Origin of the sequence: Sulfitobacter sp. G21635-S1 (assembly GCF_027213915.1) — a bacterium.
In the GTDB taxonomy this organism is placed as follows: domain Bacteria; phylum Pseudomonadota; class Alphaproteobacteria; order Rhodobacterales; family Rhodobacteraceae; genus Sulfitobacter.
In genome coordinates this window covers 1-56,385 of the sequence record NZ_JAPWGV010000031.1, presented here as the reverse complement: position 1 = coordinate 56,385, position 56,385 = coordinate 1, and the positions used below count along the sequence as shown (strand labels likewise).

Here is a 56,385-nt window from a genome sequence, read left to right as displayed (position 1 = left end):
TCGTCCGCTCGATCTTTTTACCTGTCCACTCATATCGGTATCGGTATGCCTGATCAATCAATGGCCGTGGGCTAGGGCTCCCTGCGCCATCTTCTCTCCCACTTGCTCTCCCCCGGACCCGTCCGGCCGGTCCTTCTTGGCCCGGAGCAGCCTGAGCGCGTTGGCGACTACCAGTAGCGAAACGCCGACATCCGCAGCGATGGCACCCCACATTGTTGCCATGCCGAACGCTGTCAGCCCGACGAACAGCGCCTTCGTCGCAAGCGCAATTGCGATGTTCTGATGGATGACGTTCATGGTGCGGCGCGAATGCCCGATCAGCCATGGCACCTTGGCGATGTCGTCCGTCATCAGCGCGATATCGGCGGTCTCAATGGCGGCATCCGATCCGACCGCACCCATGGCGATGGCGAAATGCGCCCGCGCCATGGCAGGTGCATCGTTCACACCGTCGCCAATCATTGCCACGACATCATAGTTGGCAACGAGTTCCTCGATTGCCGTCACTTTGTCTTCGGGCAGCAGTTCCGCGCGCACCTCGTCAATGCCGACTTCCGCCGCCACGGCGCGCGCCGTGCGTTCATTGTCGCCGGTCAGCATGATGATCTTTTTTACGCCCTGGGCATGCAGGCGTGCCACGACCACCTTCGCATCCGGGCGGATGCGGTCGCGCAGTTCGATCAGGCCCAGCAGGCGGTCCGCGGAGCCTACGGCAACGAGTGTGCTGCCAGCCCCTTCGATCCGTTCCAGCAGGTCGCGGGGGATCGCTTCGCCAAGCCCCTTCTCGGTCGCAAATCGATCCGAGCCGAGCCAGACGGGCTGACCCTCCCAGGTTCCCTCGACACCGCGGCCCGGCACCGTTTTGGTGTCGGTAGCCGCCGACTGCTTCAACCCGTCGCGTTCGCCGCGCGCCAGGATGGCCCGCGCCAGAGGATGCGAAGAGCGGGCTTCCAACGCGACAGCGGCGCTCAGAAGGTCGCGTTCGACCGTGCCGCCTAAAGGATGCAGGCCCGCGACCTCCGGTTCTCCCATGGTGATCGTCCCGGTCTTGTCCATTGCCAGAGCTGTCAGGCGTGACGGAGCCTCCACATAGGCACCGCCCTTGATCAGCACGCCATTGCGTGCCGAGGCCGCGAGCGAAGCGACGATGGAGACCGGCGTAGAAATCACGAGCGCACAGGGGCAAGCGATTACCAGAAGAACCAGCGCATTGTAGAACCAGTAATTCCATGCCCCCGCGAACAGCAGCGGCGGAACGACGGCGATTAGAATCGCCAGCGCCATCACGATGGGCGTGTAGATGCGGGCGAATTTCGTGACCCATTGCTCCACCTCGGCCCGGCGCGAATGCGCATCGCCTACCATGCGGATGATTTTCGATAGCACGGTATCGCCTGCGGCCTTGGTGGCCCTGACCGTCAGCGTGCCATCACCGTTGATCGTCCCTGCATAGACTTCGTCGCCAGTTTCCTTGGCGACCAGTGCGCTTTCCCCTGTAATCGGAGCCTGATCGACATCGCCGCGACCCTCGGTCACCTCTCCGTCGAGCGGGATGCGGTCTCCGCCGCGCACTACGAAGCGGTCACCGATCGCAACCTGAGCCGCAGGAACATCGGTCTCCGATCCGTCGGCGCGAATGACGCGCGCCGTGGGTGGTGCCAGGTCCAACAGGGCCGAGACCGCGTTGCGCGCACGCCCCACGCTCCAGGATTCGAGAGCGAGGGACAGAGCAAAGAAGAATGCGACCGTCGCCGCCTCGAAAAACTCGCCCAGCCCGATCGCACCGGCTACGGCAACGATCATCAGGAGGTTCATGTCAGGCGACAATCTACGCGCGGCGGACCATGCTTTGGGGGCGACCAGCCAGGCTCCGAACACCACCGCCAGCATGAACAGCCCCATCTCGACCAGAGGCATAGACGTCTCGCCATGACCGGAGAAGAGCCGCAGCGCGCCGCCCGCCCCCGTCTCGACGATGTGGTAAAGGAACCCCGCGGCCCAGAAGCCGCCGCTGAGTCCGGTGAAGAGGCGTTGACGTGCGAAATGCGCCGCCTGATCCGCTTCGGCGCTTTCGGCATCCCACATCTTCGCGCTCATACCGGTCGAGCCGACGATCTTGATGATCTTATCGTCGCTGAGCGGTTTGGCGCTTTTGAGGATGGTCATGCGCCCGTTGATCACATCGAAGGCCAGATGCTCGCTGCCGCCGACTTCCGGCCCGACGACCTTGTTCAGGATCGCGACCTCTTCCGCACAATCCAGCCCGTTAACGCGAAAACTGCGTCCGGAGGATGGTGGAGGTGCTGCCACCTGCGCGGTGTCTTCGGCCGTCTGGCCACAGCAAGCCTTTGTGTCTTTGCGATCATCCTGATGACCGTGCGGATGCGTGTCTGGACCGTCGTGGGACATGGGAAACCTCTGAGAATAAGCGTTGAGCCAAAGATAGGAGCTTCAGTTGCTAGAGGTTCAAGAAGTTTCTTGGGATGTTCTGTGATTAAGGCCATCACAATCAGCACTGTACCTCCTCTGAACTGTTCGGGCGCGACAGCGAGGCGATTGGACTTGACCTTCCATCTACGGGAAGCACTATTTGCGGTCCCAGTGTAGTTTTTGAAAGGCTGGGAAATGGATCAGATAGTAGGCAAGGATGCGTCAGAGCGGTCGTCGGATCATGCCGTGGATCCGGTGTGCGGCATGTCCGTCACAATTTCTCCGGACGCACGCCGTGCAGATTATGACGGTGAAATTTTCTATTTCTGCTCCGACAAGTGCCATACCAAGTTCAAGGCTGATCCAGTTTACTACGCCTCTGGCAAGGCATCGGATCGTCGCATGACGTCACAAGCAGGCGCGCAGTATACATGCCCGATGCACCCTGATATCGTACGTGATGAACCCGGATCTTGCCCGATCTGTGGCATGGCGCTGGAACCGATGTTACCGTCGGATGAACCCAGTCAGGAACTGACCGACTTCACCCGCCGCATGTGGATCAGTGCCGCCGCGGCCGTTCCCCTGGTCATCCTAACCATGGGGGAGTTGGTCGGTCTGCCCGTCCGAGACTGGATCGGGCATCAACTGGCGACCTATGTCGAGTTCGCGTTGGCGACACCAATCGTCCTATGGGCGGCGAAACCCTTCTTCGAGCGGGGATGGGCGTCGATCATGAACCGCTCGCCCAACATGTGGACACTGATCGCCATCGGTGTCGGTGCGGCCTACATCTATTCGCTGGTGGCTACGTTCCTTCCGGGCGTGTTTCCGGAGGTCTACCGGATGGGCGCGGGCGTCGGCACCTACTTTGAGGCCGCCGTTGTCATCATCACCCTGATTTTTGTCGGGCAGGTTCTGGAGCTGAGGGCGCGGGAACGGACCGGCGATGCCATTCGGGCACTACTCGACCTGGCCCCGAAAACCGCGCGACGTATCCTGCCCGACGGCACAGAGTATGACGCGCCGCTGGAAAACATCGTTGAGGGGGATCGTCTGCGGGTCCGCCCAGGCGACGCGATCCCCGTCGACGCCACGGTCATGGACGGTACGTCGTCCATCGACGAGAGCATGATCACCGGCGAACCCCTGCCGGTCGAAAAAGGTCCCGGCGATACCGTCACCGGCGGCACGATCAACAAGAACGGATCCCTTGTCATCGAGGCCGCGCGCGTGGGTGCCGACACGATGCTGAGCCAGATCGTCGAGATGGTTTCGAACGCGCGTAGGTCCCGCGCGCCGATTCAGGGTCTTGCCGACAAGGTCTCATCCTACTTCGTGCCGACCGTTGTCCTGATCGCGCTGCTCGCATTCGTCGCGTGGCTGAGCTTCGGACCCGAACCTGCTCTGGTCTTTGCCATTGCCTCGGCGGTGTCGGTGCTGATCATCGCCTGCCCCTGTGCTCTGGGTCTGGCGACCCCGATTTCGATCACGACGGCCGCGGGGCGCGGTGCACAGGCGGGTGTGCTGATCAAGGACGCCGAAGCTCTGGAACGCATGGCCAAGGTCGATACGCTGATCGTGGACAAGACGGGTACCCTGACCGAGGGGAAGCCGAAGCTGACCGATGTGGCCGCTCTGGGCGACGAAAGCGAGGAAACCATTCTAACCCTAGCTGCCGCCCTGGAAAAAGGCTCGGAGCACCCGTTGGCGGAGGCCATCGTGGAGGGTGCGAAGGAGAAGGGTATTAAGGTCGGCAATGCCGAAAACTTCGAGGCGGTGACCGGAAAAGGCGTGCGCGGAACTGTCTTGGGGCGGGCTGTCGCACTTGGAAATACCGCAATGATGCGCGACATGTCTCTCGACACATCTGCGGCGGAGGAAGCGGCAGATGTTCTACGGGCCGAGGGTAAGACCGCCATGTTCGTAGCCATTGAAGGTAAGCTGTCCGGCATCGTCGCAGTGGCCGACCCGATCAAGGAGTCGACTGCCGAAGCCATCAAGGTGCTGCACGAGGCAGGTCTGCGGATCATCATGGCGACAGGTGACAACGAACGCACCGCCAGGGCCGTGGCGCAGCGGCTTGGAATCGACGAGGTTCGGGCCGGCGTTCTGCCGGAAGATAAGAAGGCGCTGGTGGACGAGCTGCACGCCGAAGGCAGAAAGGTCGCGATGGCGGGTGATGGTGTCAACGACGCGCCAGCCCTGGCCGCTGCGGACGTCGGCCTTGCCATGGGTACGGGCGCGGACGTGGCGGTTGAAAGTGCGGGCATCACGCTGTTGCGCGGGGATCTGAACGGCATCGTCAAGGCGCGGACACTGGCGGTGGCGACGATCCGCAACATTCGCCAGAACCTGTTCTGGGCGTTTGCCTATAACACGCTCGGTGTTCCAATCGCGGCAGGGGTCCTCTACCCGGTCTTCGGCCTATTAATGTCACCAATGATCGCCGCAGCCGCGATGAGCCTTTCTTCAGTCTCGGTCATCGCAAACGCTCTCAGGCTGAGGCGATTGAAGCTTTAGCGGGTCCGCGATTTGAACGTGAAGTCGGTCAATTATCCATTTCAGCAAAACGTGTATTGCTGGTCTGTCAGAAATCCAACATAGCTGACCGATGATACTCAAAACGCGCCTTTTTCTGCTTACTCTTTTGATTGGCGTTGTTCTGGCGCAAATCGGCCATGCGTCCATTTCAAGCGTGGATTCAGGGTCTTCGATGGTCATGCAAAGCGATTGCTGTCCAGATGACTGCCCGGACATGCCGGAATGCGATGCTGCTTGCATTTCGACGATGCAATGTCGGGTAGCCCCGATTGTGCTGGGGCTGGAACGAGCAACTCTAGCGAGCTTGCGGGGCCCCGGAAGCGCAGAGTTCTCACGGGCCGAGGCGGCAGCCCACCGACAACATGCGGACATTGGGCTTCAAAGACCGCCCAAGGCATGACGGGTCAGGTGCCTTTCGCACCAAAATCCACGCGCCGATGTAACGTATAGACTCAGGGTCGATACGATGGCTGGCGTTCCTGTTGCCCGTCAAAATAGGCGTATCATGCTCCGCTATATCCCCACCTTTCTTGCGACCCTCGTGGTCGCGACCCAGCTCTCCGTGCCGATGGCACAGGCGGCTGCATCTGATTACAACCTCGTTCTCATCGAAACGACCTATCCCTTCGGAGACGGCGCGGTTCTGGAGCTTCGTCTGATTGATACCCGGACCAATGCGCCCGTCGAAGGCGCCGTCATCTTTGCTACAAGGCTGGATATGGAGCCGGACGGCATGGAGACGATGACTTCGACAGTCGTGGCGCTGCCTGGCAAAGAGCCGGGTCTATATCGTTTTTCCGCCGATCTGACGATGGACGGAAACTGGCGGTTTTCCGTTGCGGCCAAGGTGCAGGGCGAACCTGAAACTGTTCAGGCGCAAATCGTGCTCGAGGTGCTGCCATGAGCGTCTTTGGCAAATTAGTGCTTATCGGCGTGGTTGGCGGCGCGGCTGGATGGGCGGGCCTCGCGGCAGGCGTCAAGGGTTGGACGCCTGCTATGCTGGCAAATGTGGCGCAGACGAAATTCACCGCGCTGATGGGACGGCAAGCTGAAGCAATGCCAGCCGCAACCCGAACGCCGACAGGCCCGGTCATCTACTACCGACACCCTGACGGTCTCGCCGAATGGTCCGCTACGCCGACCGAGACTGCCGATGGAAAGTCCTTTTTACCGGTCCTGGCGAGCGAAGACGTATCGTTTGATCCAGAGGCGATCACGCCCCTAGAGGCAGAGAGTGTCGAACGAACCCTACTCTACTACCGCCACCCGATGGGCCTGCCTGATACGTCGCCGGTGCCAAAGCTGGATTCCATGGGGATGGACTACCTGCCCGTCTATGCCGACGAGGCAAGCGATGCCGGATCAGTGACCGTATCTCCCGGCAAGCTGCAACGCACGGGCGTGCGTACGTCAATTGCGGTGTTTGATCCCATGGCAACAACGGTGCGTGCGCCGGGGATCGTCGCGCTGGACGACCGTCGAGTCAGCGTCATTTCATTGCGTGCGGATGCGTTCATCGAAGAAGTTGAGGATGTAACGACCGGATCAATCGTTGAAGCAGGCGAACCGCTGGCGATGCTCTATTCTCCGGATATCGTCTCGGCGGCCGCACAGTATGTTTCGGACCTGCGAAGTGGTGAAGGGCGCGTGGAAGGCAGCCGTCAAAGGCTGGCAAACCTGGGTGTTCCCGTGTCAGTGATCGACAAGATCGCGGCGGAAAGGCGTACGCCGGTGCAAATCAGCCTGATGGCACCGCGGTCGGGCGTGGTTCTGGAACGAATGGCCGTCGAAGGCATGATGTCCGAGGCTGGAGAAACGCTGTTTCGTATTGCCGATACATCGGTTGTCTGGGTCATCGCGGACGTGCCGGAATCTGCGCTCGCGGGTCTTTCGGATGGAAACGCTGCGACGATCACCTTTCCAGGCCTGCCGGGCGAGACCTTCAGCGGCGTTATCGACAAGATCTACCCTGAGGTCGATATGCAGACCCGGACGGCACGCGTCCGCGTCGACCTGTCCAACCCTGAGGGTCGCTTGCTTGTCAACATGTTCGCTGATGTGGCTTTGGCGACGGGCGACGGTGCGCCCGTGGTGCAGGTGCCGGAAACGGCGGTGATCGACACCGGCGACCGTCAGGTGGTGATCAGAGATCTGGGGGAGGGGAAATTCGCTCCGCAGGATGTGGTGCTGGGGCGGCAGGCAGCTGGGATGGTGGAAATCCTTGAAGGCATTGTGGAGGGCGACCGCATTGTCACCACCTCTACCTTTTTGATCGACGCGGAAAGCAACCTGAATGCAGCCCTGGCTGCGCTGACTGCCCCGGAGGCAGGCGAATGATCTCGCGTGTCATTGAATGGTCCGCCCGCAACCTTGTTCTCGTGTTCTTCGCCACGGCCCTGATCATCGCCGCAGGGGTCTGGTCACTGCGCAACTTGCCGATCGACGCTATTCCCGATTTGTCAGACGTGCAGGTGATCGTGCTGACCGATTATCCGGGCCAGGCTCCGCAGGTCGTCGAGGATCAGGTCACCTATCCGCTGACTTCGGCGATGCTTACGGTGCCGCGATCCCGCGTCGTGCGCGGGTTTTCGTTCTTCGGCATTTCCTTTGTCTACATTATCTTCGAGGACGGTGTGGACCCCTATTGGGCACGGTCCCGCGTTCTGGAATACCTCAACGCCGCCGCCGCTCGGCTGCCCGACGGCGTGACGCCCACGCTTGGGCCTGATGCGACCGGGGTTGGCTGGGTTTACCAATACGCGATCACCGGGGAAAATCTGTCGCTGGCGGAATTGCGGTCGTTGCAGGATTGGGTCGTCCGATATGGTGCAAGCCGCGCCGAGGGCGTGTCCGAAGTGGCCAGCGTCGGCGGCTTCGTCAAGCAATACTCGGTCACTCTGGATCCGGTGCGGATGCGGGCGCAGGGGATCACTCTGTCCGATATCGGCAAGGCGATCTCTGAAAGCAACATGGACACCGGCGGGCGCACGGTCGAACTGTCCGAGTTTGAATTCATGGTGCGCGGGCGGGGCTATCTGGCGGGAACCGAGGATATCGGCAACATCACCCTGCGCAGTATCGGCGGGGTGCCGATCAACCTGAAAGATGTCGCGCGGGTCGAAATCGTCCCCAATGAACGCCGCGGCATCGCCGAGTTGAACGGTGAGGGCGAGGTCGCCAGTGGCATCGTGCTGCAACGGGTGGGTGCCAATGCACTGGATGTGATCGAAAACGCCAAATCAGAACTGGGCGTGGTGGCTCAAAGCCTGCCTGACGGGGTCGACATCGTACCGGTCTATGACAGGTCCAACCTGATCCTGTCGGCGATCAAGACGCTGAAAACCACGCTTCTCGAAGAAAGTCTCGTCGTGGCCGGAGTCACGATCATTTTTCTGCTGCACGTCCGCTCTGCCCTTGTGGCTATTATCATGCTGCCGGTGGGTCTGCTGATGGCGTTCACCGCAATGAAATTTCTCGGGATCGGTGCCAACATCATGAGCCTTGGCGGCATTGCGATTGCCATCGGCGCGATGATCGACGCCGCCATCGTGATGATCGAGAACGCGCACAAGCATCTGGAACGTGCCGCCCCCGACAAGCCCCGCATCGAGGTGCTGATCGAAGCCGCAAGCGAGGTCGGCCCGGCGCTGTTCTTTAGTCTGCTGATCATTACCGTGTCTTTCCTGCCGATCTTTGCATTGGAAGGACAGGAGGGACGCATGTTCGGCCCCCTGGCCTATACCAAGACATTTTCGATGACGGCGGCTGCTTTCCTGTCGGTGACGCTGGTGCCTGCGCTGATGGTGGTCTTCGTGCGCGGCCGGATCATCCCTGAACACAGGAATCCGGTGAATCGCGCGCTGATCGCCGTCTACCGCCCGATCATCCGCGCGGTGCTGAAGGCCAAAAGCCTCACCATCATCGTGGCGCTGTTCGCCTTGATCGTTACGATCTGGCCCGCGCGGCAGCTGGGGTCGGAGTTCATGCCTGTCCTGAACGAGGGCACCTTGATGTATATGCCGACGACTTTGCCCGGCTTGTCTGTGACGAAGGCGGCAGAGTTGATGCAAACACAGGACCGCATCATCAAGACCTTCCCCGATGTGCTGTCGGTGTTCGGCAAGGCGGGACGTGCATTGACTGCCACAGACCCCGCGCCAACTGAAATGTTCGAAACCATCATCCAGCTACGACCCGAGGCAGAGTGGCGCCCCGGTGTCACCACCGAAAGCCTGCGGCAGGAAATGGACGCCGCGCTGCAATTTCCCGGCGTATCGAACGCCTGGACCATGCCGATCCGCGCCCGGATCGACATGCTATCCACCGGTATCCGCACGCCGGTGGGCATCAAGGTTTATGGCACGAGTCTGACCGAGATGGAAAAGGTCGCCCGCGAGGTCGAAGCCGTGGTACGCACGGTGCCCGGAACGACCAGCGCCTATGCCGAACGGGTGATCGGCGGCTATTACCTCGACATCACCCCGGACCGTACGGCGCTTGGCCGCTACGGCCTGTCGGTGCAGGATGTGCAAGAGGTGATCGGCATGGCCCTGGGAGCCAAGGCGATCACGCAGACCGTCGAGGGCCGCGAGCGCTACGACGTCGCTGTGCGTTATCCGGCGACCCTGAGGTCAGATCCGGAGGCCATCGGGCGTGAGGTTCAGGTTGCACTGCCGGACGGAGGCACCATTCCGCTGGGAGATGTGGCCACCATCGAACGCACCCGTGGCGCCACTTCGATCCGGACCGAAAACGGACAGCTTGCCGTCTATATCTTCGTCGATATCATCGGACGCGATCTAGGCGGCTACGTGGCGGAAGCTCAAGCGGCAGTCGCGACCTCCGTCACCCTGCCACCTGGCTATTCCCTGGGCTGGAGCGGCCAGTTCGAATATCTTGAACGTGCGAAACAGCGGCTGGCCACCGTTGTGCCGCTGACACTGGCGCTGATCTTCCTGCTGCTTTACCTAAACTTCCGCCGCCTGACGGAAACCTTGATCGTGATGCTGTCGCTGCCCTTCGCTTTGGTAGGTGGCATCTGGCTCATGTGGTTCATGGGCTTCAATATGTCAGTTGCGGTGGCCGTCGGGTTTATCGCGCTGGCCGGGGTGGCGGCTGAAACCGGGGTGATCATGTTGATCTATCTCGATCAGGCGTTGAATGAAGCGCGTGACCGCGCGGACGGTCGGGACCTGACCCGCGACGAACTTTACGCCGCGATCATGGTGGGTGCAGTAGATCGAGTGCGCCCCAAGATGATGACGGTTGTAGCGATCATGGCGGGCCTGATGCCGATCCTTTGGGCGCACGGCACAGGCTCTGAAATCATGCAGCGCATCGCCGTCCCGATGATCGGCGGGATGGTGTCGTCCACCTTACTGACCCTGATCGTGATTCCGGCGGTCTACGGTATCATCAAGGGCTGGAGCCTGAAGAAAACTGTCGCCGCGGATCATTGGCCTCTCGACCGGGCCGCAGAGCAGGTGTAGCGGAATTAAGGAAGAACGGGCACATTCAAATGGTCGCTGCAATTCATGGCGCCAGCGCAACTTCGACCACGCGGACTGTGGTGCTTCTGTCTGAAGCTCCTGTCGGTTGGGTCCAGGCCACAAATGCACCGGCTTCTCCGCGTGTCATTCGCGGAAAGCCGACCGATCCAGCACCCCGATTGACGTAGAGAGCCTGGGGCGCGGCGCATCCGGTACCACGGGATACATGGCACAGAACGATCGCCTCACCGCCACTCACATATTCCATCCAGAGTGCCAAAACGCTTCCATCCAGCATTTGCAGAACATCGACCCGACCCGAGGCCGCGCCGAGGTCGAGGCGGAGCGGTTCGTCGAAATGCATTCCTCCATCGTCCGAAAAGGCAATACGAACCCTCGGTTCGTCTGATGCTGCAGTAAACCAGATGACGGTTGCCTTGTCGCCGATCGCATCAATGGCTGGGCCATTTACGGGGCAGCCGGCAATTTCCCATCCGTCGTTGTGAACAGTGAGGGGTTGCGTCCATTCCCCTCCGATAGATCGGACAATCGAAATATCGCGGATTTCCTCGGCGGTTCGATCACGATAGACCGCCACGATATCGCCCGAGGCGGTCCGCGCTGCGGACGTCTGACAACAAGTACAAGCGCGCGCGTCCAACAGGCTTTCTGGCTTCATCGCTCCGTCAGAGTCGACCTGTCGCGCGCGCAGCTGCATCGCATTCTCGAAGCTTTCGCCTTCTGTCTGATTGTCATACTCCCGGCCATCCAGCCACAGCGCCGTCAACCCGCCAAACTGATCGGGAATTAACGAAACAAAACCGTGCTCGCGTTGAGATCTGTCATCGTGCGGAATAAGCGGTTCCGTCCAGCTTCTGCCCTCATCCATGGAAAAAGCGATATTGACGTCATACTGGTAGTCACCTTCCCCATTCAGTTTCAGCCATTGTGCCGCCAGTCCACCATCGGCCAGTACCGCTACCGATGGGAAATCGGCCCAGTTGATGTAAATCTTTGACGATTTATGAATTGTGCGAGCGTCCGACCACTCACTGCCATCGAGTATGGCCATGCGAACTTCCGCTTCGGCTCCGTTTTCTTCTGTCCAGCTCAATATGATCCGGCCATCCGGCAAGGTTGCAAGTGATGGTTCACGGGCACTGATGCCGACCGGTGCTGCACGGTCGGTCAATCTGAAGAGGGCGGTTTCCTCGGCATGAGTTGCAGGGAAAGAACTGAAAAATGCAGCAAGGATCAGGATCGATGCAGCGAGACACTTACTCATACAGAGAATTATCCCCACTAGTCGTGGCCATGTTGCGGCGAACCCATTGGTAGTTGATCGGGAACCAAATCCCACCCTTTTGTCCGTCGAAACGGCTCAGTTTATCCCGTTGGCACGCTGCAATACACGAATGTAAGCCACGATATCGAGAATATCTGATCGCGTCACGCCTTCAACCGCTGGCATGTTACCAAATTTCCAATGATGCGCCCGAACTCCATTTTGCGCCGCGAGGACAAACGCCATGTCGCCGTGGTGGCTCGGTTCATAGATTTTGTGAACAAGCGGTGGAGCGATGCCATCCTGGCCTTGCCCGTTCAGGCCGTGGCAGGCGGCACATACCGCATCATAAGCGCTTGCGCCGATTTGCTCCTGCTCTGTAAAACTGGAGGGCAAATTGACGGCTGCAAGTGCGCCTGCGGGAAGCGCCATGCTTTCGCCGGTTTGGGTGCCCGTTTGGGAGTCGGTCTGCTGCTTGAAATACCATCCCGCCGCAGCAACGGCGACCAGAGCAAAAAATATCGCTGCACATCTCATTCTATCAGACTCCTTCATGATGTTGCGATCGCCCCCTGTCTCTTCACAGACAAAGCCGGGTAACTCAGTGTAGCTTCCTCGAATTGGCTGACCTCTTCCAGCTTGGGGTTGTCTGCCTGAGCTTTCCCCGATCGCTGAATCGATCCAGTGAAAAAGGTCGTGATTTCCTGGTACCGGATCCGCGTGTCTTCCAGCGTCTGATAGTAACTGAAGAGCTCTTTCAGCGGTGCCGAGAAGTCCTTGTGTGCTGCCAGGACGGCCACCAACGCGCCGAGTGTAATGCGACCTTCGATGACAAAATATCCACCCAAAGAGTAGAATAGGAATGGCGTCAGCGCGGTCAGAAAATTGTTGAGGGCCTTGATGAAGAACTTCAGGCGGAAGATCTTCCTGCGCACGTGCTCAAGCTCTCTGAAGCTTGCACTCGCTGGGAGCAGCCCGGCAGGATTGACCTGACGTTCGCGCAATTGATCGCTCAGCTGCCTGCCAAGCTGTCGGACTTCCTTGATCCTGGTGCGCGAAAGCGCGTTGACCCGGCGCTGCAGCTTGGGCAGCAGCACGAGCTGAATTGGCAGTACGGTCAGTGCTGCGGCACCCAAGACAGGGTCCTGAACGAACATGAAAAACAGGATCGTCAAAAGCGTACCGCCTTGCAGGATTGGCAGCGTAAGGACATCTGCCGCAAAGCCACCTATGGGCTCGACTTCCTGCGCGAGAATAGGGACGATTTCGCTCTGGTTTTGGGAGTCTGGATCGCTGCGCCATTGCCGATAGACCAGCAGGCGGAAGCGCCGCAGAAAACGCTCGGCGACATACCCTTTGAAGACGTTAAGGCCATATTTGTTTAGCCCATTCAGGATAATAGCCAAAAGGTAGAGACCGCAAAGAAGCATGAGGAAAACGACCTGGTCGACGTCTCGTCCCAAAACGGCAACTGGGAAACGGCCAGAATCCAGAGCGTTGTTTACGATCTGTTTTGGCAGTTCCAAAGTCAGATAGAGTATAGGCATCGCGATGAGGCTAACCACGATCATCAACGCCTGCTGCCTTCTTGAATAGCGCAAGACGGTGCTGAAAAGACTTCCTTCGAGCCCTCGTATGGGCTCTGGGTGGATCGCAGGCGTGCTGCGGTACTTCCAAAGCTTCAGAATGCCGCGAATAGCAAGATATGAGCCAACGGTGATCAGCAGCGCGGGGGCCAAGACCAGTATGAGATGAATGAACGGGTGCACCCAGTCTGGCGTGACATCGTTGTAGTCGTACCCAAAGGCGGCAGCTATGTCGTGTACAAGCAGGTGATACCTATCCAAGAGTGACATTGAAAATGTCTAACCTTTGGATTTCGGCGCAAGGTGATCGTGCACGATGATGACGCCCCACATGCCCGCTTCCCGGTGGCCGGGGATCAAGCATACGAACTCCAAGTTGGTCATATCGGAGAACTCCCAGATCAACTCTGCATTTTGCCCACTAGGGATCGAAACTGAATTGGCGTTGTCATGTTGCATTTCGGGATGTTCGCGCATCCACTGCTGGTGTTCTGCAACCTCGTCAAAGGAGCCGAGAAAAAACTCGTGTTCCAGCCCGCCCAGATTGCTGACCAAAAAGCGGACAACTGAACCGCTCTCGATGTGGAGTGCGTCCGGCTCGAAAAGCATGTAGCCGCTTTCTGTCTCCCTGATGGACAATTCAATCGTCCTGTCGATTGAGGAGCCATCACCGGGCCTCCCGATCGGATCATGGCCAGGCACTTCGAATGCACGCGCGTGAGGCTGCTGGCCCTTGCCACTGGAAGCGCCCACTGAAAAAGCCGGAAGGACAAGCGCAAGGGCGATGGTGCAGGTTCTCAGGAAATTCGTCATGCTCGGCTACCTCCGTAGCGCTTGATTTTTTGTGATCTTCTTGCTTGCTCGGGCCAAGCCTCAAAGCGATGGGGCCGGAGTGTTTACCCCCGGCCCCATTGTTAGTAGTTACTTCATCTGCGTGACGGTCAGTTTACCCTTGACCCGGTCGGCAACGAACTCGATGTCCTGACCTTCCGCCATCTTGGCCACCATCGCCTCATCGGCGCGGAACACCATGGTCATTGCGGGCATATCCAGGTTGACGAGAGGGCCGTGGATAATTGTGACCTTGCCGGCTTTGGCGTCGATTTTCTTGATGGTCCCGCTCGTGTATTCCACGTCAGCCTGAGCCATCTGGTCACCGACTGCGACCTCACGGTGCATGCCGGATTCGTAGTGGCCAGGGATCAGGCACGCCGCTTCGAACGTACCAGAATTTGCGAAAGTCCACACAACCTCGCCCGAGGCGCCCGCATCGAGACGAATACGGTTCGGATCGTCATGTTCCATGTCCATCTTGGCCATTTCGATCTTATGCTCGGCATTACGCTCTACCGTGTCGAGGACGAATTCATGCTCCAGCTCACCCTTGTTGGTGATGTTGAAGCGGATGGTTTCGCCCTCCTTGATATCCATCGGCTCACTCTCGATCAGCATCTGGCCCTCATCGTTTTCGAGCAAAGTGACGTCGATTGTACGATCCACCTTGGCGGCGTCACCCGGCATGCCGACCATCATTGCGGCTGGCTTGGTCTCCCCATGTCCGCCGTCGTGTGTACCTGCAGCAAAGGCCGGTGCGGATAGCGCGATCGCGAAGCTTGTCGTCAAAAGAAGATTTCTCATTTTATTGTCCTGTAGGTTGGTTTGGTTGGAGATGACGAAGGGCCGCTCAGCCCTTCGAGGTTGGTTTCGGCGTGAGAATGGTCTTGGGGCTGTTGTTGGAGGCAAAGTCGGGTAATTCGCCGGTCCATTCGTAGGCCATCTCGCCCGGAGGATTCTCGTACCAGCCGGGATCGGAGTAATCGTCCGCGTCGATGCCGTCCCGCACCTTCACGACCGAAAACATGCCGCCCATCTCGATGGGTCCGTACGGACCCCAGCCCGTCATCATCGGGATGGTATTGTCGGGAAGCGGCATTTCCATTTTTGCCATGTCCCCCATGCCGGACATGCCCATGGGCATGTATTCCGGCTGGAATTGACGGATCTTCTGGGTTAGCGGCTTCTTGTTCACCCCGATGAACGTCGGCACGTCATGGCCCATGGCGTTCATCGTATGGTGCGATTTGTGGCAATGGATCGCCCAATCTCCCAGATGATCGGCGACGAATTCGTAGGCGCGCATCGCACCTACGGGAATGTCGATGCTCACCTCCGGCCACTGTGCTTCAGGCGGCACCCAGCCGCCATCCGTGCATGTGACCTTGAAGTCATAGCCGTGCATATGGATCGGGTGGTTCGTCATCGTAAGGTTCCCAACCCGCACTCGCACCCGGTCGCCCTTGTTCACGACCAGCGGATCGATGTCGGGGAAGATCCGGCTGTTCCAGGTCCAAAGGTTGAAATCCGTCATCGTCATGATGCGGGGTACATAGGTCCCTGGATCGATGTCGAAAGCGTTCAGCATGATCAGGAAATCACGATCCACCGGCATGAATGTAGGATCCTTGGGGTGGACAACGAACATGCCCATCATCCCCATCGCCATCTGGGTCATTTCATCGCCGTGGGGGTGGTACATGAACGTCCCGGACTTCACCAAGTCGAATTCATAGACGAAGGTTTTGCCCGGTGGGATGCTGGGATGGCTCAACCCGGAGACCCCATCCATGCCCGAGGGGAGAATCAGCCCGTGCCAATGTACCGTTGTGCCTTCCGGCAGCTTATTGGTGACGTAGATGCGCACCCTGTCGCCTTCGACAGCTTCGATCGTCGGGCCGGTGGATTGGCCGTTGTAGCCCCACAAATGCGCGATCATGCCATCGGCCAGCTCGCGTTCTACCGGTTCGGCCACGAGGTGAAATTCTTTCACCCCGTTGTTCATCCGGTGCGGCAGGGTCCACCCGTTCAATGTGACCACAGGTGTGTAGTCCGGCCCGGAATTGGGACGCGCCGTGATCGCCGTAGCCGCACTGTCCATCTGCGCGGCTTCGGGCAAACCCATGTTCAGGGTTTGACCCCAGGCTTTCGAAGAGACCAGCGTTGCACCTGCCGCGCCGGCTCCGAGTAATTGACGTCTGTTCAACATGTCAGTTCCTTTCAGTGTCCTGCGCCGCCACCGGCGGCAAGTGTCGCGCCTTCTCCACCAGCACCACCGCCGTCGCCACCGCCATAGATCGCAGCGGTCAGATCAGCCTGTGCCATGTAGAATTCGCGTTTTGCGTTTGCCGCTTCCAGCGATGCGCCAAGTTTTTCGCGCACATCTGTCAGCAGCTCGAAAGTGTTGGTGATCATGCCGTTATAAGACAGCAGCCCTTCTTCTTCGACGGTCGTGCGTAGAGGCACAAGAACGTCGCGATAGTGGCGGGCGATCTTATATGCGGCGTGATAGGAGGCTTCAGCGCCACGCGCTTCGGACCTGACATTGACAGCTCTCTCTGCCAGCACGTTGGCTGCTTGCAGGTAAGACAATTCCGCCTTGCGCATCCGGGCCTTGCCGGTGTCGTAGATCGGGATTGCGAACTCCACCTCCACCTGAGGGGTGGTTACGGTCTCCGTTTCTCCGTCCTCAACCTCCCGCTCCGCTTCGAACCCGGCAATGAATTCGAGATCGCTGATAATGCGAGTCTGATCAGTCAGACCAAACGCTTTGGCCTGTGCTTCCAGGCCAAGTTTGGCAACGCGCAGATCAACCCGATTTCGCAATGCTTTCGCTTCGATGTCAGTCACACGGCCGACGGAACGCGGCAGCGCAGGAAGGGCATCGGGCACATAATAGTCGACTTCGGTGCCCCACAGCCCCATGAGCCTGGTCAGCTGCTCCTTGGACCGGGTAGCATTCAGGCGTGCCTGGGCAAGTTGTCCGGCGAGTTCGGCGTTGAAGGCCTGTTCACGGGCCTGCCCGGCTTTGTTCAGCGCGCCGGTCTCGCCAAGCCTCATCGCCAATTCCGATCCGGCGTCAGAGGTCGCTTTCGCACGGCGCAGATAGCTCACGGCCTCGAAGGCAGCTACGGCATCGACCCATGCCTTCCGCGTCTGATTGGCCAGTGCGAGTGTTTCGTTCACGGCGCTCAGTTGAGCCTGCCGGAAGTTTGCGTCTGCAATGGCCGTACGCTGCTTGCGAGTGGTGGCATCGAGCACATTCGACCGTATCAGTCCCTCGATCGCCCTGTAGGCACCTAGTTCGGGCGCACCGATGCCCAGTACACCGATCGCGACGATCGGATTTTCCGGGGTCGATTGCTGCCAGGCCTCAGCGGCGGATAGGCCGACATTCGCATATGACGCCTGCAAACCCTTGTTGTTCAGAAGCGCGACCTGAACGGCGGTGTCCGCCGAAATGGTCTTGCGGTGCACCATTGCGTGCACCTGCTTCTTCAAGGCCTCGTTTTCGGCCTGGGTTTCGGCGAAGGCTGTCCGTTTGCCGATGGCTGGTGTGACCTGGCTGGAAATGTTGGCGAAGCCAGCTTTTGGTTCCGTGTAGATGCCCGGTACAGCTGCAGCACAGGCACCCAAGATTAGCGGAAAGCCGAAAACCAGCGGAAACTTCGATACCCGCATCAGTTGCCCTCCGTCTGTTCTTGATTGACGGAACGCCAGTCGCGGGGACCTGTGGGGCCGCGGTAGGTGTAGCCCGCCAAGGGGTCCTGATAGCTGATCAGCGATGAAACTGCCGTGTTGGCGACGGCCTGTTGGGTCGCGACGGACGGCAACGGGGTGGGCTCATAGGCGCATGCGCCAAGCCCGAGGGCCGAAGCCCCCATAAGTAGATGAATTTTCATGAACGTAACCTGATTGATGAACGTTGTCTCACGCAGACTCTGCGCAAGGCTCACACCCGTTTTGGGCGTCGGTTCAGATCAGGAATCGAGGGGGCCGCAGGAACCCTGCTGTTTCCACCGAATACGTTTGACCGTCGAGAATGACATATTCACTTGTACCAACCGGCTCTGCTTCGATCTTGGTGTCTTCGAGGAAGACGACAGAAATACAGATACCGTTGCAACACTCTTGGGATTGTTGCTCTTTGCCATCCTTGTCGGACGCTGCGATGTCGCTTGCGACCCTAAGCTTCTCATGCGCGTGATGCGCATCGCTTCCGGTGTCATGAGTCATGGCGGCACCAACGACAACAATAGACTTGGCTTGATGTCCGTCATGCATGCCGGACGCCGCGTGAGCGGCAGAAGGTGGTGACAATACCAATGCCAGCGCAAACGCAATGCACGTAAACGCCCTTGACCAGCTTGATATGAAAACTCGAAAGCTCATGCCGCGAACATCGGATACCCATGCAGTACAGTCAATCCGTCCTGCGCAGGAAGGTTCGTCGCTTTTTTTGAAACCGGCGAGTTTTGGCCGCTGCTGTCAGAGAATGTTGCATATCAGCGACATAGAGAGAGCCGCTATTTCCGTTCAGCAGAGCGTTGCTGACGCATCTTGGCTACTGAACCTCTGCCAGCTTCTCAGACCTGTAGCCCGCATCGCGGATCGCTGCGGCCAATGCAGTTTCACCCAGGGTGCTGTTGACGTCGACGATACGTGCAGTCAGATCGCACGAAACCGTTGCATCCGGGTCGGCAGCCATGATGGCCTTTTGGATAGAAGCGGTACAATGGCCGCAACTCATGTTCGGTACGCTGAATCTGAACATCGCAGTCTCCTTTGAAGACATGCATGTAAGGCGTTCCTGCATGGGAAGGTCAATGGCCAGAATTTTACTCAACATGGCTGTTGACCTTCCAGTAACTGGAGGCCCTATCTATAGGAGGATCAGATCAAGGAGATTCTCATGTCGGATCCGCGCACCCTTCAGCTTTCGCTGCAAAACATGTCCTGCGCTTCCTGCGTCGGGCGCGTGGAACGTGGCCTCACGGCTCTGCCGGGGGTCAGCAATGTCCGCGTCAATCTCGCCAACGAGACCGCCCAGGCGCAGATCGACGCACCGGAGCGCATTGCCGAAATTGCGACAACCCTTGATGAGATCGGGTATCCGGCCCGTACCCGAAGCGTTCGTCTGAACATCGCATCCATGTCCTGTGCTTCGTGCGTCGGTCGGGTGGACAAGGCTCTGGCAGTGCTGCCGGGCGTGCTGGACGTGAACGTCAACCTGGCATCGGAAACCGCTACGGTCACCTACCTGGAGGGCGCGGTCGCGGTTGCCGACCTCATCAAGGCGGCCAGCGACGCGGGTTACCCCGCCACGCAGGCCGAAGACAGTTCATCGCAAGACGCAGGAGCCCGCAAGAACGAAGAAGCGCGGGATCTGGCGCGCCGGACAGTCGTGGCGGCGACCCTCGCCCTGCCGGTGTTCCTGCTCGAGATGGGCGCACATCTGATCCCCGGCATGCACGGTCTGATCGGCGACACCATTGGCCATCGGGCCAGCTGGATGATCCAGTTCGTGTTGACCACGGCTGTCCTGTTTGGGCCGGGACGTACGTTTTACACACGCGGTTTCCCGGCATTTTTAAAAGGCGCGCCGGACATGAACAGTCTTGTCGCGGTTGGCACATCGGCGGCCTATATCTATTCGCTCGTGGCGCTTTTCGCACCGACGCTGCTGCCCGCGGGATCGCGCGCGGTCTATTTCGAGGCGGCGGCAGTCATCGTGGTGCTGATCCTTCTGGGCCGCTGGCTGGAGGCCCGCGCGAAGGGCCGGACCGGGGTTGCGATACAGAAACTGCTCGGCCTTCAGGCCAAGACAGCCCGTGTGCTGGTTGACGGCGAGCCGCAGGATGTGGCCATCGACCGCATCGTCGCGGGCGACATTCTGATCGTGCGCCCCGGCGAGCGGATTGCAGTGGATGGCGAACTGACCGAAGGCAGTGCCCGTGTCGACGAGAGCATGATCACCGGCGAACCGGTGCCGGTCGCCAAATCCGTGGGCGATCCCGTCACCGGCGGCACCGTCAACGGCAGCGGTGCCTTCCACTTCCGCGCGACGCGTGTGGGTGCCGACACGACACTGGCCCAGATCATCCGGATGGTCGAAGAGGCACAGGGCGCCAAGCTGCCGATCCAGGGCCTGGTGGACCGGATCACGCTCTGGTTCGTGCCCGCGGTCATGGCATTGGCGCTGTTGACGGTGATTGTCTGGCTGTTGGTCGGTCCTTCGCCCGCGCTGTCCTTTGCGCTGGTGGCCGGCGTCTCCGTGCTGATCATCGCCTGCCCCTGCGCGATGGGGCTCGCCACGCCGACGTCGATCATGGTCGGCACGGGACGTGCCGCCGAGATGGGCGTGCTCTTTCGCAAGGGCGATGCCTTGCAACAGCTATCCAGCGTGGATGTTGTGGCGCTGGACAAGACCGGAACGGTTACCCAGGGCCGCCCGGAACTGACCGATCTCGTGCTTGCGGACGGCTTTGACCGCGCCGAGGTGCTGGCATTGGTCGCCGCTGTCGAGGCGCAATCGGAACACCCGATCGCCGAGGCGATCGTGCGCGCGGCAAAGGTCGAGGGCGTCGCGCGGCATGACGTCATGGATTTCGCATCCATCACCGGCTACGGCGTGCGGGCCAGGGTGGCGGGCCGCGAGGTGCTTGTCGGGGCCGACCGCCTGATGACCCGCGAGGGGCTGAAGATCGGCGACCTGGCCGACGAGGAGCGCCGACTGGCCGAACAGGGCCGCACCGCACTTTTCGCGGCAATCGACGGTCGTGTCGCCGCCGTCATCGCGGTAGCCGATCCGGTGAAGCCGTCCAGCGCCGCTGCAATCCGCGCCTTGCACGCACAGGGACTGAAGGTGGCCATGATCACCGGTGACAAGCGCGAAACGGCAGAGGCTATCGCCCGCGAAACCGGGATAGACCATGTGATCGCGGGCGTTCTGCCCGACGGCAAGGTGGCGGCGCTGGACGATCTGCGGGGCACCGGCCAGCGCATCGCGTTCGTTGGCGACGGGATCAACGACGCACCCGCGCTCGCCCATTCGGACGTGGGTATCGCTATCGGCACCGGCACCGACGTGGCCATCGAATCCGCAGATGTGGTGCTGATGTCCGGCGATCTGCGCGGCGTCGTGAACGCCCTCGAGGTGTCGCGGAGCACCATGCGCAACATCCGCCAGAACCTTTTCTGGGCATTTGGATACAACGTCGCCCTGATCCCGGTTGCGGCGGGCGTGCTTTATCCGGTGTCAGGACTTCTGCTCTCACCTGTTCTGGCAGCAGGTGCGATGGCGCTCAGCTCTGTCTTCGTGCTGACGAATGCGCTGCGGCTGCGCCGCGTGCGCCCGGCGATGGACGAAACGGCGCGCCCCGTCTCCGAAGCCTCGGCATCCCCGATTCCAGCTGAATGAACTCAAGGAGGAAACGATTATGAACATCGGAGATGTGGCCGACCTTTCCGGCCTTCCCGCCAAAACGATCCGCTACTACGAAGACATCGGTCTTGTCGAACCGCTGCGCAGTTCAAATGGCTATCGCAGCTTTCGGCAAAGCGACGTGCACAAGCTGGCCTTTCTCGCCCGGGCACGGGCCCTTGGGTTCACCATCGAGGATTGCCGGAGCCTGCTGAAGCTTTATGCCGATACTGACCGCGCCAGTGCCGAGGTGAAGCAGATTGCCGAAGAGCATCTTGATCGGATTGACAGCAAGATCGCTGAACTAACCGAAATGCGCGCGACGCTGTCGCATCTTGTGGATGCATGCGCGGGTGATCACCGCCCCGATTGCCCCATCTTGGCCGATCTGGCGATGGAACAAAAGGCGGGCAGTATCAGCAAGGCGTCCGGATAGCTCTGACGTCTGCAAAAGCCGAACTTTCCCGAAAACTACGGAACATTCCAGCGCAGCAATGTTGTTCCTTCTATAGGACATCAATTTTTCGAGACTGGAGGTTTCCAATGACATACATACGCTTTTTCGCGATGATCGCCACATCCACGGTGGTGATGTTCATCCTAATGTATCTCAACACCTATCTGCTGAGCCATATCTTCTGGTCCGAAACACGCGCCTATATGGCCGTGCTGATGGGGGCCACAATGTCGATCATCATGCTGGGCTTCATGCTGTCGATGTACTCCAGCAAGGCGATCAACGCTGCCATCTTCATTGGCGGCGCTGTGGTGTTTGCCGGATCCCTCTGGTTGGTCCGGAGCCAGGTAACCGTTGGCGATACCAGCTACATGCGCGCGATGATCCCGCACCATTCGATCGCGATCATGACGTCGAGCCGCGCCAACATTTCTGACCCGCGGGTGCGCAAACTGGCTGACGAGATCATCTTTGCCCAGGACAAGGAAATCGCCGAGATGCGGTATCTGGTGAATGACATCGACGCGAATGGTGACGCGGCCGATGAGAGCCCGGATGGTCCGGCCCGCATCGTCGATCTGAACGAGGCGCTCTCATCCGCCGAAATCGCTATCCTCGATCTGGAATTCCTGACCGGCGACGAGATCGCGCAGCTTTTCCCGGATGGGGCCATCTGCACCTTCAAGTATACCGCGACCAGCAAACCTGTGCTTGCCGCAGGACAGATCGATGGCGCCCCGGCGGCGCTGGCAAAGATCAGCGGCGATCTGGTGCGTCTTGGTTCAACCGACGGAACCGGCACCCTGCGCACCGAAGGAATGTCCGTGGCCCTCAGTGCGCCGGACGGGGCTGCGGCGCTGGAAAACAGTGGTGAAGTGCAGGACGCCAACCTCGTGCTCGAGCTCGATGCCGGCCTGCGGGCAGGCTATCGCGGCTATTATGGCTGCGACGCCTGAACCCTGAAACGGAGGATATGACCTGCCAAGAGACACAACCCAGACAGCCAAGCTTTACCGGATGGTGATGCCCGACCACCTCTGTCCCTATGGGCTCAAATCCAAGGACCTGCTGGAGCGCAAGGGTTTTGAAGTCAAGGATCACCCTTTGACCACGCGTGAGGAAACCGACGCGTTCATGGAAGAGCACGGCGTCGAAACCACCCCGCAAACCTGGATCGGCGACGAGCGGATCGGCGGATATGACGACCTTCGGGTCCATTTCGGCATGGATGCGCCCGAAGACGAACGCTCGGACACATCCTATCAGCCGGTGATTGCGATCTTTGCCGTCGCGTTCCTGATGGCGCTCGGTTTGTCGTGGTACAGCTTCGAGACCATTATTACCCTGCGCGCCCTGGAATGGTTCATTTCCATCTCGATGTGCTTTCTGGCCGTACAAAAACTTCAGGATGTCGAAAGCTTTTCGACCATGTTCCTGAACTACGACCTGCTGGCGCGTCGGTGGGTGCGATATGGCAAGATCTATCCGTTCGGAGAGGCGTTCGCAGGCATCCTCATGGTCGCCGGGGCGCTGACCTGGCTTTCGGCACCGGTGGCCCTGTTCATCGGCACTGTTGGCGCAGTATCGGTTTTCAAGGCGGTCTATATCGACAAGCGTGAATTGAAATGCGCCTGTGTCGGCGGTGACAGCAATGTGCCGCTTGGCTTTGTCTCGCTCACGGAGAACCTGATGATGATGGTCATGGGGATTTGGATGCCGATCAGGGTCTATCTGATCGGCTGAAAGGCGGGTGCCTTTTTCACATCCCTCAGACCCGTTCTCCCGACAGGTGCGCAGGTCAGACAGCACTGCGAAAAAGGTCAAGCTGAATGGACCAGATAGTCGAAGCATTCACGACCGGGGCGGGCATGCTCTGGAAGGCGCTCTGGGCGCTGATCTTCGGCTATATCATCTCCGCAGGCATCCAAATCTTCGTGACACGGGATCAGATGGCGCGTGTTCTGGGTGATCGTGGTGCCAGGAAGCCAAGCATTGCCGGCTCCTTTGGTTTCGTGTCGTCGTCCTGTTCCTTCGCGGCTCTTGCCGCGTCGCGTTCGATCCTCGTGAAAGGTGCGCATCCGGTCAATTCGATCGCCTTCCTGATTTCATCGACAAATCTGGTGATCGAGCTTGGAATCGTCCTTCTGGTCCTGCTGGGCTGGAAATTCATGGTGGCGAATTTCCTGCTTGGCATCCTGATGACGATCTACGCCTATGCCCTCTCCCTGATGTGGCTTCCAAGGTCGTTTGTCGAAAGCGAAAAAGAGCATGCGGAGAAGGCCCAGTCCGACGAAGGTATGGACACCGACCAGACCATGAAGGGATCGTTCCGCGACAAACTGCTGTCCCGCGAAGGATGGGACCGGATCGCCCGCGTTTTCTTCATGGAATGGAAGATGGTCTGGAAGGAGATCCTCTTCGGCTTCACGGTCGCGGGATTCATTTCCGTCTTTGTGCCGCAGAGCTTCTGGAACGCGATCTTCCTGGTCGCAGATGGCGGTGCGCAGGACGCGCCGGGCTTCCTGATCGTTCTCGAAAACGCGCTGGTGGCACCGGTCGTCGCTTTCTTCACCTTCATCGGGTCGATGGGCAATGTCCCCCTGGCCGCGATGCTCTGGTCGCGTGATGCGTCGTTCGGAGGCGTGATCGCCTTTCTCGGAGCCGATCTTGTTGCTGCCACGGTGATATGGGTGCACGCAAAGTATTATGGCTGGCAGTATGCGCTCTATCTTTCAGGCTTGCTGTACCTGTGCATGGTCGCTGCGGGAATTACGGTGCATTACCTGTTTGCTCTCGTAGGGATGATCCCGACCGAGCGGCCCTCGCTTCAGGAAATGGTCCGGTTCAGCATCGACTACACGTTCTTCCTCAACCTGATATTTCTCGTCATCGGGGCAATACTGATCTGGCTTCACCTCAGAAACGCCAAGGAAAATTAACCGATTGAAGCCAGGAATGGGAAGGTTCCCAGAAGCCAGTAGGCAAACCGGGACAATTGGCCGGTCATGATGGCAACGCCCATGATGATCATGGCGACGCCTGCGCCCTTGTAGAGCCAGCGACCGGCCTTGCCGATCTGTCTGACCCGCGCGGCGATGGCGTCGGTGAACAGCGCGGCCAGCAGGAACGGCACGCCTAGCCCGGCGGAATAGATCGACAGCAGCCAAATGCCGTCCGACATGCCGCCGGAAGTCGAACTGAGTGTCAGGATCGCGCCAAGGATCGGTCCGATGCACGGCGTCCATCCAAACGCGAAGGCCAAGCCCAGGACGTAGGCTCCGAGCGGGCGACCCCCCGGAATGTCGAGTGTGAAGCGGGTGTCACGCGAGAACGCTTCCAGACGGAAGGCACCCAGCATGACCAGTCCGAACAGGATGATGATCGCCCCGCCCAGATAGTTGAGCTCAGTGCGCCAGGACAGAAGCAGCGACCCGAGCGCGCTGGCCCCGGCACCCAACGCGACAAAGACCGTGGAAAATCCCAAAACGAAACAGGCGCTTAGCCCAAGTGCCCCGGCGCGTGCCCGCAGACCGACCGACCGTGTCGTGCGCAAATCCGGCTGGCCCGCAATATAGGAGACATAGCCCGGCACCAGCGGCAGGACGCAGGGCGACAGGAACGAAATGGCTCCCGCCAGAAACGCCGCGACGATGCCGATGCCGGAAATATCCATCATGCGTTACCATGTCCGCTGAAGGGCCGTGATGCCCACCAGAAGGCAATCAGCGGGATTACGATCCATTGCAGTACCGGCGACAACCCTGCATCGAGGACCGGAATGATCGGCATCAGGTCCGAATAGGCCCAAGCCGCGCGGATCACGATGTTGAGCCATTCACTGAACAGCGTATATCCCAAACCGAACAATATTGTCAGGACGGTCACCGATCGTCGTGTCGGCGCCACGAAGGGCCAGCCGCGGCCGGTCAGCATCAAGGCAAGCATCAGCGCGCTCATGGCAATCAGGATGTCGCCACCCGTGCAATGAACCGCGGCGAAGGCGATCTCACCCCAGGTGCCCTCGTTCCAGATCGTGTAGAGCGGCATGTGGGCGAACTCCCAGATCAGATTAGCCGGGATGATCACCGAAAAATATCGACGGAGTGCTGTCAGGGAAATTCTATCCGGCGCGGACTGCATGACGCCAATCGCAGCATTACTCATTGAAACGCCCCCGTCAGCCGGTCCCACCAACCGCGTTCCCGGCGTCGGTGCTGGGCATTGTTGATCAACTCGCTGACATAGAGGATCAGGTTCACATTCTTGAATTCCATGCCATGGAACTTTGCGGCAAACCGCCCCCCGATATCCACGACATGGGTGACCGCACCGTGCATCATCATGTCGCTGTCGTCCGCTATCGTGAACTCCAGCCCGTAGTTCCGCGCCAGAAGGCGCGTTGCGTCGTCAGCCTGATCAGGCCGTTTGGTCAGAATGACCCAGTTGGTCGGATCGAACCGATGCCGGTCCCCGTACCCGCGCAGAACGTCAGGCGTGTCATTCACGGGATCGGTTGTGATCGAGATGAATTGCACCAGATCCCTCATCGGCCCGTCGTTGATCGAAGCCTGGACCGCCGCGATCTTTTCCGCATGGAGCGGGCAGATGTCCGGGCAGTTGGCGTAGATGAAATGCAGGATGACGACCTTGTCGCTGAAATCCGCCAAGCGCACAGGATTGCCCTCCGCATCCTGCAACTCGAAATCCGGGGCCTGTGCTGCGTCGATGGCCTGGAAGTATGGCTCCATCTCGAACATCCGCGCATCCAGATTTTCACCCGGATGATCGGCGGAGGCCGGAAAGGAGATCGTGGCCGCAAATGTCGCCAAGGCGGCGCGCCGGGTCAGATAGACAATCAACTGCATCACCTTTCGGATTGATGGGGCTTGCCACCACCCGCATCGTCGCATTTCCCGCCAGACCCGCCCTTCATGCACAGACCAAGCCCGCACATCGCGGCACAGGGTGCCAGCGAAACCAAGACAGGCGCGAGACCGATCGCGGTGAGCCATCCCCAGTTCAGCGCCATGCCGCCGCCCATAACGGTTGCCGCACCGACGAACAGCAGTCGTCTGCGCGTCAACCACCGGGGCCAATTGCCTGCGCTTTCGATGTCGGCGGCACCCGCATCGTTGGAAGATGATATGTCGGTCATCCGGAAAATCCTTCTGACGTTTGAGTACTGGTCATTCTGATAACTGGGCGGTCAAGGGCGGGCGGCGCTCTTTCAGGGGCGCTTATTCGATAAAGCCTCGCAAGAAGGAGACCATCTCGGGATCATCCCATTCGGCCGGGCCGACCAGTCTCCCAAGCTCCCGCCCCTGCGCGTCGATCAGGATCGTTGTCGGCAGACCGACGGTGCGCAGCGCGGTCATCGACAGCATGGTCTTGTCGACATACATCTTGAGATTGTTGACACCGATCTCGTCGTAGAACCGCCGCACGACGGGCGACCCGGCCCTGTCGATGGACAGGGCGACGACCTCGAAACGGTCGCCGCCAAGTTCCGCCTGAAGTGCATCCAGCGTCGGCATCTCTTCCCGGCAGGGGACGCACCAGGTTGCCCAAACGTTCACGAGGATCACCTTGCCACGAAAATCCTCCATGTCCCCACGGCTGCCGTCCTCGGTCTCGAAGCGCACATTGATCACCGGCTGCGGCGTGTCGTGCAGTGCGAAGCCTTGCGGCCCGGCAAACGCCGTGCCGACGGACAATGCCCAGACGAGCAGCGCCGTTTTGAGATATTTCATGGCGTTGGCTCCTTGCCAGCTTGGGTTTTCAGATCACGGACGATCGGCAAAAGGGTTTCCTCCAGAATCGCTCGCGTGATGGGGCCGACATGGCGGTAGGCAATGGTGCCGTCGGACGTGATGACATAGGTTTCGGGCACGCCGTAAACGCCCCATTCGATGCCAGCACGTCCGTCGATGTCGGCCCCGATGCGCGCGTAGGGATCGCCCAATTCGTCGAGCCAGGCGCGCGCCTGCTCGGGTGGGTCCTTGTAGTTGATCCCGTAGAGCGGCACCTCACCGGTGGCGCTCAGCTCCATGAACAGCGGGTGTTCGGCCCGACAGGGCACACACCACGAGGCAAAGACGTTCACCAGCGAGACATGGCCGATCAGGTCCTGCGTCGAAAGACCTTCCTCGCGGCGGAGCACCGGAGCAAGCGCAAACTCCGGCACAGGTTTGTCGAGAAGCGCCGATGGCAAGTCGTCGCCGCCCCTGAAAAGCCCCCAGCCGAACAAGACCATGAGGGCAAAAGCTATCAGCGGCACCAGCACAAACCCGGAGATCCTGCGCCGCGGTACGGGGTCGATTTTGCTGACGACCTCTTGCGTCATGGCTGCACCTGCTCATCCGCAAGGGTACGGCTTTCCTGCGAAGCGCGGATCCGATCGGGCCATGTGCTCTTGATGTAATCGATGATCGCCGTGATCTCTTCATCCGTCAGCACCTCCTTGAAACCGGGCATGTCGCTTTCATAGCCATTCCCGACAATCGCCGCCGTTCCGCGCTTCACGATGTCCAAAAGCACGCGGTCCGTATGGTGCCAAGTATGGCCCGAGGCGTCATGCGGCGGGGCAGGCAACCGGCCGTTCGGCAATCTGGAGCGCCAATCGGGCTGCCCCTCCAGGTTTGCGCCATGGCAACTGGCGCAATTCTCCTGATAAAGGCGTTCGCCCGCGAGCGAGTCATCCTGCGCCGAAACGGGCAAGACCGTTGCAGCCAGCAAAAGTGCTGCGAGCCTAATGGTAATTTTCATGTCGCTTGTGCCTTCTTCTGGCTATCCAAATACAACGAGAGTGCGACTATCGATGCCACGACAAGCAGGACGGACGCCCCCAGACCAATCCCCATCGACAACAGGCCGTCGCCGTTGCTGTCGCCCTCATTCCGCATCTTGGCGCATTTCTATTTTCCGCTGTCCGAGCGGATGTATTTGACCAAGGCGATTGCCGCGAGCACCAGCACCGCCACGATGAGTAACCAAACCAGTCCCATCGCGATCATCATGCCGCCACCCATCATTCCACCATCCATCATCATGCACTTCATCCTTTGTTTTCCCTTGAAACCGGTCAGGCACGGGATCGCACCAGACCGCGCAATTGATCATTCGACCGCATAGACGGTCGGGTTCACACCTTCTTCGACGGTGTAAATCTTGAACGGTTCCTGCTTCGCACCCCCCATACCCGGCGATCCCAACGGCATGCCGGGAAGTGTCAGGCCGACAATGTCCGGGCGCTCATCAAGCAACTTGTTGACGACATTGACCGGCACATGACCGCTGACGACGTAGTCTTCCAGAAAGGTCGTATGGCAGCCCTGAAAATCGTCCGGGATACCTGCATCACGGCTGATCTGAGCCAGATCGTGGGTCGGCTTCACCTCGACTGTGAAGCCATTCTCGCGCAGGTAGTCCGCATAGCTCTCGCAGCATCCGCATTGCGGGTTCTTGTAGAGCGTGGCCTCTTGCGCTGCGGCAGGCGCGGCATTCAGGCTCATTGCAAGTATAGCGGCAGCACCTGCGGTGCCAAGATTGGCAAGTCCAATTAGTTTCTTCATCGGTTCTTTCCTTTCGTGGTGATCGTTACGTGAGATTGTTTCAGGTTTTGGTCGTGCCAGGATCGACACGTATGATGCCCATCATGCCGGCCGCCTGGTGCTCCAGGATGTGACAATGGAACATCCAGTCTCCCGGATTGTCCGCCACGAAGGCGATCTCGACCCGTTCCTCGGGCGCCATCAGGACGGTGTCCTGCCATTCGCGGTGCCGTGTCGGTTGCCCGTTCCGTGTGATCACACGGAACGAATGTCCATGAAAATGCATCGGGTGATGCCACGCGGTGCGATTGTCCATCTGCAGCACATGCGACGTGCCCTGCGGCAGGACCAGCAAGGGATCCATCATGTGCCCCGTTGCTGCTTTGCCGTTGATGAACCACATGTTGCCTTCGCGCATCTGCTCCATCATGGACCCCATGCCGCCGCCCATCATCATCTGCCCCATCATGCCGCCGTTGAAGACGATCTGATGCCGCGCAGCCGACGCCATATCCGGTTCGGCCAGCGGGTTGGGCGACAGGTCCATCGACCAATCCGGCACACTGTCCCGCAGCCTGTCAGGCCCGTAGGCGAGATCGACCAGACGGTATTCCAGATCCCTGTAGAAGACATCGGTGACGGTCACGCTCTCTCCGGGCTTGCCGGTCATGTCGATCACCAGATCGACACGCATGGCCGGGCCGACCACCACGGCGTCACTGTCTGGTGCATGAGGTGCCACGGGTTGACCGTCCAGAGCGACCACGACCGGCGCAAGCCCCCCGAAATCCAGCCCGAATATCCGGGCATTGGCTGCGTTGACCAACCTCAGGCGGATGCGTTCTCCGGATCGCACGGCGATGCGGTCCGGTATCTGGCCGTTGATGGTCACGGAATTGCCGATACGCCCGCCGTGCGCGGCGTCGTGCCGACTTCCGAAATCTGTCGCAATCTGTCCGTCGCCGGTCATCCGCCAGTCATCGAGCATCCAGGTCAGATCGCGATCTACGCGGATCGGGTTTGCTTCCTCGACGATCAGCGGCCCGTAAAGCCCGCGTCCGACCTGTTCGGAACTGCGTTGGTGCGGGTGATACCAGAACGTGCCAGCATCCAGTGCATCGAATTCATAGAGAAAATCGCCACCGACGGGGATCGGGTCCTGTGTTAGGAACGGCACACCATCCATCGCATTGGGTGTGCGAATGCCATGCCAGTGGACCGTCGTCCCCTCATTTAGCCCATTCCGGGCCAGAACCCGAATTCGGTCTCCCTGCCGCACCCGGATCTCGGGGCCGGGGAGGGATCCATTGTAGCTCCAGACGTCGGTAGAGCCGTAGGGTGCCGGTCGCAGGGCGGCTTGTCCGGCCGCAGCGCGTAGCAAGAATGGGTCCTCTGTCGGACCTGCCATCGCTACTCGAGCCGGTGACAGAGCGGATATGGCCGTGAAAGCGGCACCGGTGCGCAGCACGTGCCGTCGTGAAATCAGTCTGTTGAGGGTCATCACTTCTGCCTTGATCTGAAGGGGTCGCGCTCAGCCAGCTTCGGCCAAGGCAACGGTCAGGCCCCGCAATAAGCTAGGCCGTTATCAGGTTCAGACAGGCAGCTTGGGAGGGAATGGATCAAGCGAGGGAATCGCGCCAATCGGGATCACAGGTCCCGCGACCGGGATGACAACACCGAAGGCCATCTCAAGCGTCATCGCTGACGTACGAGCTACGATACCGGCCGAACTTCCCGCGCCACATGGGACCGTACACCCACCCTCGCAGGATATCCCGTCAGCAAATCCGATCGGATCGCATCCGCCGCAATGGTCGTCCGCGCTTTCGGCGCCCACCATCTGAACCATTGCTGCCTCAGCCGCATTCGCTGCCGATACATCCGGCGCAACCACGGCACCGAAGCTCAATGCAAGAATCAAAATGAGGCGAAAAACGCGGATCATGCAATTCTTATGCAAGCTTCCAGTAGGGGGAGGTCAAGAAGTATCCTGTAACATAGGCGTGACATTGCCACGTGGGTACTCACTGATTGGCCAACGGATGCCCGAGGTTGGTTTCAGGGGAAAATCTGAGGCGAGACTGCGGACTCATCCAAGGTCTGTTTCGGAGCCAGGCAGCCACCCGCATCTTTTCATGCGGGTGGCTGCCCTTGTGTCAACTTGCGTCTTTGAATTCGGTGTATTGGCCGCGCACCTGGACAGTCACGGTTGCGGGCTGGCTGTCCCGATTCCGCCAGAACCATCCGTGTTCGCCGTCAAATGCCGCGATGATCTCGCCCTCGTCGCCGGTCGAACCGCGGCCCTTTTCATAGGTCACCGACTGACCGCCGCCGTGGCCGTGCATGTCGAAATTCACCCGACCGCCATCGACCAGCATTCGGTATTCCACTGTCTGGCCCTCTTCCATGACCAGCTTCCACTCGGCGCTGTCGCCGGGTGCCAGCGTAAAGGTGGTTTCGTCGCGCCAGACTTCGGCCTCCTGTGCATGTGCCGTGCCGACAAAGAGTCCAAAGATATCGTTCATAAGGCTCGACTGCTCTTCGGCTTCGATCTCCAACAGCCTGTCGGCTTCGGCCTCCTCCGCAAGCTGGGCTTTGATCTCCCCCATCTCGCTCAGCCCGAGAACCCCGCCGATCCCGGTCGGGTCGATGTTGTATTCGGCAGGCAGCACGACGGTCACAAGGATCGCAACGGCGCTGGCCGCCGCAATGGCAGTGGAACGGATAAGCTGCGCGGAGCTGGGAAGCTCATCAAGGCTCGGTTTTTTTGCGTTAAACATTTTGGTCTCCTAACTTCTCAGGTGGCTACGAAGTAGCCGGTGATTTGCAGGCCCATGAGGATGAATCCCATGGACATCATGACGACGTTGGCGGTGTAGGCTTGGCGGAAGAAGTTTGGGGATTTCCGCCAGAATCCCATGACGATGAGGATCACGGCAAGCGCCATGATCTGGCCAAGCTCGACGCCCACGTTGAACGCCAGAAGATTGGCCAGCAGCCCGTCCGAAGCGATTTCATACTCTAGGATTTTCGTGGCCAGGCCCGTGCCGTGGAAAAAGCCGAAGATCAACGTTGCGGCCTTAGTGTTCGGCTGGAACCCGAACCAGCGCTGATACGCCCCGAGATTGTCGAGCGCCTTGTAGACGACCGAAAGGCCGATGATCGCGTCGATGATGTAGGCGTTGATGCCCCAGCCGAACCAGACACCGGCCAGCATAGTGGACGAGTGCCCGAGGGCGAAGAGGCTGACGTAGACGCCGACATCCTTCATCTTGTAGAGGAAGAAGACGACGCCGAGCAGGAACAGGATGTGGTCGTATCCCGTCACCATGTGTTTGGCGCCGAGATACATGAAGGGAATGATGTTGATCCCCCAGATTTCTTGGATGTAGCCCGCGTCACCTTCGGTGACATTGTGGGCAAACGCGTGGCTTGCACTCAGAACGAGTGCCGACAGCGTTATTAAGGACAGGATCACGATCCGGCGTATGCCGGGATCGGTCCAGCCCCGGTGGACTATATTCATGGATTTGACTCCGCATATGTGTTGATGATCGAATGCAGCGCGCTGTTGGCACGCAGTCGGTCAGACGCGCGGAGGTCGTTCGATTTGGTATGTCTGTAAGGTGTTCGACGTGGCCGACCTCAAAGGCCATGCGGCTCTGTAAATATCGAGCGGGTGCGGCGATCGGTCGGGGCCAGGCACAACCGCCTGACTGTGATCGTGATCGACGCTGTCATGGTTGTGTCCATGCATGGCCCAGGCAAGGTCTTCTTCCAGTCCATGCGAATGACCGTGCTCAGCAATCATTTCTGCGTGCTCTTGGAGGACGCTGAAGACTGAGGGCGCGTGCGAGGTTGCGGGCACCACAGACCAGAGAAGTACGGCTAAACATAAGAGTGTCGCAAACGCGGCGTTTACAACTGTCCTCAAGGTTTCCATAGGTTCTGCCCGTCTGCCCGTCTCTAGCGTGGTGCGTCGTGGCACCATCTTGTTCTATCCTCCCGGGGGGGATAGAACTACTTTATGACAAAACATCCAGTCCATGCAACCCATCCCGCCCTTGTCGCCCGGCTGAAACGCGCTGACGGCCATTTGCGCGCCGTGATCGAAATGATCGAGGCGGGCAAACCCTGTCTGGAGATTGCTCAGCAGATGCAAGCGGTCGAAAAGGCCGTGACGAACGCCAAGCGTGCGCTGATCCATGATCACATGGACCATTGTATTGACGTTGAAAGTTCTGAAACTGATCGCGCAGAGTTGCGGGCGATCGCCCGATATCTCTGAGGCCGACCATGCTCGATATTCTCTCCGACCGCACTTATCGGCACCTCTTTCTGGCGCAAGTCGTAGCCCTTCTGGGTACCGGACTCGCCACAGTCGCACTCGGCCTGCTCGCCTTTGATCTTTCGGGCGACGGGGCGGCGCTGGTCCTCGGCACAGTCTTCACCATCAAGATGGTTGCTTATGTGGGCATCGCGCCCATTGCAGGGGCTTTCGCAGACCGCGTGCCGCGCCGCGCGCTTCTGGTGATGCTCGATCTGGTGCGTGCCGGTGTCGCCCTCGCACTGCCCTTCGTGACCGAGGTCTGGCAGGTCTACGTCCTGATCTTCCTTCTTCAATCGGCTTCCGCCGCCTTCACGCCGACCTTTCAGGCCACGATCCCGGACGTTCTGCCCGAAGAGGCGCGCTATACCCGCGCGCTGTCGCTGTCGCGGCTGGCCTACGATCTGGAAAACATCGTCAGCCCGACGCTGGCGGCCCTTCTGCTCGCGGTGATGTCCTACAATTCACTTTTCCTCGGAACGGTCCTCGGTTTCGCCGCATCGGCCCTTCTGGTTGCTTCGATCGTGCTGCCGAGTCCCCGCCCATCCGAGCCGCGCGGTGTCTATGACCGCACAACGCGCGGCATCCGCATCTATCTGGCCACGCCGCGCTTGCGCGGGCTCTTGGCATTGAACCTCGCGGCGGCGGCGGCAGGTGCGATGGTGCTGGTCAATACCGTCGTTCTTGTGCGCGGCTCGCTCGGCCTTTCGGAAAGTGCTCTGGCCTGGACGATGTTCGCCTTCGGCGCAGGGTCGATGATCGCCGCGCTGGTCCTGCCGCGTGTTCTCGATGTGTTGCCGGACCGGCCCGTTATGTTCGGCGGAGCCGCGCTGATGGTGGCTACTCTGGTCGGTCTGGCGTTGACGGTCCTTGGAGCAGGCCTTGGCTGGTCCATCCTTCTGACAGCCTGGCTGCTAGTGGGGTTGGGGTATTCCACCGTTCTCACCCCCTCGGGCCGGTTGCTGCGCCGTTCCGCCCACGCCGGGGACCGCCCGGCACTCTTCGCGGCGCAATTCGCGCTGTCCCACGCCTGCTGGCTTGTGACCTATCCGCTGTCGGGATGGCTGCTGACGGTCTATGGTGTCGTTCCCGCACTGATCGGACTGGCCCTCATCGCCGCCTTCGGTATGCTCGCAGCGCTGAAACTCTGGCCGTCCGGCGATCCCGTTGAGCTTGAGCACACCCACAAAAATTTGCCACTCGACCATCCCCACCTAAGGGGACATCGCAGGCACAGCCATGCCTTGATCATTGACGAGAGCCATCCTCGCTGGGCCACGCATTTATAAATCGCAGCAAGAGACGAAGACTGGACACGGGCGGTTCGTTTTCATCTGTGCGGACATTCGTGCTTCGAGCAACATTCGTCAAACTGGGCTAGATGCGCGAATTCTCTGCAAGTTTGGCGGACAGAGGCGTTGACTCTAGCTGTCGCGTTGCCCTTAAATCTGAGACGAGACGCTTTCGGCATCGAGTTTTGCCCTTAATTGCGAGATTCGGCTGTCATGGGGACTTTGCTTCTCGCGCGCCTTTGCGCGATGTGATCGACCGCGGCTAGCAATCGATGCTCCTTCTCGAAGGCGCGTAAGAGAGCAACCCTGGCAAAGTCGTCTATGGCGAAGCTGACGATGGCTGCCTTAGCCAAGGGATGAGATCGCGCGGCGGCGATTGCGGCAAGGCAAAACAGCCTCACTTCTGGTCTGTGGCTTTGAAGAGCGAACAACGGCTCCCCGTGGCAGCCCTTAAGTGACATGGAAAAGGTGACCGCGCGCATTGCGCGCCGAAGTTGCTTGGGGCTTCGAGATCGCGCGGCGCACTCAAGCATCCCTGCCCCGCGGCGCGCTCGGTAAATCAGTTTGTCGGGTAATTGTTCGTCACCTGTTTTACCAAGTGTCTGCACAAGTCTCGTCCCGCAAACTTGACAGTCGAATGCCCAGGCCCGCCTCCAATGCCTGAGCGAAAGGCCCTCTCGGGAGCATTGCAGACAATGCTGGAATGGCATCTGGGCCGTCAGCGAGGCTTCTCGTGGCGTCATCGCTGGGAAGGTCAAAGATCGCACAACATCTGGGTCAATCCGTGCGGCGTTGGCAATCTTCGCCGCCGCAGCCGCGTCGACGTTGAAGTTCAAGGCGGTGCCATGCGCGGTATCGATTCTGAGATGAGCCAGTAGTTCCGCATCATCACAGTAGTTGGCCGCCGCCAGCCTAGACAGCCAACCTGACAACAACTCGTCTGGCAGCGGCGCGACAGTCTTGGGCAGCGAACGCGGCTTCACAGCCCGGTCATCTCAAGCCGCCGATGGGCGTTCGCATGGCGCGACCAAACCGGGGTCCATTTTGCGATTGCGTCATCGGCGATGCATTCATCACCTGTGACAATGGCGTCGATGGAAAGATCCTTGATCAGCGCGAAGATGCGCGAGGTCACCCCACCGGTCAGCGCAAGTATCTGCTTGAGTGACTTGACCTTCAGATTGGATTTCTTCTCGAGGGGCATTGCCGCGATGAGTGTCTGGATCATGTCCGAGAACTCGGCATCGTCGCGCCAGTTTGGGAGGTGATGTTCGTCCAACCGCCTGGCTAACTGGATATCACCACGGATGGCATCGACGGCCTCGCTGACCCCGAGGCAGACCAGCGATACTTCGAGTTCATTGCTGAGATACCGTAAAACATTGAGAAAGCGGCGCTGTTCGCGGTGGGTCCCGGCCAAAAGGTTGTGAACCTCGTCGATCATGATCATCCGCAGGCCAAGGTCACGCAAGAGCGCGATGACACGGACTTCGAGGGAAGCCACATTTTGAGCGCGAGCGCTCAGTGCCGTCGCCGGGGCGCCGACGGCGGCCAGGATGTGCAGGTAGAACCGCCGTTCATCAGGCGCGGGCGGCGCTTGCAACAGCAGAAGCGGTGTGCGGGTGATGCCCGACGCCGGATCGTATTCTGGTGCGTACTTGCGCGACAGGTTTCGGGCAATCATCGTCTTTCCAATCCCGGAGGCGCCATGCACAAGAAGCCCAGGCATACGGGTTTGTCGTGGCGCTTCGATCATGCCCTGCAAGCGGTCCAACACCTGTTCCGCCCGTGGAAAGCCGATCCAGATATCCGATTGAATGAGGGCGATCCGGCCGTCTTCTTCAGTTGTCCCTGCCCTCAATTCACCATCTCTCCACCTTGAACAATGGGCGCGATGTATCACCCGTATCGATCGCTCGCAGCCCTTCGGTTGACGAGACGGCCGAGTTGGCACCCTCCAATGTCCCTTTTCTTTCACGGGTTCTGCGTTCGGCCTTCGTTAGGCCCCGGCTTTCAGCTTCTATCTGGCGTTGCTGTCGGATCAGCTCAGCCAGAACCAGCTCATTGGACCCGGACGCGCCAAGGGCACGAGCCTTCCTCATGGCTTCGCGATATTCCCAGAGCGAGACGGGCGGAATCTCGAGGTTTCTGTACCGCGCCTCAACATACCGGCCATCGTCCAGTTCAACCCAGATCATTGAGATATCACGAGGATCGTAGCGAACGACCACCTTTCCATCCCCGCGCCCGATGTGGCCTGCAAGGGCATCGGACCAATATCTTATCTGGAACAGATGGATGCCGTCACGCCTGATCTTGCGCAGTTCGCTCGGCAGGAAACTCACCTGAAAGGCTTCGATATCAAATGGGATGTCGCCCGTCATTTGCTCTGAGAGCGCCTCCCATTTGGCAACGGGCGTGCAGCCAAGACTCGAATGAATGCTGTTGTTGTAACGGCAGATTTCCAAAGCAAACCAACGATCGAATTCGCTCAACGTCATCGTGGCCATGCCTTCGGCATCATAGTCGCCCTTGGTCGCGATCGAGGATTGCGTTGTTCCCGGCAACAGGTGGACGGCCCCCATCATCGTCCCGATCAAACGTTCGATGTGACCTCCGAAGTGAGGACTTCCCGGCGGCCGATAGACCAGATCGATCCCCCATTCCGCGCATGCCGACCGAAAGGCATGCGACCGGAAATCGCGCCCGTTATCGACGTGGATGCTATGCGGTTTACCCTGCGCGGGCCAAGGAATATTGCACGCCAATTCCGTCAGAAGTTCCGCCTTGGGGGCCACCGCCTGTGTCAGGCAAAGCGCCACTGACAGTCGCGAAGGCGCCTCGAGAGAAGTGTAGTATCCGGTTACCATCCGCGTTGCGATGTCGATCGCCAGCGTGACCCAAGGCCGCCCAATTGGTTGGCGTTCAAAGCTGTCGACAAGAATGATGTCCGCCGGCGTATGATCAATTTGGACGATCTCCAGTGGCACACTGGCCTTGTTCTCACCTGTGACCGGCGCAAATTTCTGGCGGGCAACCTTTGCGCCCTCTCGTGCCTTCGCAACTTCGCGGGCATCCATCGCATCCAGGCGACGCTGAACCGTCCGCCGTGTCGGCGCCTGCAAGCCCTGTTGCCAGCACACACTGCGGATTTCTGTCACGACGCGCGACAGGCTCGAACGCTCCCGGCGCAAAAAATAACGGCGAAGGTGCTCTTCGATCACCGCTTCGACTTTGCTGGATATCAAGAGCGTCCCGGTCGGGCGGCCCCGTTTCCGCGGCGCCAGAGCGCTGGTGCGCCCACCCTCTTCCGCCAACCGCTTTATCCAACGCCAGACCGTCGCCCTGCTGACACCAAGCTCCCAAACGGCGTCATTGATGCCACTTTCCAGACTGCCAGTCCCTTTGAGAAAGGCCTGAACAAGGGGACGCAGCACCGCGGCTCTGCGCGCTTCTTCAGCACCAACGGCAACGGAGTCTTCGCCATCATCATCCATCGATATTTGCCGCAAATGTCTGTGAACCCTGTCTCAGGTTTAAGAGCAAAAATATCGGAATTAAAGGCAAAATCTCATATTTAAGGGCAAAGCACAGCTGTTGATTTCGTTGGATTTCTCATCTCACAATTAAGGGCTACGCGACAATCACGGATTGCGGGCGATCTGCTTCTGCGGCAATGGAGATGCGCACATCCGCAGTCATCCCGGGCAGAAGACGCGGGTCGATATCACCCGTGATCGCAAATTCCACGTCGTAGGTCTGCGCCGTCCGGTCGGCATCGGTCGCAAACGAGCGAAGCACCAGAGGCGCGGTGTAACCCGGAACAGCCGGAAAAGTTGCAACGATCTCGAAGGCATCGGGTGCCGACCGCGCAATGGCCGCAAGTTCCTCTGGCAGGGAGATCACGAGCCGCATCTCGCTGACATCCTGTAGACGCGCGACAGGCGCGGCCGACGTGACGTTGACATATTCTTCAACGAAGGTGCGCGCCACAATCGCGTCGAATGGCGCGACGATTTTCGTTTGGGACAGGCGCCGCTCTGCCTCGCGGAGCGCGACTTCTGCCTGGACAAACTGCGCGCGGGCCGTGTCGAGGCGCGCGTCGGACGCCACGCCACGATCGGCGAGGTCCGAGGCGCGCGCGAGTTCGGAATTCGCCAGGTCGTAGGACGCCTGAGCCCGGTCGACGGCGAGTTCGAAATCGATTTGGTCGAGCTCCGCGATCACCTCGCCCTCGCGAATCGTGTCGCCGGGCTCAACCTCAAGGCGAATGATCTGCCCGGGTATCTGAAACGCAAGGTCCACCGTTCGAGCAGGTTCGACGCGGCCTGCAACGCTGCGAGACTGACTTACGACGCGATTGAGCGCACGGGTCACTTCGACCGTGACTGGTCGCTCCACGTTCGCTGCAGGCCTTGTATCGACTTCTGCCTCCAGGGTGTCCGTCGCGGTCTGGGCCAGCACATCGGTCAGGAACGGCGAAACAAACGGGACGGCAACGGCCGACACGGCCGCTACCGCAATAACAAAAACGATCCGCTTCAAACTTCGTGTCTCTCTATTCGAGTTCATTAATCATGGCCCTCAATTGCTCGATGACGCGTCCCCTGAGATCCGCGCCACCGTCGGGAAGGCCCAGAAGTTTCTGGAACCGAAGTCCCTGGATCGCTAGGACGACAACCATAGCACCCGGAGTGTCTTGTGTGTCGGACAGGATACGCTCAAGGTCGCCGGTCAGTTCAGCCCGTAGCGGATCGAGCAGCCGCGGATCTGACGCGGCAGCCGCGAGAATCGCCATCGAGAGGTCGTCATCGACGGCTCTGGCTTGCACGATTGCTTCCAGGTGCCCACGCAGGGTGCGGGATCTGCGATCTTCCGGGACTGATGCCAGGCGTTCGTGATGTTCTGCGAGCATCTCATCAAGCAGCCCGGCAAGAAGCGCTCTCTTGGTCGGAAAATTGTATAAGACCCCGCCTTTACTGAGATCGGCCTCACGCGCGACGGCGTCGATCGTAATCTTTCCCGCGCCCTCTCTGTGCGCAATTGCCCGCGCAGCGCCGAGGATCCTTGGTGACGCATTCTTTGCCTGCATTTTGGATTGTATGGTCATTATTCACTGTCCATTCGGCAATTTTATTGAGAGATGTGGAGCACTGCCCCGTTGTCGGAAAGCAAGGTCAGTTCAGAGCTCTACTCTATGTCCGCTCCCGTAGAGTCGCAGGAATGCAGTGACTGCATCGGCCGCATGCTTGTCCCGCTCGACTGTTCTTTGCACGGCCAGCAGGCGTGGCATCAACAGTCCAGAAACGCAAAGATGTATGAAGTGATCCGCAACACGCGGGGGGTTGTCGATCTCAAGCGCGCCTTCCCGGGAAAGGCGTTCCAGAACTTTACTGATGAGTTCGCGTGCCCGTTTCGGTCCGGCACGAAAATACACCTCCCCGACCTCGGGAAGCATCTCGGTGGCACCGATACACGTCCGCAGAAGGCGGATGTAGGTTTCGTCCAGAACGAGATCGATCATGCGCAGGGCAAGTTTTTCCAACTGGGCGCGCGGCTCGGGACCTGCGGACAAGGGTCGGAGGATCTCTTCCGCAAGCCGACCGCATTCGGATTCCACGACGCTCAGAAACAGCTGCTCCTTGGTCGGGAAATACGAATACATTGTTGCCTTCGACACTTTCCCTTCGGCGGCAATGGCATCGACGGTGGCGCCTTCATAACCGCACCGGAAGAAGACCTCCCGCGCGCCGAACAAAACCTCGGCCATTTTTCTCTCGCGCATCTCGCTCTTCCTGTCCTGTGCAGCATTGCGGGATTTCAAACTTGACTGTACCGTCTAGTCGGTACAGTAAATTGATTTTTATGTGGCGGCAAGCCGCAAACCTGGGCGGATCGTTCGGAGTGAGTGCCGCCTGTCAGGCATACCCAACGCGGCTTTCAATTCGTCATGAGCTTCGGGCCGTGCTCCGTTCGCGGTGCTTTCTGGCGCGGGATTATTCCGCGAACAGGACGGACGTCATCATTCCGCCGAGCGTGCCGTCCCGTCGAAAGCACCCTCCGCCTCCCAGCGGCGTGCAATGGATCCAAGGGTGTCCAGCACACCGCGCAGCTCCGCGCCGCGTTCAGTCAGCCCGTATGTGACAGCGGGCGGGATGGTCATGGCCTGCTCGCGCCAGACCACGCCGGCATGTTCCAGCATTCTCAGCCTCTCAGTCAGGACCCGGGTGGAAATTCCAGGCACCAGCCGTTTGGTCGCGCCGAAACGCTGTGGACCCTGTTCGGACAGAACCCAAAGGATATAAATCGTCCAAGGTCCCGTGATGACACGCAGCAGCGCCTCCATCGGGCAGGAAGCTGGTTGGACGCTTTTCATTGTGGATAGCCCTCGCAGCCCACGAAAGTAAGTTACTTTTAAGTGCCTACTTTAACTGATGAAGCAAGGCACCTAATGATACTATATGGAAAACGGCAGCCTAACAACCCGCCGAAAACCGGGAGAGCGGCAGTGAGTGACAACGTGGCAAAATATGTCTACTGGATCGCGACCGGCCTTGTGGCATTGGTCTATCTGGGTGCGGCGGCCTTCTACATCTCATCCCACGACATGGTCGCGGGCATGTATCGCGAGGTGTTGGGCTATCCCACATACATCATCTGGCCACTCGCAATTTTGAAGATCGTCGGTGCCGTTGTGATCCTCTGGCGCCCTTCGGCGGTGCTGGCAGATTGGGCCTATGCGGCAATGTTCTGGCATCTGGTGCTCGCCTTCGGGGCCCATGTGGGCGCAGGCGATCCGGGTTGGTCGCCGGCTCTGGCGACCTGGGTACTCCTGATCGTCTCGTGGCTGACCGCCAATCGCGTGCGTGCGGTCAAGTCGGCCTATGCACCGGCAGTTCCGGCAGCGCCAATCTGATCTGCTGCGGAGTTGCCACGGGGGTGCCCATAGCCTCGGACTTGGGTTTAAAAGGACGACAACATGACTGAAAAGCAGCCGACATTGTTTGTTCCCCATGGGGGTGGCCCCTGTTTCTTCATGGACTGGAACCCGCCTGACGCCTGGGATCGGCACCGCAAATTCCTTGAGGACTTGCCTGCGAGCCTGCCGGCAAGGCCCAAGGCGCTCCTCGTGATCTCGGGCCATTGGGAAGAGCGGGTCTTTACCTTGCAGACCAACCCCGCCCCGCCTCTGCTGTTCGACTATCAGGGATTTCCGCAGCATACCTATCAGCTAACCTGGCCCGCGCCGGGCGAGCCCGCGCTGGCGACCCGCGTACGCGCACTTTTAGAAGACGCGGGATTCCAAACCGGGGCCGATGCTGCGCGTGGCTTCGATCACGGGGTATTCGTTCCACTAAAGGTGGCTTTTCCTGAGGCCGACATCCCCACCGTCCAATTGAGCCTGCGCGACGATCTCGACCCCGAGGCGCATCTTGCCGTCGGTCGCGCGTTGGCGCCCTTGCGCGACGAAGGGGTGCTGATCATCGGATCCGGCAATACCTATCATAACATGGGCAAGATGATGCGGGCGATGAGGGGCGGACCGGACGGCCCGGTGAACGGCGGAGACTTTGACCGATGGCTCACGAGTGCGGTGACCCATGAAGACCCCGCAGTGCGCCATGCCATGCTGGCCGAGTGGGATCAGGCGCCCGGCGCACGCGATGCCAATCCGCGCGAGGAACATCTGATCCCGTTGCACGTCGTGGCCGGGGCTGCGCTTGCGGATCGGGGGGAGAAGACCCTCGAGGATCACGTGTTGGGCGCGGTCGAAAGCGCGTTCAGATTTGGATAGGACCAACCATGAGCTTCGAACTTCCCCCGCGGCAGGGCCCGCGCCCCGACACCACCGATTGCGCCCCGCATGAGCAGGTGTCGCAGAACTCCTCGGCAGAGATCCACGCATTTTTCAAGGAGAAGGCCTTCGCCCTGCCCTTCGTCGAGCGCTGCCGGTCGGGCATCTCGGTGCCCGGCGCCGAAGCACTGGTCTTGCCGGTGGCGCATGCCTGCGGCCCGCGTGAAGCCTTCATGATCGGACGCGAATTTGCCCATGTGCATCCCTCCTATGACGGTTCGTCGCACATGATGCTGCCGCTGGCGGCGGTCGATGAACTCATCGCCAAGGGATGGGGCGAACCGCACCCGATGGCGTCGGCCGGACACATCCCGGCAAATGCCGTCATGGCCTTTGCGCCGCGCGATGGGTCAGAGGTCGACGTCATGATCAAAATCCTGACAACGAGCTGGGACTTCGCCCGCGGCAAGCTGGCCAACCCCGCGCAGGTTCACATCCACGGCTGACTCTCTCTCAAAGAACAGGAATACGCCCATGGCAAGCTTTCAGAACGGACCATTTATCGTCACAGGCGCCTCCGGCCAGCTTGGACGCCAGGTAATCGATCAACTGATCGAGGCGGGCGCCGGTCCGATCATCGCGGTCACGCGCAACGCCGACAAACTCGCCGAGTTCAGGGACAAGGGGGTGGATGTTCGCCAAGGCGATTTCAACGCGCCCGAAACACTGGGTCCGGCCATCGCGGGCGGCAAGCGGATCCTGATCATCTCCACCGACGATCTGGAGCCGGGCAAACGGCTCGCGGCTCATTCCAATGCGATCACCGCCGCACGCGAGGCGGGTATCGACCACATCGTCTATACCTCGCTTGCCAGCCCGGTACCCGAAAGCCCCATCACTTTCAGCAAGGATCATCAGAACACCGAGAAGCTGATCGAGCAAAGCGGCGCCAGCTACACGATCCTTCGCAACAACCTTTACACGGATCTGTTGCTTGTGAGCGGACCGCAGGCGATCGACATGGGGCAGCTCTTTGCCGCGGCAGGGGACGGACGGGCGAGTTACGTCACGCGCGCCGACTGCGCCCGCGCCGCCGCTGCCGCGCTGATGAATGCGACCGACCGCGAGGTCCTGGACATCACCGGGCCCGAATCCACCGGCCAGGCCGATATCGCGGCGCTTTTGTCGGACATCGCCGGCAAGGACATCCCCTACGTTCCGATGCCGGCCGAAGACATGGTGCAGGCGATGATCGCAAATGGCCTGCCCGAGTTCATGGCGCGTGTTTTCGTCTCTTTCGACCAGGCAATCGCCGAAGGCTACCTTGATGTGGCCAGCGACGATCTCAAGACGCTCACCGGCAAGTCCGGACAGTCGGTTACCGATTTCCTGACCGAAAACCGGGCGGTGCTTCTTCGGGCGCCGCAGTAACTATAGAGGCGGACAAAATCATGAAACTCTACAACGCGAATTTCTCGCCCAATGCGCTGCGTGTGCGGGCGGTGGCACACGAACTGGGCGTGGACCTCGAAATCGTCCAGGTCGACATCCGGGCCGGGGACAACCGCGCGGCGGAATTTCTCGCTCGCAATCCCAATGCAAAGGTGCCCGTTTTGGAGGACGGGAATTTCGTGCTTTGGGAATCCCGGGCAATTTGTGCCTATCTGGCGGGGCTTCGGCCCGAGGCGGGCCTCTATCCTGAGGGCCGCAAGGCGCGGTCCCTCGTCGATCAATGGACCTGGTGGCAAGCGATCCACCTTGGCCCGGCGATGCAGAAATTGTCCTTTGAGCTGTTTCTCAAAGAGAAATTCGGCATGGGCGATCCCGATCCGACTGTGGTCGAAGCGGAACGAAAAGCCACAGATCAGTTCCTTGCCGTTCTGGAAACCGGACTCGACGGCAAGGACTGGATCGCAGGCGCACTCAGCCTTGCCGACTTCTATCTTGCGACCACCTTCATGTATCGCGATCAAGCGGGGATTTTACTGGACCAGTACCCAGGAGTTGCGAGTTGGATCGACCGGCTAGAAGCGCGTGACAGCTGGCAAGAGGCTGTGGCACCCCTAAGGGCGCTTTTCCGCTGACGTCGTGATCCAGGGGGTAACATACCCCTGACGAGTGCCGAGGTTGACGATACGGTCGGCCGTTGTCATCGCTTTGATCTGATCGTGGGTCAGAAAGTCAACTGACCCAGCCTCCCGATCAGGTCATCCAGTTCGCGGATCATCCGCTCACCTGACAGTGAGCGATCCACCACAGTGGCCGCCAAGGCTTCGCGCGTGCAGTCATCCACGATGCACAACACACGGAACCTTTGGCCATTAGCAAAGGCATCGGACACGAAGTCCAACGACCAACGCTGATTGGCGCGATCCGGCACTAGGATGGGCCTGCGCGTACCCAGTGCGCGTTTGCGTGATCACCTGCGGCGCACGGCCAGCCCTTCCTCGCGATAGAGACGGAAAAGCTTCTAATGGTTCACTTCAAAACCCTCTCTGGCCAAAAGGATGCCCTAACTACGATATCCGAACCGGCGACGTTTATTCGCCAGTTCCCGCAGCCATTGGCGCAGGGCGTGGTCGCTCCGATCCTGATTCCGATATGACTGGGAGTTCCATAAGTCCTTGATCCAGGCCTGTGGGTCACAAAATCTGTTGTCGCTTCATGCAGTTCTTTACGAAAAATATCTGCGGTACCAGATGTTGGTTCTTACATACCGTGGGCAAGAAGCCGTGGAAGAACATCGAAAAAGGCCTAGTCCACATGCTTGCGGCCTTCTGACGTTCTGCGAACTTGGCTGGCATGACCCCGGGTCCGACGCGGATAGCGGACTTAACTCTTGCTGCGGGTCTTAGGCGCGCCGCTTTCGCCCGAGAAGTATTCGTCCCAGGTGCGCCCGAGTCATGCGCACTCTTGGCCAAGAGCCAACTTAACATATGCGTGCTTATGCGTGTTCTGGATCACCTTCAGGTCGCTGCTTGCCACATCCGAAACCGCCCCTGCCCGGTCACTTCCCGGATGAGGCCTCGCGCTTCCATCCATGCGAGGTTGCGCTGAACCGCTGCCCGACTGGCACCGGTCAAGGTTTGGGCCATAGGAGCGGAAACGAGGGGCCATTCGGTCAGGGCCGCAAGCAAGTTTGGCGAGGTTTTACCCGAGAGCGCGGCCGTCTCAGCTTCCGCCCGCGTTGACCATGCTTCGAGATCGTCGAGATGTCGCATCGCGGTCAGGCAACCAGTTTCCATCTCATCCAGCCAGCGGGCCAATCTTTCAGCTGGACGGCCGGACGCACGTAAGCCCCCTGCCCCGCCCATGGCCAGCGGCGCAAAGATGGCTCCATTGCCGTCGCTGGCCGCGATCCTGCCAGCAGTCACAGCGGCCTCAATCCGGTCTCCATATCGGCCGAGGCCAGCCAGACTCCAGAGCTGAAACCCCATGCAAGCGCGCGTGATCGGGTGGAGGTCAACCGCGGCTGTCATCACGTCCAGCCAGCTCCCTACACGCTCGTCAAAGCGCTCGGCATTGTCCTCGAATTTCTCAGGATCACGCCGATCCAGGAAGGCCGCCAAATCTACCATTGGCTCCGGACCACCTGTCAGGCGTCGCACGGCCCATCCGGCACGGGCCAGTGCTTCCGAGTCATCCTGCACTCCAGACAAACGCATGGATAACCAAAGCGCCAGCCGATCGGGGCTCACACGATCTCCTGCGAACCAGCTAAGATCCGCCGCCTCGATAAGAGCGAGCCGATGCCGCCAGCCTTCCGGACCGCGCAGCAGCCGGTCATCCAGAGCTCCAAGGCGTCCAGCCAGTCTTGCCAGTCGCGCAGCGTGAACCCCCTCTGCCCTTGCCCAGTGTCGCGTTGCCCTTAAATCGGTTCTGCCTCAATTTGTGTGGCGCAACTATCCTGAGCTTGGAACATTCGGGAGGGATAGTCGTGATTTCAAAAAAGCACTGGTCGCCCGGGAGCGACGTTTCGGTTCAAGGCGTTAAGCGACGTGATTCCGGCGGGTGGCTTGTATCCGGTGTTTTGGCACCGAGAGGCATCTGCCCAGATTGTGGTTTGCATTCTCGGCGTCGTCACGGGTGGCGGCAAAGGCGGCTACAGGATTTACCTGCACTTGGCGACAAGGTAACAATCGCACTCTGGGTCTGCAGGTGGCGATGTCGCGCTTCCACGTGCCCGCGGCGGACTTTTTCGGACTACACCTCGTCAATTGCGCGTCCATTTGCACGTCGAACTTCGCGTGCTGATGAGATTGTAGTTCATCTGGGGCACGCCACGGGTGGACGGCCTGCCGAGCGGCTCTTGCGCCGTTTAGGCGTCGGTGTCAGCAATGACACGGTGCTGCGACACCTCAAGAAGTGTGCGGAAAGCGTCGCCCCGCCGCCAACGGTCATTGGCATCGACGATTGGAGCTGGCGCAAGTCGCAGACTTACGGAACCATCATCGTCGATCTCGAGCGGCAGACCGTAATTGATATTCTTCCGGATCGGAGCGTTGAAAGCTGTGCGAGCTGGCTGCGGCAGCACCCTGAGATTGAAGTCATCAGTCGGGATCGTTGTGGCGGATATGCGAAGGCCGCACGTCAGGGTGCACCGCAAGCCCTGCAGGTCGCAGACCGTTTCCATCTCGTCCAGAACCTGCGCCAGGCCATTGAAGAGCAGATGAATATGCATGGCCGCGCCACCGGGCGGGCGCTATTGTCAGATGCCGAAAACATCAGCACGGCCAATCATCTACTGCGATCGCGTCTTGCTCATCGGAAATCACGTGAGGAAATTTTCCGAAACATCCATGCGCTTCGTGATCAAGGGCTGTCTTGTAGCGAAATTGGACGTCGGACCGGCTTCCCGCGTCGTAGTGTGGCGAAGTGGTTGAGCTCCGACTCGCCACCAGACCGCCGCCGAGCTGCATTGAAGCCCACGTCGCCGTGGTATTTTGAGAGCATACTGGCCGATCTCTGGAAACAGGGTATCCGGTCCGGCCAGGAATTATTGGTCGAAATTCAACGCCATGGCTATGAGGGCAGCTTGTCTCATTTGCAACGTCTGCTGGCCGGATGGCGAAGGGATGAACAAACCGTTCTAGCAGGCCCGACCGACACGCCGCTGCCCCTGGCGCCTGTGCGGGACCCGCAAACCGGTCACGCCATTTCGCCGGTTGTCGCAGCGGCGCTCTGTATCAAGCCGCGACGCAAATTGACCGCAGACCAGGCCCAAAAGGTAGATGCATTGAAGGCCGGATCGCCAAGCTTTGCCACGATGCGGAGCCTTGCCATGCGGTTTCAGGGCATTTTGCGCGGCGACCAGTCCGCCCCGCTGGACGCATGGATCGACCTGGCCATTGAGACTGGCATCCCACCAATCATGCGCTTTGCCCGCACGCTGCACCGCGACATCGAGGCCGTGCGCAATGCCATCGAACTTCCGTGGAGCAACGGTCAGGCTGAGGGCCAAGTCAATCGCCTGAAGACCCTCAAGCGCGCCATGTACGGTCGCGCCGGACCAGAACTCCTCAGAGCCCGAATGCTGCCACTGCGCCACACAGATTGAGGCAGAACCCAATTAAGGGCTACGCGACACCAGTGCATAAACTATCTCCGGTGATCGGCATTTTTGCGGCGCTTGCCGCTTTCGTAATCGATCAGATCACAAAAGCCATTGTTGTGGCGAATGCGGCCTCTTTAAGCACTGGAATCGCCGTGTTTCCAGGTTTTAACCTTGTCTTTTATCGCAATGATGGCGTCACTTTCGGATTACTTGGCGGCGCACCATGGTGGAGCCTCATAGCTCTCGCTCTTGCCATCTGCGGCTGGCTGGGGGTTATGCTGTTTCGCGCCGAAAATGCGGTTGAAACGCTCGCTTACGGAGCGATCATCGGTGGAGCCTTGGGCAATGTCATTGATCGTGTGCGGTATCGGGCTGTAACGGACTTCCTGGATTTCTACATCAACTCAACGCATTGGCCTGCCTTCAACATGGCCGATGTGTTTGTCGTCAGTGGCGTGGGGCTCTTGCTCGCCGCACCCTGGATCAGTGCGCGGCGTCCGATCAAGTCGTGAAGCCGGCAATTCTGAACTGCTTCGCTCTGCGCAAACGTCTGCTCTCGCGGATGACGCTTGGTTTCGCCGCCGGGCCGCTGACCGTTCTAACCTTCCCGCCTTTCTCGATTCTCCTTCTTGTTCCCGTTGCCTATTCTGCGTTGTTTGTCGGTCTTCGCGACCTCTCCTTCGGGCGTGCTTTTCTCGTCGGCTGGGCGTTTGGTCTCGGCCAGTTCGGTTTCGGGATTTCGTGGATCGCGGAAAGTTTCTACGTCGAACCCGAGCGTTTCGGGGCGCTGGCGACCCCGGCCGTCGCGGGATTGTCCGCAGGTCTCGCGATTTTCCCGGCCATTGCCGCCGTGCTGTTCGTCGAAATCGCGCGGCGCGGAGCCATGGGCAGTCTCCTGGCCTGCCTCCTGTTCGCGACCTCATGGACCGCGGCCGAGTGGTTGCGCGGTCACGTTCTGACAGGTTTTCCGTGGAACCTCGCCGGCTACGCTCTTGTTGATTACGCCGCCCTTCGCCAGCCCGCCGCCTGGGTGGGAAGTTATGGGCTAAGCTTTCTCACCGTGTTCGTAGCGGCACTCCCCGGCGCGGCTCTCATGGCGGTCGGGCGACAACGATTGATCATCTCGCTCATGCCGCTGGCCGGCATCGTAACGATGTGGGCCATCGGCACGCTTCGCCTCCAGTCGGATGCACCACAGCCACCGGATGTCGACCTGCGCATCGTTCAGGGCAACGTACCCCAAGAGGAGAAATGGGCGCCCGAGAACCGCGAGGCGACCTTCGCGCGCTATATCGAGCTTTCAACCCAGCCCGGCGATTTCGACGTTCTTCTCTGGCCGGAAACTGCCTTTCCCGGTTTCCTCGATGAGGATGCCCAGGCGCGATCCCGTATCGCGGCTGCGCTTCCGGACGGCAGCGTGCTGCTCACCGGAGTGCCGGACCGTGTACCGAGTGAGGATGGCACCCGATATTTCAACACCGTCCAGGCTTTTGACGATAACAGTGAGATCCTGACCGGATACGCGAAACACCATCTCGTGCCCTTTGGCGAATACACTCCATTCCGCGGCTGGTTGCCGATCGAGCGGCTGACAGCGGGGCTGGGCGATTTTACGCCTGGACCGGGCCTGCGAACGCTTGCGCTTCCGGGTGTGCCGCTGGTCGCCGTGGCGATCTGCTATGAGATCATCTTCCCAGGCCATGTGGTCGACGACCTGTTCCGACCCGACTGGATTTTTAACGCGACAAACGATGCCTGGTTTGGAACCAGCATCGGACCCGAGCAGCATCTGGCTTCCGCACGTATGCGCGCCGTAGAGGAAGGCCTTCCTGTCATCCGAGCCGCGAATACGGGCATCTCTGCCGTCATCGACGCGAACGGAGAGATCGTTGCGCGGCTCGATACCGGGGAAAGGGGCATAATCGACGCTGATCTTCCCTCTGCGCGGCCGCCTACGCCATATGCGCTTTTTGGGGACTGGATGTTGCTGGCGCTCATCTTGGCTTCGTGGAGCTGGGCTCTGGCGGCCAATGCGACGGCTAACTACCGCCGCATGAGAAAGACCGTCATGCATAGATGTGGATAGGCGTTCCGTCCTTCACCATTGCATAGATGTCCTCGATCTGCCGATCTGTGACCGCGATGCAGCCAGCTGTCCAGTCGCGGATGTCCGTCGGGTCGATGCCGGGGCGTGGACCACCATGGATGAAGATGTCGCCGCCGGGGGAAAGGCCCTGCGCTTCGGCAAAGGCGATGTCGGCCTCATTCGGATAAGAGATGCCAACTGAAAGATGATACGTACTTTCAGGGTTGCGCTTATCGACTATGTAGGTGCCCTCCGGGGTCCGACCGTCTCCCTCGAATTGCTTGTGACCCTGAGGAGCGAAGCCCAGCCCGATCGGATAGGTTTGCAGCACGCGATCGGATCCGTCGAGAACAAGCAAACGCTGTCCCTTGTAGAGCCGAAGTCGCGTCACTTCGGGTCCGTCATAGCTGCGGAACTTGCCGGCACAGCCCGACAAAAAGGCCGCTAAGCCACCCAACAGGACGGCGCGGCGGGGAAATCGGATGGTTTTCACTGCTCGATGCCTCTTTCGTGAGGTCTGATATGGAAATAATGTTACCTTGCAAATGCCGCGTGATCAATGTCCGTGGGCAAGCGCGGCCTTTGCGATCTGTGGCCCAACCTGCTCGCCACCGGACGGCGGTGCCTTGGCCTCTTGGCTGTTGAGCAGGCGCAGGGCGTTCGCCACCACCAGCAATGATACACCCACGTCGGCTGCAATAGCGCCCCACATCGATGCCATTCCGAACGCGGTAGCGACAACGAAAACTCCCTTGGTCGCCAAGGAAATACCGATGTTCTGATGGATAATCGACATTGTCCGGCGCGAATGACCGATCAGCCAAGGCACCTTGCCGAGGTCGTCGGTCATAAGGGCGATATCCGCCGTCTCGATTGCCGCGTCAGAACCGACCGCACCCATCGCGATGGCATAATGCGCGCGCGCCATTGCGGGTGCATCGTTCACCCCGTCGCCGATCATGGCAACCATGTCATGAGTTTTGACCAGTTCTTCGATGGCTGTCACCTTGTCTTCGGGCAGAAGCTCAGCACGCACCTCGTCGATACCGACCTCGGCGGCGACGGCGCGCGCTGTTCGCTCGTTGTCACCGGTCAGCATGACGATGGTCTTCACGCCCTGCGCGTGAAGTTGCGCCACGATTCCCTTGGCATCAGGGCGGATGCGATCGCGCAGTTCAAGAATGCCCGTCACACCGGACTCATCGCCGACAGCGACAAGGGTGCTGCCGGCGCCTTCGATCCGCTCCCGCAGATCCTTCGGAATGGCGTCGCCGAAACCCTTCTCCTCGGCAAACCGGTCTGACCCCAGCCAGATGGACCGTCCGTCGGTGCGTCCTTCAAGTCCCCTGCCGGGAATGGTGCGGGTATCCTCTGCGGCGGACACCTTGACGCCGTCGGCCTCCGCCCGCGCGAGAATGGCACGCGCCAAAGGGTGCGACGAACGTGCCTCCAGCCCTGCGGCGAGGGTCATCAGATCTTGCGCTGAAGCCCCGCCCAGCGGGTGCACCGCCGCCACTTCCGGCTGGCCCATGGTGATCGTGCCGGTCTTGTCCATGGCCAGCGCCGTGGTTCTGCCCGGCGCCTCTACATAGGCACCGCCCTTGATGAGGACGCCCGCCCGCGCCGACGCGGTGAGCGCTGCGACGATGGAGACAGGGGTCGAGATGACCAGAGCGCATGGGCAAGCGATCACCAGCAGCACGAGGGCATTGTAGAACCAGTAATCCCAGGCTCCGCCGAAGATAAGCGGCGGCAGTAGCGCAATTGCGACGGCGAGAGCCATGACGATAGGCGTGTAGATGCGGGCGAACTTTGCCACCCACTGTTCCACCGGCGCGCGGCGGGCATGGGCGTCGCCGACCATGCGGATGATCTTGGCCAAGACGGTATCCGAGGCGACCTTCGTGGCGCGCACCGTTAGTGTACCTTCGCCGTTGATCGTGCCCGCATAGACCTCGTCTCCGGCCTCTTTGGGTATCAAAGCACTTTCGCCGGTGATCGGCGCCTGGTCGACCGCGCCCGCGCCATCCGTCACCTCGCCGTCGAGCGGGATACGGTCGCCACCGCGTACAATAAAGCTTGAGCCTACGGCGACTTGCGCCGCCGGCATGTCGGTCTCGCTTCCGTCATCGTGGATCACGCGCGCCGTAGGTGGCGCAAGATCCAGGAGCGCCGACACCGCGTTCCGCGCGCGCCCAACGCTCCAGCTTTCGAGAAAGAGGGACAGCGAAAAGAAAAAAGCCACTGTCGCTGCCTCGAAGAATTCACCGAGCCCGATGGCTCCCGCGACTGCGACAACCATCAGCAGGTTCATGTCGGGCGACAGCCGACGTGCGGACGACCATGCCTTCGGTGCCACAAGCCAAACGCCGAATAGGATAGCAACTGCAAAAAGCCCGGCCTCGGCCAGCGGCATCGGCGCTTCGCCGTGCCCCGCGAAGAGGCCGAGCGCCCCGCCCATACCGGTCTCGACGATGTGCCAGAGAAAACCCGCCGCCCAGAAGCCGCCGCTGAGAGCCGTAAACAGCCGCTGTCGTGCAAGATGGGCCGCTTGGTCGACCGACGCGTTCTCGGCATTCCACGGCTTCGCGGTCATGCCGGTGCTCGCGACAAGTTCCGCAACTTCGTCGTCCGATACACTCTTTGCGCTGTCGAGAATGGTCATCCTCCCGTTGATCACATCGAACGCAAGATGCTCGGCCCCACCGATCTGCGGGCCGATTACCTTATTCAAGATCGCGACCTCCTCGGCGCAATCGAGGCCGGACACCTGAAAACTGCGCCCGCCGGTTGGGGCGGGCGTCGTCGGTGCGATGTCGCCGCACGTTCCGGCGCTACCACAGCAACTGCCGCCGCTTGCCTGGGCATCTTCGGCGTGATCGTGATCGTGGCGGTGGGTGTCGGACGGCATGAACGGACCTCTGGATTCGGGTGTTTTGTCATGACATAGCCCCTACAGTAGCTAGAGCTTCAAGAGAAAAGTTCGGTGGTATTTCCGTTTGTTTTCTTGCTAGACGGTCCGACGACAGCCTCAATCACGGCGTGAGGCATAAAAAGCCGATACGAAGAAAAACAGAAAAGAAAGGAAACTCGATGCAGGTTTTGATGCTGAAGCAAAAAATGATGGTTGCGGTGGCGCTTTTGCTCACGACAGGATGCGCCATCCAGCCGACAGGGCCGAACGACACGGCAGACCAGACGGGCAACGTTCCCGAAGCCGTGGTTGCGATGGCTGCTCCGGATCAGGATGTTGCAACCGCGCGCCTCGTGCCGGAAGACGGCTGCTATTGGTACGAACACAGCGGGCCGGTCGAAACGACCCTGCTGCCGTTGCGCACGGCGAACGGTAATCCGATCTGCGTGGCACGCGAAGCTTGAGGACGCGCCACACGTTGCATCAACGCGCCTCAGACCGACGCACCACACTCAACTTCGCGCGGTGACACTGTCCTCCGCTGAGTACAAATGTGCCGTCGATTCGATCTCAACGTTGGGATAAAGTTCGTTAATGTGAGCCATGACCATCCGCACGCAACCCGAACTGGCTCGACCGCCGATACTTCTCGGATAGGGCGTGCCGTGTATTCGAAGATAAGTGTCGCGGTCTCCGACGTACAGATAGATGGCTCGTGATCCCAAAGCGTTTTCGGGGCCGGGTTCCATCCCGTCGGCCCATCGTGCGTTTTCCGGATCCCGCTCGATCATGTTCTGGGTCGGTGTCCAATGCGGCCACCTCACCTTGCGCTTGATCGTGTAGACCCCAGGCTCGTATAGGTTGCCCCGGGCAATGGCCACACCGTAGCGCATTGCGGTCCCGCTCTCCTCGATATGATAGAGATACCGCGCGACCGCATCGACATGGATGTCTCCTGGCACGAGTCCGGGTTTCGCGACCACGCGCTGGGGCAAAAAGCGCGGGTGTAGGCCCCAAGGGTTTGACGCGGCCGGATCGAATCCGGGCGGCGTGACTTGCGCGTCCCATTCAGCCTTCTGTGCCTCGGTGGGCCAGGTATCGGCCAACAGGGGGCTGGAAACAGACGCGGAGAATAGCGCCGTTGTTGTTTGAATGAAGTGTCGTCTTGTCAGCATGTCGTACCCTTTCGGTTCCCACCAGCAATCTATGGCGGGAACATATCTGTTCACGTTGACTAGATAAGACTTCTAGTGGCTAGAGGTTCAAGGACATATTTTCGTGAACACACACGATCCTTGGATCCGCAATTTACCATCCGCTACTACAAAAAGATCGGCGCGCCGCCCAGCCTGACCCGGCCTGTTCCCGAGACCACGGTTGCTGCAGAGTCAGATCCTGTCGAAGCTGGCTATGGAGGAAGGCCATATCGCCCGCTTCGCCTGAGCCGCGAACGGCAGTGTGGTGAACTTTGACTTGCACGGTGACGGGGGCAGGCAAAGCAGCAACGACAAACAGGGCCGCGCAATGTCCAAAGTACCGGGCGTCTTGCTCGCCGCCTTCACCAGCAATCATAGCTGGTGAAGGCACAACCGCACGGAAGCGCCGGCCACAGCGACCTTGCGCACTGGCAAGGAGTATCTCCAACTTTGATCACCTTGATTGCCAAGGTTCCGGCGAGCTTTGCCTCCTCCTACCGGAACTTTGGCCGACTGGCACGCACCCGTTAGGATACCGAGCGATGACGCTCATCTCTTAGGTCGTGGTGCGCCACATCCGGAACCGGCCCTGCCCGGTCACTTCGCGGATCAAACCCCGCGCTTCCATCCAGGCGAGGTTTCGCTGGACGGCGGCGCGGCTGGCACCGGTCAGGGTCTCGGCCATTGGGGCGGAGACGACGGGCCATTCGGTCAGCACGGCGCGCAATGCTGGTGGTGTCTTCCCAGAGAGCGGGGCCATCATGGTTTCCGCCCGCGCTGACCATGCTTGGATATCGTCGAGGTGCCGCATCGCGGTCAGGCATGCTGTTTCCATTCCCTCGAGCCAACGCTCCAAGCGCTCAGCTGGTGGACCACTGGCGCGCAGCCCCCCTGCCCCGCGCATAGCCAGAGGCGCAAAGATGGCCCCCCCATTCGAATTCGGGCCTTCGCTGGCGGCAATGCGTGCGGCGGTAACCGCCGCTTCCATCCGGTCGCCCTGTTGCCCGAGGCCCGCAAGGCTCCAGAGGTGAAACCCCATGCAGGCGCGTGTGATCGGGTGCAGGTCGGCGGCTTGCGCCATCAGGTCAAGCCAACCGCCCGCGCGATCCGCAAAGGGCTCGGCTTCATCCGCCATGTTTTCAGGGTCACGGCGATCGAGGAAAGCGGACAGGTCCACCTCTGGGCCGGGACCGCCTGTAAGACGCCGCACCGCCCATCCGACACGCGCGAGCGCTGCGGTGTCGTCCTGCACCCCGGACAAGCGCATGGATATCCAAAGTGCCAGCCGATCCGGGCCAATTCGGTCACCCACAAACCAGCTGAGGTCTGCCGCCTCCATCAGCGCGAGCCTGTGCCGCCAGCCCTCCGGGCCACGGTGCAGACGGTCATCCAGCGCGCCAATCCGGCGAGCCACACGGGCGAGATGGGCGGCATTGCCTGCCTCTGCCTTCCGCCAATCGTCGAGGACTGCGGTTTCACGCAGCTCTGCCCTCGGTCCGGGCGGCAGATAATCCGGCTCCGCTTCCATCGGACCGGGCAGGAACCACTGTCGCATTTTCTTCACCATTTCAGCACATGTTCATTACGTGATTTCTGGAAGATACCACGATATCGCACACCATT

General features: G+C 60.0%; 56 protein-coding genes and 2 pseudogenes. 21 read left to right on the top strand and 37 right to left on the bottom strand.

The window, feature by feature from the left end:
• Positions 1–57 precede the first annotated feature (57 nt).
• Positions 58–2,409, bottom strand: a complete 2,352-nt coding sequence (locus O4H53_RS23110) for a heavy metal translocating P-type ATPase (protein WP_190325599.1) — start codon at positions 2,407–2,409, stop codon at positions 58–60.
• Positions 2,410–2,625: 216 nt separating this feature from the next.
• On the opposite strand from O4H53_RS23110, the gene O4H53_RS23105 reads away from it, so the two are divergent.
• From O4H53_RS23105 to O4H53_RS23090, 4 genes are all read left to right on the top strand, one after another.
• The gene (locus O4H53_RS23105) at positions 2,626–4,953 is read left to right on the top strand and encodes a heavy metal translocating P-type ATPase (protein ID WP_111550081.1); all 2,328 of its coding nucleotides are present in this window, start codon (positions 2,626–2,628) and stop codon (positions 4,951–4,953) included.
• Between the two features lie 526 nt (positions 4,954–5,479).
• Positions 5,480–5,878, top strand: coding sequence for a FixH family protein (locus tag O4H53_RS23100; RefSeq protein WP_067293094.1), 399 nt, complete (start codon positions 5,480–5,482; stop codon positions 5,876–5,878).
• Complete coding sequence (locus O4H53_RS23095; RefSeq protein WP_067293091.1) at positions 5,875–7,311, top strand: efflux RND transporter periplasmic adaptor subunit; 1,437 nt, start codon at positions 5,875–5,877, stop codon at positions 7,309–7,311. Before O4H53_RS23100 ends, O4H53_RS23095 begins: the two co-directional genes overlap by 4 nt.
• Entirely contained in the window at positions 7,308–10,463 is a 3,156-nt protein-coding gene (locus O4H53_RS23090; protein WP_111550082.1) for an efflux RND transporter permease subunit, read from the top strand. Before O4H53_RS23095 ends, O4H53_RS23090 begins: the two co-directional genes overlap by 4 nt.
• A 43-nt stretch (positions 10,464–10,506) precedes the next feature.
• On the opposite strand, the gene O4H53_RS23085 is transcribed toward O4H53_RS23090, so the two are convergent.
• The 10 genes from O4H53_RS23085 to O4H53_RS23040 all read right to left on the bottom strand — a co-directional run bounded on the left by O4H53_RS23085 (position 10,507) and on the right by O4H53_RS23040 (position 18,942).
• Positions 10,507–11,748, bottom strand: coding sequence for a sialidase family protein (locus O4H53_RS23085; RefSeq protein ID WP_111550083.1), 1,242 nt, complete (start codon positions 11,746–11,748; stop codon positions 10,507–10,509).
• A 96-nt stretch (positions 11,749–11,844) separates the two neighbouring features.
• Complete coding sequence (locus O4H53_RS23080) at positions 11,845–12,303, bottom strand: c-type cytochrome (protein WP_037929563.1); 459 nt, start codon at positions 12,301–12,303, stop codon at positions 11,845–11,847.
• Positions 12,300–13,604 carry an ABC transporter transmembrane domain-containing protein gene (locus tag O4H53_RS23075; RefSeq protein WP_037929560.1) on the bottom strand — a complete coding sequence of 435 codons (1,305 nt, stop codon included), beginning with the start codon at positions 13,602–13,604 and terminating at the stop codon, positions 12,300–12,302. The genes O4H53_RS23080 and O4H53_RS23075 overlap by 4 nt, the downstream gene beginning before the upstream one ends.
• Before the next feature lie 9 nt (positions 13,605–13,613).
• Positions 13,614–14,147, bottom strand: a complete 534-nt coding sequence (locus tag O4H53_RS23070) for a cupredoxin domain-containing protein (RefSeq protein ID WP_037929557.1) — start codon at positions 14,145–14,147, stop codon at positions 13,614–13,616.
• A 108-nt stretch (positions 14,148–14,255) separates the two neighbouring features.
• Positions 14,256–14,972, bottom strand: a complete 717-nt coding sequence (locus O4H53_RS23065; protein ID WP_027238594.1) for a copper-binding protein — start codon at positions 14,970–14,972, stop codon at positions 14,256–14,258.
• A 46-nt stretch (positions 14,973–15,018) separates the two neighbouring features.
• Positions 15,019–16,377, bottom strand: coding sequence for a multicopper oxidase family protein (locus tag O4H53_RS23060; RefSeq protein WP_111550018.1), 1,359 nt, complete (start codon positions 16,375–16,377; stop codon positions 15,019–15,021).
• 11 nt (positions 16,378–16,388) lie between these two features.
• Positions 16,389–17,849 (bottom strand): TolC family protein, encoded by a 1,461-nt coding sequence (locus O4H53_RS23055; protein ID WP_037929551.1) that lies wholly within the window; start codon positions 17,847–17,849, stop codon positions 16,389–16,391.
• Positions 17,849–18,070, bottom strand: coding sequence for a hypothetical protein (locus O4H53_RS23050; RefSeq protein ID WP_223865963.1), 222 nt, complete (start codon positions 18,068–18,070; stop codon positions 17,849–17,851). The genes O4H53_RS23055 and O4H53_RS23050 overlap by 1 nt, the downstream gene beginning before the upstream one ends.
• A 73-nt stretch (positions 18,071–18,143) precedes the next feature.
• Complete coding sequence (locus O4H53_RS23045) at positions 18,144–18,560, bottom strand: hypothetical protein (protein ID WP_037929545.1); 417 nt, start codon at positions 18,558–18,560, stop codon at positions 18,144–18,146.
• 172 nt (positions 18,561–18,732) lie between these two features.
• Complete coding sequence (locus O4H53_RS23040) at positions 18,733–18,942, bottom strand: heavy-metal-associated domain-containing protein (protein ID WP_037929722.1); 210 nt, start codon at positions 18,940–18,942, stop codon at positions 18,733–18,735.
• Positions 18,943–19,080: 138 nt separating this feature from the next.
• On the opposite strand from O4H53_RS23040, the gene O4H53_RS23035 reads away from it, so the two are divergent.
• The 5 genes from O4H53_RS23035 to O4H53_RS23015 all read left to right on the top strand — a co-directional run bounded on the left by O4H53_RS23035 (position 19,081) and on the right by O4H53_RS23015 (position 24,987).
• On the top strand, positions 19,081–21,588 hold the full coding sequence (locus tag O4H53_RS23035) for a heavy metal translocating P-type ATPase (RefSeq protein WP_067293079.1): 2,508 nt from the start codon (positions 19,081–19,083) through the stop codon (positions 21,586–21,588).
• Positions 21,589–21,607: 19 nt separating this feature from the next.
• A complete protein-coding gene (cueR, locus tag O4H53_RS23030) occupies positions 21,608–22,027 on the top strand; it encodes a Cu(I)-responsive transcriptional regulator (RefSeq protein ID WP_037929540.1) in 420 nt (139 codons plus the stop codon).
• Between the two features lie 107 nt (positions 22,028–22,134).
• Positions 22,135–23,004 (top strand): DUF305 domain-containing protein, encoded by an 870-nt coding sequence (locus tag O4H53_RS23025; RefSeq protein WP_037929537.1) that lies wholly within the window; start codon positions 22,135–22,137, stop codon positions 23,002–23,004.
• 61 nt (positions 23,005–23,065) lie between these two features.
• Complete coding sequence (locus O4H53_RS23020) at positions 23,066–23,791, top strand: MauE/DoxX family redox-associated membrane protein (RefSeq protein WP_037929534.1); 726 nt, start codon at positions 23,066–23,068, stop codon at positions 23,789–23,791.
• 86 nt (positions 23,792–23,877) lie between these two features.
• The gene (locus O4H53_RS23015; protein WP_037929531.1) at positions 23,878–24,987 is read left to right on the top strand and encodes a permease; all 1,110 of its coding nucleotides are present in this window, start codon (positions 23,878–23,880) and stop codon (positions 24,985–24,987) included.
• Here O4H53_RS23015 and O4H53_RS23010 read toward each other — a convergent pair.
• The 13 genes from O4H53_RS23010 to O4H53_RS22950 form a co-directional block, all read right to left on the bottom strand.
• Complete coding sequence (locus O4H53_RS23010; RefSeq protein ID WP_037929528.1) at positions 24,984–25,724, bottom strand: cytochrome c biogenesis CcdA family protein; 741 nt, start codon at positions 25,722–25,724, stop codon at positions 24,984–24,986. The two genes, O4H53_RS23015 and O4H53_RS23010, sit on opposite strands and share 4 nt — an antisense overlap.
• On the bottom strand, positions 25,721–26,212 hold the full coding sequence (locus O4H53_RS23005) for a hypothetical protein (protein ID WP_081855445.1): 492 nt from the start codon (positions 26,210–26,212) through the stop codon (positions 25,721–25,723). The genes O4H53_RS23010 and O4H53_RS23005 overlap by 4 nt, the downstream gene beginning before the upstream one ends.
• The gene (locus O4H53_RS23000; protein ID WP_037929522.1) at positions 26,209–26,913 is read right to left on the bottom strand and encodes an SCO family protein; all 705 of its coding nucleotides are present in this window, start codon (positions 26,911–26,913) and stop codon (positions 26,209–26,211) included. Before O4H53_RS23000 ends, O4H53_RS23005 begins: the two co-directional genes overlap by 4 nt.
• Positions 26,913–27,203: a hypothetical protein gene (locus tag O4H53_RS22995; protein ID WP_037929519.1), complete on the bottom strand. Its 291-nt coding sequence runs from the start codon at positions 27,201–27,203 to the stop codon at positions 26,913–26,915. The genes O4H53_RS23000 and O4H53_RS22995 overlap by 1 nt, the downstream gene beginning before the upstream one ends.
• A gap of 82 nt (positions 27,204–27,285) precedes the next feature.
• The gene (locus tag O4H53_RS22990) at positions 27,286–27,798 is read right to left on the bottom strand and encodes a TlpA family protein disulfide reductase (RefSeq protein ID WP_037929516.1); all 513 of its coding nucleotides are present in this window, start codon (positions 27,796–27,798) and stop codon (positions 27,286–27,288) included.
• The gene (locus O4H53_RS22985) at positions 27,795–28,391 is read right to left on the bottom strand and encodes a DsbE family thiol:disulfide interchange protein (protein ID WP_037929514.1); all 597 of its coding nucleotides are present in this window, start codon (positions 28,389–28,391) and stop codon (positions 27,795–27,797) included. Before O4H53_RS22985 ends, O4H53_RS22990 begins: the two co-directional genes overlap by 4 nt.
• Positions 28,388–28,813 carry a c-type cytochrome gene (locus tag O4H53_RS22980; protein ID WP_037929512.1) on the bottom strand — a complete coding sequence of 142 codons (426 nt, stop codon included), beginning with the start codon at positions 28,811–28,813 and terminating at the stop codon, positions 28,388–28,390. The genes O4H53_RS22985 and O4H53_RS22980 overlap by 4 nt, the downstream gene beginning before the upstream one ends.
• A gap of 149 nt (positions 28,814–28,962) precedes the next feature.
• Complete coding sequence (locus O4H53_RS22975; protein WP_007121580.1) at positions 28,963–29,097, bottom strand: hypothetical protein; 135 nt, start codon at positions 29,095–29,097, stop codon at positions 28,963–28,965.
• 66 nt (positions 29,098–29,163) lie between these two features.
• Positions 29,164–29,619, bottom strand: coding sequence for a DUF411 domain-containing protein (locus tag O4H53_RS22970; protein ID WP_037929510.1), 456 nt, complete (start codon positions 29,617–29,619; stop codon positions 29,164–29,166).
• Positions 29,620–29,659: 40 nt separating this feature from the next.
• Positions 29,660–30,979: a multicopper oxidase family protein gene (locus tag O4H53_RS22965; protein WP_223865962.1), complete on the bottom strand. Its 1,320-nt coding sequence runs from the start codon at positions 30,977–30,979 to the stop codon at positions 29,660–29,662.
• 210 nt (positions 30,980–31,189) lie between these two features.
• Positions 31,190–31,543: a hypothetical protein gene (locus O4H53_RS22960; RefSeq protein WP_037929506.1), complete on the bottom strand. Its 354-nt coding sequence runs from the start codon at positions 31,541–31,543 to the stop codon at positions 31,190–31,192.
• A gap of 211 nt (positions 31,544–31,754) precedes the next feature.
• On the bottom strand, positions 31,755–32,378 hold the full coding sequence (locus tag O4H53_RS22955) for a hypothetical protein (protein ID WP_037929504.1): 624 nt from the start codon (positions 32,376–32,378) through the stop codon (positions 31,755–31,757).
• Positions 32,379–32,395: 17 nt separating this feature from the next.
• Entirely contained in the window at positions 32,396–33,124 is a 729-nt protein-coding gene (locus tag O4H53_RS22950; protein WP_067293076.1) for a HupE/UreJ family protein, read from the bottom strand.
• Positions 33,125–33,625: 501 nt separating this feature from the next.
• Here O4H53_RS22950 and O4H53_RS22945 point away from each other — a divergent pair.
• Together O4H53_RS22945 and O4H53_RS22940 are read left to right on the top strand one after the other, a co-directional pair.
• Complete coding sequence (locus O4H53_RS22945) at positions 33,626–33,886, top strand: metal-sensing transcriptional repressor (protein ID WP_007120627.1); 261 nt, start codon at positions 33,626–33,628, stop codon at positions 33,884–33,886.
• Between the two features lie 8 nt (positions 33,887–33,894).
• A complete protein-coding gene (locus O4H53_RS22940; protein WP_067293074.1) occupies positions 33,895–35,214 on the top strand; it encodes an MFS transporter in 1,320 nt (439 codons plus the stop codon).
• 194 nt (positions 35,215–35,408) lie between these two features.
• Here the strand turns inward: O4H53_RS22940 and O4H53_RS22935 are convergent, their stop codons facing one another.
• The 7 genes from O4H53_RS22935 to O4H53_RS22905 form a co-directional block, all read right to left on the bottom strand.
• Positions 35,409–36,200 (bottom strand): TniQ family protein, encoded by a 792-nt coding sequence (locus O4H53_RS22935; RefSeq protein WP_269367361.1) that lies wholly within the window; start codon positions 36,198–36,200, stop codon positions 35,409–35,411.
• Entirely contained in the window at positions 36,197–37,120 is a 924-nt protein-coding gene (locus O4H53_RS22930) for a TniB family NTP-binding protein (protein WP_268873819.1), read from the bottom strand. Before O4H53_RS22930 ends, O4H53_RS22935 begins: the two co-directional genes overlap by 4 nt.
• A complete protein-coding gene (locus tag O4H53_RS22925; RefSeq protein WP_269367360.1) occupies positions 37,080–38,714 on the bottom strand; it encodes a Mu transposase C-terminal domain-containing protein in 1,635 nt (544 codons plus the stop codon). The genes O4H53_RS22930 and O4H53_RS22925 overlap by 41 nt, the downstream gene beginning before the upstream one ends.
• 136 nt (positions 38,715–38,850) lie before the next feature.
• Complete coding sequence (locus tag O4H53_RS22920; RefSeq protein ID WP_224769549.1) at positions 38,851–39,762, bottom strand: efflux RND transporter periplasmic adaptor subunit; 912 nt, start codon at positions 39,760–39,762, stop codon at positions 38,851–38,853.
• Positions 39,763–39,775: 13 nt separating this feature from the next.
• Positions 39,776–40,327 carry a TetR/AcrR family transcriptional regulator gene (locus O4H53_RS22915; RefSeq protein WP_224769550.1) on the bottom strand — a complete coding sequence of 184 codons (552 nt, stop codon included), beginning with the start codon at positions 40,325–40,327 and terminating at the stop codon, positions 39,776–39,778.
• A 72-nt stretch (positions 40,328–40,399) separates the two neighbouring features.
• Positions 40,400–41,002: a TetR/AcrR family transcriptional regulator gene (locus tag O4H53_RS22910; RefSeq protein ID WP_036540318.1), complete on the bottom strand. Its 603-nt coding sequence runs from the start codon at positions 41,000–41,002 to the stop codon at positions 40,400–40,402.
• A 237-nt stretch (positions 41,003–41,239) separates the two neighbouring features.
• Positions 41,240–41,593, bottom strand: a complete 354-nt coding sequence (locus tag O4H53_RS22905) for a winged helix-turn-helix transcriptional regulator (protein WP_224556225.1) — start codon at positions 41,591–41,593, stop codon at positions 41,240–41,242.
• Positions 41,594–41,725: 132 nt separating this feature from the next.
• Here O4H53_RS22905 and O4H53_RS22900 point away from each other — a divergent pair, with 132 nt between their 5' ends.
• From O4H53_RS22900 to O4H53_RS22880, 5 genes are all read left to right on the top strand, one after another.
• Entirely contained in the window at positions 41,726–42,133 is a 408-nt protein-coding gene (locus tag O4H53_RS22900) for a DoxX family protein (protein WP_157802081.1), read from the top strand.
• Positions 42,134–42,196: 63 nt separating this feature from the next.
• On the top strand, positions 42,197–43,012 hold the full coding sequence (locus tag O4H53_RS22895) for a DODA-type extradiol aromatic ring-opening family dioxygenase (RefSeq protein WP_037931959.1): 816 nt from the start codon (positions 42,197–42,199) through the stop codon (positions 43,010–43,012).
• Positions 43,013–43,020: 8 nt separating this feature from the next.
• The gene (locus O4H53_RS22890; protein ID WP_037931962.1) at positions 43,021–43,518 is read left to right on the top strand and encodes a luciferase domain-containing protein; all 498 of its coding nucleotides are present in this window, start codon (positions 43,021–43,023) and stop codon (positions 43,516–43,518) included.
• Positions 43,519–43,546: 28 nt separating this feature from the next.
• Positions 43,547–44,443, top strand: coding sequence for an SDR family oxidoreductase (locus O4H53_RS22885; RefSeq protein ID WP_269367359.1), 897 nt, complete (start codon positions 43,547–43,549; stop codon positions 44,441–44,443).
• Positions 44,444–44,463: 20 nt separating this feature from the next.
• On the top strand, positions 44,464–45,096 hold the full coding sequence (locus O4H53_RS22880; RefSeq protein WP_027238702.1) for a glutathione S-transferase family protein: 633 nt from the start codon (positions 44,464–44,466) through the stop codon (positions 45,094–45,096).
• 101 nt (positions 45,097–45,197) lie between these two features.
• On the opposite strand, the pseudogene O4H53_RS22875 reads toward O4H53_RS22880, so the two are convergent.
• Positions 45,198–45,611: pseudogene (locus O4H53_RS22875) on the bottom strand (IS3 family transposase); the annotation flags it as partial.
• A 25-nt stretch (positions 45,612–45,636) separates the two neighbouring features.
• Here O4H53_RS22875 and O4H53_RS27220 point away from each other — a divergent pair.
• The gene (locus O4H53_RS27220) at positions 45,637–45,867 is read left to right on the top strand and encodes a hypothetical protein (RefSeq protein ID WP_369824838.1); all 231 of its coding nucleotides are present in this window, start codon (positions 45,637–45,639) and stop codon (positions 45,865–45,867) included.
• A 111-nt stretch (positions 45,868–45,978) separates the two neighbouring features.
• On the opposite strand, the pseudogene O4H53_RS22865 reads toward O4H53_RS27220, so the two are convergent.
• Positions 45,979–46,866: pseudogene (locus tag O4H53_RS22865) on the bottom strand (hypothetical protein); the annotation flags it as partial.
• 83 nt (positions 46,867–46,949) lie between these two features.
• Here O4H53_RS22865 and O4H53_RS22860 point away from each other — a divergent pair.
• From O4H53_RS22860 to lnt, 3 genes are read left to right on the top strand one after another with little or no spacing between them, the layout of a single operon-like run.
• Complete coding sequence (locus O4H53_RS22860; RefSeq protein WP_074743530.1) at positions 46,950–48,569, top strand: ISL3 family transposase; 1,620 nt, start codon at positions 46,950–46,952, stop codon at positions 48,567–48,569.
• Between the two features lie 50 nt (positions 48,570–48,619).
• On the top strand, positions 48,620–49,078 hold the full coding sequence (gene lspA, locus O4H53_RS22855; protein ID WP_056037288.1) for a signal peptidase II: 459 nt from the start codon (positions 48,620–48,622) through the stop codon (positions 49,076–49,078).
• The gene (lnt, locus tag O4H53_RS22850) at positions 49,045–50,652 is read left to right on the top strand and encodes an apolipoprotein N-acyltransferase (RefSeq protein ID WP_443069632.1); all 1,608 of its coding nucleotides are present in this window, start codon (positions 49,045–49,047) and stop codon (positions 50,650–50,652) included. The genes lspA and lnt overlap by 34 nt, the downstream gene beginning before the upstream one ends.
• Here the strand turns inward: lnt and O4H53_RS22845 are convergent.
• Entirely contained in the window at positions 50,633–51,145 is a 513-nt protein-coding gene (locus O4H53_RS22845) for a L,D-transpeptidase family protein (RefSeq protein WP_036783996.1), read from the bottom strand. The genes lnt and O4H53_RS22845 overlap by 20 nt on opposite strands.
• A gap of 63 nt (positions 51,146–51,208) precedes the next feature.
• Entirely contained in the window at positions 51,209–53,563 is a 2,355-nt protein-coding gene (locus O4H53_RS22840) for a heavy metal translocating P-type ATPase (protein WP_269367357.1), read from the bottom strand.
• 182 nt (positions 53,564–53,745) lie between these two features.
• Here O4H53_RS22840 and O4H53_RS22835 point away from each other — a divergent pair, with 182 nt between their 5' ends.
• The gene (locus tag O4H53_RS22835) at positions 53,746–54,030 is read left to right on the top strand and encodes a hypothetical protein (protein WP_040182668.1); all 285 of its coding nucleotides are present in this window, start codon (positions 53,746–53,748) and stop codon (positions 54,028–54,030) included.
• 48 nt (positions 54,031–54,078) lie between these two features.
• On the opposite strand, the gene O4H53_RS22830 is transcribed toward O4H53_RS22835, so the two are convergent.
• Positions 54,079–54,741, bottom strand: coding sequence for a L,D-transpeptidase (locus O4H53_RS22830; RefSeq protein WP_009807969.1), 663 nt, complete (start codon positions 54,739–54,741; stop codon positions 54,079–54,081).
• 577 nt (positions 54,742–55,318) lie between these two features.
• The gene (locus tag O4H53_RS22825; protein ID WP_269367356.1) at positions 55,319–56,317 is read right to left on the bottom strand and encodes a hypothetical protein; all 999 of its coding nucleotides are present in this window, start codon (positions 56,315–56,317) and stop codon (positions 55,319–55,321) included.
• Positions 56,318–56,385: the final 68 nt, after the last annotated feature.

Excerpts from the sequence above, each read along its gene's own strand:
- O4H53_RS22960 (WP_037929506.1), bottom strand. The coding sequence starts at position 31,543 with ATGATCCGCGTTTTTCGCCTCATTTTGATTCTTGCATTGAGCTTCGGT.
- cueR (WP_037929540.1), top strand. The coding sequence starts at position 21,608 with ATGAACATCGGAGATGTGGCCGACCTTTCCGGCCTTCCCGCCAAAACG.
- O4H53_RS22975 (WP_007121580.1), bottom strand. The coding sequence starts at position 29,097 with ATGATGATGGATGGTGGAATGATGGGTGGCGGCATGATGATCGCGATG.
- O4H53_RS22830 (WP_009807969.1), bottom strand. The coding sequence starts at position 54,741 with ATGCTGACAAGACGACACTTCATTCAAACAACAACGGCGCTATTCTCC.
- O4H53_RS22980 (WP_037929512.1), bottom strand. The coding sequence starts at position 28,813 with ATGAAAATTACCATTAGGCTCGCAGCACTTTTGCTGGCTGCAACGGTC.
- O4H53_RS23085 (WP_111550083.1), bottom strand. The coding sequence starts at position 11,748 with ATGAGTAAGTGTCTCGCTGCATCGATCCTGATCCTTGCTGCATTTTTC.
- O4H53_RS22895 (WP_037931959.1), top strand. The coding sequence starts at position 42,197 with ATGACTGAAAAGCAGCCGACATTGTTTGTTCCCCATGGGGGTGGCCCC.
- O4H53_RS23020 (WP_037929534.1), top strand. The coding sequence starts at position 23,066 with ATGGTGATGCCCGACCACCTCTGTCCCTATGGGCTCAAATCCAAGGAC.
- O4H53_RS22880 (WP_027238702.1), top strand. The coding sequence starts at position 44,464 with ATGAAACTCTACAACGCGAATTTCTCGCCCAATGCGCTGCGTGTGCGG.
- O4H53_RS23045 (WP_037929545.1), bottom strand. The coding sequence starts at position 18,560 with ATGAGCTTTCGAGTTTTCATATCAAGCTGGTCAAGGGCGTTTACGTGC.
- O4H53_RS22910 (WP_036540318.1), bottom strand. The coding sequence starts at position 41,002 with ATGCGCGAGAGAAAAATGGCCGAGGTTTTGTTCGGCGCGCGGGAGGTC.
- O4H53_RS22990 (WP_037929516.1), bottom strand. The coding sequence starts at position 27,798 with ATGAAATATCTCAAAACGGCGCTGCTCGTCTGGGCATTGTCCGTCGGC.
- O4H53_RS23060 (WP_111550018.1), bottom strand. The coding sequence starts at position 16,377 with ATGTTGAACAGACGTCAATTACTCGGAGCCGGCGCGGCAGGTGCAACG.
- O4H53_RS23095 (WP_067293091.1), top strand. The coding sequence starts at position 5,875 with ATGAGCGTCTTTGGCAAATTAGTGCTTATCGGCGTGGTTGGCGGCGCG.
- O4H53_RS23040 (WP_037929722.1), bottom strand. The coding sequence starts at position 18,942 with ATGTTCAGATTCAGCGTACCGAACATGAGTTGCGGCCATTGTACCGCT.
- O4H53_RS23025 (WP_037929537.1), top strand. The coding sequence starts at position 22,135 with ATGACATACATACGCTTTTTCGCGATGATCGCCACATCCACGGTGGTG.
- O4H53_RS22955 (WP_037929504.1), bottom strand. The coding sequence starts at position 32,378 with ATGTTTAACGCAAAAAAACCGAGCCTTGATGAGCTTCCCAGCTCCGCG.
- O4H53_RS22840 (WP_269367357.1), bottom strand. The coding sequence starts at position 53,563 with ATGCCGTCCGACACCCACCGCCACGATCACGATCACGCCGAAGATGCC.
- O4H53_RS22890 (WP_037931962.1), top strand. The coding sequence starts at position 43,021 with ATGAGCTTCGAACTTCCCCCGCGGCAGGGCCCGCGCCCCGACACCACC.
- O4H53_RS23080 (WP_037929563.1), bottom strand. The coding sequence starts at position 12,303 with ATGAAGGAGTCTGATAGAATGAGATGTGCAGCGATATTTTTTGCTCTG.
- O4H53_RS22825 (WP_269367356.1), bottom strand. The coding sequence starts at position 56,317 with ATGCGACAGTGGTTCCTGCCCGGTCCGATGGAAGCGGAGCCGGATTAT.
- O4H53_RS22885 (WP_269367359.1), top strand. The coding sequence starts at position 43,547 with ATGGCAAGCTTTCAGAACGGACCATTTATCGTCACAGGCGCCTCCGGC.
- O4H53_RS23110 (WP_190325599.1), bottom strand. The coding sequence starts at position 2,409 with ATGTCCCACGACGGTCCAGACACGCATCCGCACGGTCATCAGGATGAT.
- O4H53_RS23070 (WP_037929557.1), bottom strand. The coding sequence starts at position 14,147 with ATGACGAATTTCCTGAGAACCTGCACCATCGCCCTTGCGCTTGTCCTT.
- O4H53_RS22835 (WP_040182668.1), top strand. The coding sequence starts at position 53,746 with ATGCAGGTTTTGATGCTGAAGCAAAAAATGATGGTTGCGGTGGCGCTT.
- O4H53_RS23010 (WP_037929528.1), bottom strand. The coding sequence starts at position 25,724 with ATGATGGATATTTCCGGCATCGGCATCGTCGCGGCGTTTCTGGCGGGA.
- O4H53_RS22945 (WP_007120627.1), top strand. The coding sequence starts at position 33,626 with ATGACAAAACATCCAGTCCATGCAACCCATCCCGCCCTTGTCGCCCGG.
- O4H53_RS22940 (WP_067293074.1), top strand. The coding sequence starts at position 33,895 with ATGCTCGATATTCTCTCCGACCGCACTTATCGGCACCTCTTTCTGGCG.
- O4H53_RS23065 (WP_027238594.1), bottom strand. The coding sequence starts at position 14,972 with ATGAGAAATCTTCTTTTGACGACAAGCTTCGCGATCGCGCTATCCGCA.
- O4H53_RS22950 (WP_067293076.1), bottom strand. The coding sequence starts at position 33,124 with ATGAATATAGTCCACCGGGGCTGGACCGATCCCGGCATACGCCGGATC.
- O4H53_RS23035 (WP_067293079.1), top strand. The coding sequence starts at position 19,081 with ATGTCGGATCCGCGCACCCTTCAGCTTTCGCTGCAAAACATGTCCTGC.
- O4H53_RS23055 (WP_037929551.1), bottom strand. The coding sequence starts at position 17,849 with ATGCGGGTATCGAAGTTTCCGCTGGTTTTCGGCTTTCCGCTAATCTTG.
- O4H53_RS23100 (WP_067293094.1), top strand. The coding sequence starts at position 5,480 with ATGCTCCGCTATATCCCCACCTTTCTTGCGACCCTCGTGGTCGCGACC.
- O4H53_RS23090 (WP_111550082.1), top strand. The coding sequence starts at position 7,308 with ATGATCTCGCGTGTCATTGAATGGTCCGCCCGCAACCTTGTTCTCGTG.
- O4H53_RS22905 (WP_224556225.1), bottom strand. The coding sequence starts at position 41,593 with ATGAAAAGCGTCCAACCAGCTTCCTGCCCGATGGAGGCGCTGCTGCGT.
- O4H53_RS22995 (WP_037929519.1), bottom strand. The coding sequence starts at position 27,203 with ATGACCGACATATCATCTTCCAACGATGCGGGTGCCGCCGACATCGAA.
- O4H53_RS23050 (WP_223865963.1), bottom strand. The coding sequence starts at position 18,070 with ATGAAAATTCATCTACTTATGGGGGCTTCGGCCCTCGGGCTTGGCGCA.
- O4H53_RS22925 (WP_269367360.1), bottom strand. The coding sequence starts at position 38,714 with ATGGATGATGATGGCGAAGACTCCGTTGCCGTTGGTGCTGAAGAAGCG.
- O4H53_RS22985 (WP_037929514.1), bottom strand. The coding sequence starts at position 28,391 with ATGACGCAAGAGGTCGTCAGCAAAATCGACCCCGTACCGCGGCGCAGG.
- O4H53_RS23015 (WP_037929531.1), top strand. The coding sequence starts at position 23,878 with ATGGACCAGATAGTCGAAGCATTCACGACCGGGGCGGGCATGCTCTGG.
- O4H53_RS22915 (WP_224769550.1), bottom strand. The coding sequence starts at position 40,327 with ATGACCATACAATCCAAAATGCAGGCAAAGAATGCGTCACCAAGGATC.
- O4H53_RS23005 (WP_081855445.1), bottom strand. The coding sequence starts at position 26,212 with ATGAGTAATGCTGCGATTGGCGTCATGCAGTCCGCGCCGGATAGAATT.
- O4H53_RS23105 (WP_111550081.1), top strand. The coding sequence starts at position 2,626 with ATGGATCAGATAGTAGGCAAGGATGCGTCAGAGCGGTCGTCGGATCAT.
- O4H53_RS23000 (WP_037929522.1), bottom strand. The coding sequence starts at position 26,913 with ATGCAGTTGATTGTCTATCTGACCCGGCGCGCCGCCTTGGCGACATTT.
- O4H53_RS23075 (WP_037929560.1), bottom strand. The coding sequence starts at position 13,604 with ATGTCACTCTTGGATAGGTATCACCTGCTTGTACACGACATAGCTGCC.
- O4H53_RS22970 (WP_037929510.1), bottom strand. The coding sequence starts at position 29,619 with ATGAAGAAACTAATTGGACTTGCCAATCTTGGCACCGCAGGTGCTGCC.